This is a genomic window from Hydrogenophaga sp. (assembly GCF_026125825.1).
In the GTDB taxonomy this organism is placed as follows: domain Bacteria; phylum Pseudomonadota; class Gammaproteobacteria; order Burkholderiales; family Burkholderiaceae_C; genus Hydrogenophaga.
Genome location: NZ_JAHCKK010000031.1, coordinates 1 through 45,500, shown reverse-complemented (window position 1 = coordinate 45,500; position 45,500 = coordinate 1). Strand labels below are relative to the sequence as shown.

The window sequence follows — 45,500 nt, the reverse complement described above, 5'->3', positions numbered from 1 at the left end:
AAGCGTGAAGGTGAAGACCCAACAAGAATGTTTGCAGGTGAAGGTGGCCCCGAAAGAACCAACAGGCGTTTTCACTATGTAAGCGTGGGGCAACCTGCAAAGCGCCTCAGCACTGCATTTGACAGTGTTACCTTATATGGCGAAGATCCCGGTCACAGGCCCGATATTTATGGCAAAGTAGGAAACAGCGGCGTAAGCATTGCCACCGTTGATGATGCAAAAAAACTATACAGTGGTTTTGATTTGTGCGATGCTAAAACATCTGTAAGCATGACCATCAACGGCCCTGCACCCATACTGCTGGCATTTTTTATGAACGCCGCCATTGACCAACAGTGCGAAAAATATATTATTGAGCATAATTTAAAAGAAGAAGTAAACAGTAAAATTGAATCTTTATATGCTGTAGAAACACTTCCCAAATATGTAGGTACCGATGGTAAAGAAGTTATACCTGTAAAAGGAAATTTGCAAGGCTCTTTGCCCGAAGGTAATGATGGACTTGGATTACGACTGCTTGGCTTAAGCGGCAAAGATGTTTTGCCGGCCGATGTGTATGAAACAATAAAAGCAAAAGCCCTTGCAACCGTACGTGGTACAGTGCAGGCCGATATTTTAAAAGAAGACCAGGCGCAGAATACTTGTATTTTTTCGACCGAGTTTGCGCTTAAGCTGATGGGTGATGTGCAGGAATATTTTATAAATAACACCGTACAAAATTTTTACAGTGTAAGCATCAGCGGTTATCATATTGCAGAAGCCGGCGCCAACCCTATTACACAATTAGCTTTCACTCTATCAAACGGTTTCACTTATGTAGAATATTATTTAAGCCGGGGCATGAAGATTGATGATTTTGCACCCAACCTATCTTTTTTCTTCAGCAATGGTATGGACCCCGAGTACAGTGTGATAGGCCGTGTTGCCCGTCGTATATGGGCCAAAGCCATGAAAAATAAATACAAGGCCAACAGCCGTTCGCAAAAATTAAAATACCATATCCAAACATCGGGCCGCAGCCTGCATGCACAGGAAATAGATTTTAACGACATACGCACCACCTTGCAGGCGCTGATCGCGATCTACGACAACTGCAACAGCCTGCACACCAACGCCTTCGACGAGGCCATCACCACGCCGACGGAAGACTCGGTGCGCCGCGCGATGGCGATCCAGCTCATCATCAACCGCGAGTGGGGCCTGGCCAAGAACGAGAACCCCAACCAGGGCGCCTTCATCATCGACGAGCTCACCGAGCTGGTCGAGGAAGCCGTGCTGCAGGAGTTCGAGAAGATCGCCGAACGCGGCGGCGTGCTCGGTGCGATGGAGACGGGCTACCAGCGCGGCAAGATCCAGGACGAGTCCATGCACTACGAAATGCTCAAGCACACGGGCGAGTACCCGATCGTGGGCGTGAACACCTTCCGCAACCCGCATGGCGACCTCACGCCCGAGACGCTGGAGCTCGCGCGCTCGACCGACGACGAGAAGCAGAGCCAGCTGCAGCGGCTGGCCGACTTCCACGCGCGCCACGCCCACGAATCACCCGCCATGCTGCAGCGCCTGCGCCAGGCGGTGATCGAGAACGGCAACGTGTTCGAGGTGCTGATGGACGCGGTGCGCGTGTGCTCGCTCGGTCAGATCACGAACGCGCTGTTCGAGGTGGGCGGGCAGTACCGCCGCAACATGTGAGGCCCGGCCCGGGCCTCACACCGGCTGCGGCAGGGGCAAGTTGAGCAACAGGTTCTGTGGCTTGAGCTTGAGCAGGCCGTCGGCCGCCATCGCCAGGCCCAGGTAGACCGGCTTGCCACGCACGTCGGCGCGCATGTCCATGGGATCGGTGAACGTCAACCGGAACAGGCTGATCAGGCGGCGCTGCCGTTCGGGATCCACCTCGTTGCCCAGGTAGAGGTCGTTGAGCAGCGCGGTCGACGCCACATCCAGCCCCACATGCCAGCGCCACGACGGGTCCTCCACCCGCGCCTCGGGCTGGATCTTCACGGCCACGCCATGGAAATGGCGCACCCACTTCTCCAGCACCGACGCCAACGCCTTGAGGCCCGAGCGGGAGCGCGCCATGGTGAGCGTGAGGCCGTGCGGCAATTCGTTCTGGATCTCGTGCGTGAGGTCGAGCACGAAGTTGAAACGACCTGGCCCCACGCGGCTGTGCAGGTAACGCGGCGCGTTGTCGTCGCCCAGCACCTCGATCTGCGTGGCCGGCAAGGCCGCACCACCCTGCACGAGCAGGCGCCCCAATTCGCCCAGCCCGCCGGTTTCATTGAGCAGGTCCAGCACCTCGCTGTCGCCGCTGAGCACGCGGCCGTCCTGCACGCTTACGCGCTGGCGGCGAAACAGCATCTCGGCCGCGCGCCAGACCCAGGCATCGGTCTCGTCTTCCAGCAGGCGGCACACCAGGGCCTGCACCATCAGGTCGAGGAACAGCGGCGGGATCTGAATGGCACCAGCCTGGAAGAAACCGGCGTAGGCGGCCTCGAGCGAGCCGGCGGCGATCACCGCGTCCCGGAAACCCAGGAACAGCCGGTGGTTGGCGCGGGCGTCCTCGTCCTCGATGGCATCGAGCTCGGCCGGCGCGACGGGGCGCGTGGGCACGGCCATCAACGCGCCGTGCAGCGCCTGTTCGGCGGCACAGGACGCTTCCACCAGCGCCAGTTCCGGGCGCTGCAGCCAGAGCCGCCAGTAAGCGTCAGAGGGGGTCAGCCAGCCGCGCGCAGTGCGCGCGAGCAATTCATGGCCGCAGGACGACCAGATAGGAAGGGAAGAGGCGTCGGACATGAAGAAAACCCGCTGTGCGCCACAAGCGCATCGCGGGTTGGAAGTCGCAGGGTGAACGCATTGTCGTTCACCTGCGGTGGCGCTGCTGCCCGCCGGGGTCAGGGCGCGGCTTGCAGGGCACCGGCCTTGCGGCTGCCGGAGATCACCCGCGACGCGTAGGGCGCGGGCGCATCGCGCGTGTAGGTCGCGTCGGGCACGCCCGCCAGGCCGATCAGGGCCTGCAGCGTCGCGTTGGGCCAGAAGTTCGGGCTACCGATGCTGCTGGCGCCGGGAATATTGGCGGCCACCGAACTCACGTTGTTGGACTGCGTGACACCGCCGGCGTAGCCGGTGATCGCCGTCTGGTTGCCCGTGCCCGCGAACAGGTTGGCCGTGAGCGTGACCGACGAGGTGCCGCTGGCGATGGCCAGGAAGGCACCCCCCGAGCGGGTGACGGCCACGGTGTTGTGCACCGCCTCGAAGGTGTTGGTCGGGTTCGACAGGCCTTCTGCTCCATAGGAGATCGCGTTGGGGTTGCTCGCCTGCGGGCCCTTGTGGAACAGGTTGCCCCTCAGGTACACGCGGCCGCCGTTGGGAAAATCGGCCAGGTAGCTCGACGTGCCCGTGGGCCCGTCCATGAAGTAGCTGTTCTGGATGATGGACTCGCGCGCCCGGCTCTTGAGGTTGTGGCCGACCTTGGCCTCGTGGAAGTAGCTCGAATTCACCGTCAGCCGATCGATCTGGTTGACGTAAATGTTGTGCGTGTAGCCATCGCCCAGGCCGTTGCGCGCGAACTCCGAGCTCTCGATCGTGATCGTGGCCGAGCCGGCGTTGGCCAGGATGCCGTTCTGGTTGTCGTAGAAGCCGCTGTTGAGGATGCGAAGGTCGCCCGTGTGCTCGGCGCGGATGCCGGCGCCGTTCTGGTCAGGCACGGTCGTGTCGCGGAACTCGATGTTGTCGATGGTGATGTTCGCGCCCGACACCACCCACAGGCCCTTGCCCCGGGCGTTGTTGCCGTTGGCGAAGAGGCGCGCCTTGCCGCCCACGCCGCAGATGGTCAGGTTGTTGACCGTCCAGGAAGCCACGTCGCCCCGGTAGTCGCCGCCATCGATCTTGATCACATCGCCCGCCTGCGCCACCGCCGCCGCCGCGCTGGGCACGGCATAAGTCCGGCCGGGGCCCACCTGGAGCACGCGGCCCGGCGCGCTGTTGCACGCGGCACCGGCCGACTGGGGCGGCGCTGGCGAGGGCGTGGGGCTGCCTCCCGACGAGCCTCCCCCGCCCGACGACCCGCCTCCACCATCCCCACCGCCGCCGCCGCAGGCGCTCAAGGCCGTGGCCAGCAACAGCGTCAGGCCGAAAACCACGAGAGAAGAAGATGGGCGAGCGGCAGCTGCGGCGCTCTGGGTCGGAGTGGAAAGATGGTTCAAGATAGGCAACGGCATGGGACAACGGACGCCGGCCAGCTTGGCCATTCGACCGCGTTCGGAGGAAGGGGGCCGGATCCATCGAAGACAAAGGTGCGGGGTGGAGTATCGCCGCTCGGCGCCCCTGCCCCGCGCATGGACCGGGAGAACGGTCGCCAGTGTGGCCGCTGACGCCGCGTCGCCTGCCACAGAACGTGTCTTTCTGTAACCCGACGCCGACCTCTTCCCTCGGGCGCCCCTCAGGACGGCGATTCGCCCGTAACAGCTCATACGCTTTGATGCATGAAAAAGGCCCGCGCGAGGCGGGCCTGGGTCACGGGACGGACGGGGCTCAGGGTGCGGACTGCAGTGCACCGACCTTGCGGCTGCCCGAGATCGCACGCAGGACGTACGGTGCGGGCGCATCGCGGGTGTAGCTCGCATCAGGCACCACCGACAGGGCAATCAGGGACTGCAGCGTCGCGTTGGGCCAGAAGTTCGGCGTGGTGACGTTGGACGCGCCCGGGATGTTGCTGGCCACCGAGGTCACATTGTTCGCCTGCACCGCGCTGGCGGCGGCGTACCCGCCGGTGATCAGCGCCGGGCTGCCCGTGCCGGCGAACAGGTTGGCCGTGAGCTTGACCGAGCTGGTGCCGCTGGCGATCGCCAGGAAGGCCCCGCCCGAGCGGGTGATAACCACCGTGTTGTGCACCGCTTCGAAAGTGTTGCTCGGGTTGGACAAGCCTTCGGCGCCGTAGGAGATGGCGTTGGGGTTGTCCGCGTTCGGGCCCTTGTGGAACATATTGCCCTTGAGGACCACCTTGCCGCCGTTGGGGAAATCGGCCAGGTAGCTCGACGTGCCGGTCGTGCCGTCCATGAAGTAGCTGTTCTCGATCACCGACTCCTTCGCGCGGCTCTTGAAGTTGTGGCCGATCTTGGCTTCGTGGAAGAAGCTGGACGTCACCGCAATGCGGTTGATCTGGTTCACGTAGATGTTGTGCGTGTAGCCGTCGCCCCGACCATTGCGCCCGAACTCCGAGCGGTCGATGGTGATGGTGGTCGCGCCGGCCGCCGCGAGGATGCCGTTCTCGTTGTCAAAGAAGCCGCTGTTGCGCACCGTCAGGTTGACGCCGGGCTCCACGCGGATGCCGGCGCCATTCTGGTCGGGCACGGTCGCGTTGCGGAACTCGATGCTGTCGATCGTGATATTGGGGCTGGAGACCACCCACAGGCCCTTGCCTTGCACGTTGCTTCCATCGGCAAACAGGCGGGCCTTGCCACCCACGCCGCAGATGGTGAGGTTGCTGGCCCTCCAGGTGGCCGCATCACCACGGTAGTCGCCCGCAGCGATCTTGATCACGTCACCGGCCTGCGCCACGGCGGCTGCGGCACTCGGCACGCTGTAGGTCTTGCCTGGCCCCACCTGCAGCACGCGGCCGGTGGCGGTGTCGCACGCCGTGCCCGAGGGTGCGGGTGCGGGTGCTGGTGCGGGTGCTGGTGCTGGTGCTGGTGCTGGTGCTGGTGCTGGTGCTGGTGCCGGTGCCGGTGCTGGTGCTGGTGCTGGTGCCGGTGCCGGTGCCGGTGCCGGTGCTGGTGCTGGTGCTGGTGCCGGTGCCGGTGCCGGTGCTGGTGCTGGTGCGGCAGCGGCCATCACCTGACAGGTCTTGGCCGCGCCCTTGGCCGGGTCGGAGCCGAAGTAGTAGCTGGTGCACAGGCCGCCCGTGCGGACCGTCTTGTAGGCCCAGCGCGTGCCGGTGCCAAAGCGCACGTTCTTCGTGCCGGAGACCCGGAAGATCTGGCCTTCGTTGGCGACCTTGGTCCAGGTCGCCGAGGTGCTCTGGGCCTGCGCCGGGGCGGCGGCCACCATGGAGAACATGACCGCGCAGGCGGCCAGCACACCGGCGTGCGACGCCGGACGGGAGAAGGAATCGATATGGGACATGAGATGAATCACCTGAGAGCGGAAGGAAGAAGGGCTGCCACCTGAGCACGGGGCCTCCGTGCTCGCCTGCCTGGCGGCCCGGTGGATTAGGGGGAGGCCTGCAATGCACCCACCTTGCGGCTGCCGGAGATCGCCCGCGACGCGTAGGGCGTGGGCGCATCGCGCGTGTAGGTCGCGTCGGGTACGCCCGCCAGGCCGATCAGGGCCTGCAGCGTCGCGTTGGGCCAGAAGTTCGGGCTGCCGATGCTGCTGGCGCCGGGGATGTTGGCGGCCACGGAGGTCACGTTGTTCGACTGCGCCGCGTTGCCCGCGGCGTAGCCCCCCGTGATCAGGGTCTGGTTGCCCGTGCCCGCGAACAGGTTGGCCGTGAGCGTGACCGACGAGGTGCCGCTGGCGATGGCCAGGAAAGCACCGCCCGAGCGGGTGACGGCCACGGTGTTGTGCACCGCCTCGAAGGTGTTGGTCGGGTTCGACAGGCCTTCTGCCCCGTAGGAGATCGCGTTGGGGTTGCTCGCCTGCGGGCCCTTGTGGAACAGGTTGCCCCTCAGGTACACGCGGCCGCCGTTGGGAAAATCGGCCAGGTAGCTTGACGTGCCCGTGGGCCCGTCCATGAAGTAGCTGTTCTGGATGATGGACTCGCGCGCCCGGCTCTTGAGGTTGTGGCCGACCTTGGCCTCGTGGAAGTAGCTCGAATTCACCGTCAGCCGATCGATCTGGTTGACGTAAATGTTGTGCGTGTAGCCATCGCCCAGGCCGTTGCGCGCGAACTCCGAGCTCTCGATCGTGATCGTGGCCGAGCCGGCGTTGGCCAGGATGCCGTTCTGGTTGTCGTAGAAGCCGCTGTTGAGGATGCGCAGGTCGCCCGTGTGCTCGGCGCGGATGCCGGCGCCGTTCTGGTCAGGCACGGTCGTGTCGCGGAACTCGATGTTGTCGATGGTGATGTTCGCGCCCGACACCACCCACAGGCCCTTGCCCCGGGCGTTGTTGCCGTTGGCGAAGAGGCGCGCCTTGCCGCCCACGCCGCAGATGGTCAGGTTGTTGACCGTCCAGGAAGCCACGTCGCCCCGGTAGTCGCCTGCGGCGATCTTGATCACGTCGCCCGCCTGCGCCGCCGCCGCCGCCGCGCTCGGCACGCTGTAGGTCTTGCCCGGACCGACCTGCAGCACGCGGCCGGTGGCGGCGTCGCACGCCGTGGCCGCCGGTGCAGGTGCAGGTGCAGGTGCAGGCGCCGGGGCCGGAGCGGGGCTCGGTGCTGGCGAAGGCGCTGGCGACGGCGAGGGCCTGGGTGCTGGCGAAGGCGCCGGGCTGGGCGCCGGCACGCCCGCGACCGGCTCGCTGGCCGTGCCGCCGCCGGCCGCCGTGCTTCCACCGCCACCACCACCACCGCAGGCGGTGAGCGTGGCCGCGAACAGCACGGCCAGCGCGGGCAGCGACTTGCGGGCCGCAAGGCCATCCATCCAGGGTGTCGGGGTCGGAATCGGAGTCGGGTTCATTTCAGCGGCACAAAACAGCTTGACGCTCGCTCGAGGGCGGCGGCAGGGGCGATCGGAAAAGGGTTCCAGGTCACACTGCGTTGCAGTGTCGAACAGGCGAGGAACGTGAGATAAATCACCACGATGGGCGGAGACCCGCTCAGCGCGAACGGAGTATCAGCTTCCCAACGGCCGCGAGTCCGGCACGAAAGGTGTGGGTTGGTAACAAAATTCCGCTGCCCCGACCGGGGTGCCCGGTGCGCGATGGGCACCCCAAGTCCGCTGCGTGGCAGGCGGCTGGTAACACGGCATACGTTTTGAAACCGGGCCGGGGACGGTCACACTCGGTATCCCCTCCCTCAAAATACCGCCATGCAAAAAGACATCAGCCTCATCGGGGTGCCGACCGACATCGGCGCCGGCGCTCGCGGTGCCTCCATGGGCCCCGAGGCCTTGCGTGTCGCGGGCCTGGCCACGGTGCTCATGGGCCAGGGCCTGAGCGTGGCCGATCGCGGCAACGTGGGCGGTCCCGCCAACCCCTGGCTCCCACCCACCGACGGTTACCGGCACCTCGGCGAGGTGGTGGCCTGGAACCAGGCGCTGCACGAGGCCGTGCACGCCGAGCTCGCGCTGGGCCGGCTGCCCATCGTGCTCGGTGGCGACCATTGCCTGGGCCTGGGCTCGATCAGCGCGGTGGCACGCCACTGCCGCGAGCAGCGCAAGAAGCTGCGCGTGCTCTGGCTCGACGCCCACGCGGACTTCAACACCGCCGCCCTCACGCCCAGCGGCAACATCCACGGCATGCCCGTGGCCCTGCTCTGCGGCATGGGGCCGCCCGAACTCACCGGCATCGGAGGCACCACGCCGGCCATCGACGCCAGCATGGTGCGGCAGATCGGCATCCGCAGCGTGGACGCGGGCGAGAAGCGCCTGGTGCACCAGGCCGGCCTGGAGGTCTTCGACATGCGCTACATCGACGAGATGGGCATGCGCCACACGATGGAACAGGCGCTGATGGGCGTGGACGAGCAGACCCACCTGCATGTCAGCTTCGACGTGGACTTCCTCGACCCGGAGATCGCGCCCGGGGTGGGCACCACCGTGCTCGGCGGCCCGACCTACCGCGAGGCGCAGCTGTGCATGGAGATGATTGCGGACACCGGCCGACTGGCTTCGCTCGACGTGATGGAACTCAACCCCGCGCTCGATGTGCGCAACCGCACCGCCGAGCTGGCGGTGGACCTGATCGAAAGCCTGTTCGGCAAGTCCACGCTGATGCGGAAAAACTAAAGTTGTAATCGAGTTACAACCAAAGGCTGCCCCACGCGGGCAGCGAACGCTCAGCTCTTGCCGACCAGTTCCAGGTGCTCGACCACGGGCGGCTGGGCGAAGAATGGCCCGACGATGGCGCGCCACTGGGCAAAGGCATCGGAGCCCCGGAAGGCCACGGTGTGGTCTTCCAGCGTTTCCCAGTAAATCATCAGCAGGTAACGCCCCGGCGTCTCGATGCTGCGGTTGACCTTGTAGCCCTTGAAGCCCTTGGCGTGGGCAATGACGGTGGCCACGCCACGAAGAATGGCTTCTTCAAAGGCGGAGCTCTTCTGGGGGTCGATGCGGATGTCTGCGTGCTCGAGAATCATCTTGATGGTCCTGGTGGGGAGAGGTGAGGGATCGGTCGTGACGGATCATATCGACCGCTTTCTCCGCCATCATGATCACCGGGGCATTGGTGTTGCCGCCGACCACGCTGGGCATCACCGACGCGTCCACCACGCGCAGGCCGGCCACGCCGTGCACGCGCAACCTCGCGTCCACCACGTCCCGCCCGCCCGGGGCGCCATGCGGTCCCATGCGGCAGGTGCCGACGGGGTGGTAAATGGTGTCGGCGTGGTTCCGGATGAACTGCTCGATCTGCGCATCGCTCTGCGCCTGGGCCGACGAAGCCGACTCCGTGCCGCCATGGCGCGTGAGCGCGGGTTGCTGCAGCAACGCCCTCATGCGCTTGAAGCCCAGCACCAGCCGGGCGGTGTCGTCCGCGTCCTGCAGGAACGCCGGATCGATCAGCGGTGCGGCCTGCGGATCGGCGCTGGCCAGCCGCAGGCTGCCCCGGCTGCGGGGGCGCAGCAGGCACACATGGCACGAGTAGCCGTGGCCGAACACCGTCTTGCGGCCATGGTCCACCAACTTGCCGACCACGAAGTGCAGCTGCAGGTCGGGAATCGGCTCCTCGGGCGAACTCTTGATGAAGCCCCCCGCTTCCGCGAAGTTGGTGGTCAGCATCCCGCTGCGCTGGCCACGCCATTCGAAGATGCCGCGCACCACCCGCGCCACGCCGGTGAGCGAAAGGCCGAACAGGTCCTTGACCTTTGGCGCGTTGACCACCATCACCACGTCCACGTGGTCGTGCAGGTTCTGGCCCACGCCCGGCAGATCGTGCACCGGGGTGATGCCGTGTTCGCGCAGGTGCGCGGCCTCGCCGATGCCCGAGAGCATGAGCAACTGTGGCGAGCCGAAGGCGCCCGCGCTCAGCACCACCTCGCCGCCCTCCTTCAGCCGCAGGATCTGCAGCGGGCCGCGTCCACCGTTGCCCCGGTATTCCACGCCCGCGGCGCGCACCGTGCCGTCGTGCTCGGTGTCGGTCACCACGCGGGTGGTGAGCGCGTTCGTGATCACCTGCAGGTTGGGCCGCCCCAGGTGCGGCGTGAGGTAGGCCTTGGCCGCGCTGTGGCGCTCGCCGTTCTTGTGCGTCACCTGGTAGACGCCAACGCCCTCCTGCTCCGGGCCGTTGAAGTCGGTGTTGATCGGGTAACCCGCCTGCGCGCCAGCCTGGACGAACGCGGGCAGGAAGGCGTTGGGGCTGCGCAGGTCCATCACGTTGAGCGGGCCGCCCTGGCCGTGCCACGCGTCGGCGCCGCGCTCGTTGTGCTCGGCGCGCTTGAAGTACGGCAGCACCTCGTTGAACGACCAGCCCGGGTTGCCCTGCGCGGCCCAGCCGTCGTAGTCGCTGGCGTGGCCGCGCGCGTAGATCATGGCGTTGACCGAACTCGATCCGCCCAGCACCTTGCCGCGCGGCTGGTAACCCCGCCGGCCGTTCAACCCGGGCTGGGGCACGGTCTGCAGGCCCCAGTTGGCCTGGCCGTTCTTGGCCAGCAGGGCCAGGCCCGCGGGGCAATGGATCAGCACGCTGCTGTCGGCTGGGCCGGCCTCGAGCAGGGCCACCCGCGTGTGGGGGTCTTCGCTGAGGCGGGAGGCCAGCACGCAGCCGGCCGATCCGCCGCCAACGATGATGTAGTCGAACATGGTGTCTCCGGGGTGGTCAGCGCTGTGCAAGGCGTGCGCGACAATCAACGGTCAAGGTAGCACAGGGCCTCGCGCCCGGTTAGGCAGCACCGCCTAGGAAAGACACGCCGGCGACGCCGGGTTTTCACGGATTTTTGAACAGGAGCAGCGTCTTCATGAACAGCATCAACACCGTCGGCATCATCGGCTCGGGCACCATGGGCAACGGCATTGCACAGGCCTGCGCCACGCGCGGCATCCGAGTGGTGATGGTCGACATCGCTCAGGCCGCGGTCGACAAGGGCCTGGCCACGGTCGCGGGCAGCCTGGACCGGCTGATCAAGAAAGAGAAGATCACCGCCGCGGACAAAGACCAGGCGCTCGCCCTGATCAAGGGCTCGACGAACTACGAAGACCTCAAGGGCGCGCAGCTCGTGATCGAAGCCGCCACCGAGAACGAAGGCCTGAAGATCAAGATCCTGCAGCAGCTCGACGGCCTGCTCGCGCCCGAGGTGATCGTGGCCACCAACACCAGCTCCATCAGCATCACCAAGCTGGCCGCCGCCACCCAGCGGCCCGACCGCTTCATCGGCATGCATTTCTTCAACCCCGTGCCCATGATGGCGCTGGTGGAGATCATCCGCGGCCTGCAGACCAGCGACGCCACGCACGACGCGGTGAAGGCGCTGGCCGAGGCCCTGGGCAAGTCGCCCATCACGGTGAAGAACGCACCGGGCTTCGTCGTCAACCGCATTCTCGTGCCCATGATCAACGAGGCCTTCTTCGTGCTGGCCGAAGGCATCGCGACGGCCGAAGACATCGACGCCGGCATGAAGCTCGGCACCAACCAGCCCATCGGCCCGCTGGCCCTGGCCGACATGATCGGCCTGGACGTGTGCCTGGCCGTGATGAACGTCTACATGGCCGAATTCAACGACAGCAAGTACCGCCCTGCGCCGCTGCTCAAGGAAATGGTGGCCGCCGGCTACCTGGGCCGCAAGACCGGTCGCGGCGTCTACACCTACTGAGCATCACCCGGGGGTTGCCCAGCGCAGCGGCAGGGCGCCCTGCACCCGCCGCGCGTGGGTCACCTGCATGCGCAGCAGGCGCACGCTGCCGTCCCACACCACCTGGGCCTGCACCGCGAGGTACAGCAGGTCGCCCCGGTCGAAGTCCACGAACAGCAGACCGGCCTTGGGGTGCAGGGCGATGTTGCCCAGCGTGTTGAAGAAGTGGTTGCCCATGTAGTCGGGCACGGTCAGCACCTCGCCATCGACCTTCACGAACCCCGGCGGGCCGCCCCGGTGCGACACGTCCACCCCATGGCTGCGCTCACCCCCCGCGACGGCCTGGGGATGGGCGGTGGCAATGAAGAAGGTGTCGGCGGCGCGGACCATGGCGCGCGCATCCTCGTCCAGGCCAGGCCCCTCGAAAGCGAGCCGCCCCGCCGGCGCCTGCGGCACCCACGCCGCTTCGCGCGGCTGAATGTACTTCGGGCAATTGCCAAAGCTCTGGCCCACCTCCACCGTGAAACCATCGCCCTGCAGCGATGCGGTGCCGTTCATGCGGTTGCGCCGGCGCGTGTGCGGCTCGATGCCCAGCAGGCCCAGCGGCGCGCCCTCGCGCAGCGTCGCATTCAGCGGGTCGTGCGGCAGGGGCCGGGCGCGGATGTGCAGGTGCCTGGCATCGGGCGATTGCAGGAAACCTGGGGCGCCCGCCAGCACGCTGGCCCAGGGCTGGCCCTGCGCGTCCACGCTGCCCACCAGCAAGAAGGGGAGCAGGGCAAAGAACTCGCGGTGCTGGTCGGGCATGTGGTCGCGCAACACGCGCGGGCCGATCTGCGCCATCTGCGCCTGCACACCGGCACGCACCTGCATCGCCTGCTCGCCCGCATGGAAGGAAGGGGTCATGGGTCGCTCCTGAAGAGGAAAGACGCCATCTTCTTTCTTGCAACCACATTCACAAATACCCCTGCACGCACAAGACTGCTCCATAAATCGGTTTAATGCCGCATGGACAAGTTCCGCGCCATGACCACCTTCGTGCAGATCGCCGACGCCGGCAGTCTCACGGCGGCGGCCTGGGCGCTGGGCACCTCGCTGCCGGCCGTGGTGCGCTCGCTCGCCGCCTACGAGGCCGACCTGGGTGTGCGCCTGTTCAACCGCACCACGCGCCGCATCTCGCTCACCGAGGAGGGCCGGCGCCACCTCGAGAGCTGCCGCCAGTTGCTGGCGGCGGTGGACGACGCCGAGGCCGCGCTCAAGAACGATGCGGGCGAACCCGCCGGCCAGCTCACCATCACCGCCCCGGTGCTGTTCGGCCAGATGCACGTGGCCCCCGTCGTCACGCGCTTCGTGCAGCGCCACCCCCAGGTGCACTGCCGCGTGATGCTCATGGACCGGGTGGTGAACCTGCTGGAAGAAGGTGTCGACGTGGGCATCCGCATCGCGCACCTGGAAGACTCCAGCCTGGTCGCGCTGCCGCTGGGCGAGATCCGCCGCGTGATCGTGGCCAGCCCGGCCTTCCTGCGAGAACACGGCCTGCCACGGCACCCCAACGACCTGCTCAAGGCCAACTGCGTGCGGCTGGTGGGGCACGCGCCCCACTGGGGGCGCTTCCAGGACGGCCACAAGACCTTCAAACTCACCGTCGGTGGCAACCTGGAGTTCAATCACATTGCCCCGGCGGTGCAGGCCTGCGCGGACGGCGCGGGTTTCGGCCAGTTCCTCTCGTACCAGGTGGCCCCGCTGCTGCAATCGGGCGCGCTGCAGACCGTGCTGGACGATTTTGTGGACGCGCCGCGCCCGATCCACGTCGTGTATCCCCACGCCCGCCTGCTGCCCGCGCGCACGCGCGCTTTCATCGATTTCATTCGCCAGGAACTCAAGGGCTTCGAGCCCGGACAACACGCACCATGAGCACATCCACTTTCGACTTTGACCTTTTCGTGATCGGCGGCGGCAGCGGCGGCGTGCGCGCCGCCCGCATGGCCGCGCAGCGCGGCGCGCGCGTGGCGCTGGCCGAAATGCTGGGCACCGACGGCCTGGGCGGCACCTGCGTGAACGTGGGCTGCATCCCGAAGAAGCTCTACAGCTACGCGGCGCATTACGGGGAGGCTTTCGAGGAGTCGCACGGCTTTGGCTGGGAGCTGGAAGAACAACCCCGTTTCAACTGGGCCACGCTCAAGGCCCGGCGCGCCAGGGAGATCAGCCGGCTCAATGGCATCTACGGCAACCTGCTGACCGGCTCGGGCGTGACCGTGTTCGACGCCTTCGCGCGCATCGACGGCCCGCAGGCCGTGGCACTCAAGCCCAACGGCGAGGCCGGCGAGAAGCGCTTCACGGCGAAACACATCCTCATCGCCACCGGCGGGCGGCCCAGCGTGCCCGAGATCGAGGGCCGCGAGCACGTCATCGACTCCAACGCCATCTTCGACCTCGAGCCCTTCCCCCAGCGCCTGCTCATCGTGGGCGGCGGCTACATCGCCAGCGAGTTCGCATCCATCTTCAACGGCCTGGGTTCGAAAGTGACGCAGCTGTACCGGGGCGAGCAGATCCTGCGCGGCTTCGACGACGAGATCCGCCACTTCGTCGCCAACGAGATGACCAAGGCCGGCGTGGACCTGCGGCTCGGCGCCGACGTGGCCACCATCGCCAAGACCGACGACGGCCTGCGGGTGGCGCTCAAGGGCGGCGGCGAGGTGATGGCCGATGCCGTGCTGTACGCCACCGGCCGCGTGCCCACGGTGGGCGGACTGGGCCTGGAGGCGGTGGGCGTGGCCCAGGGCAAGAACGGCGAGGTGATCGTCGACGAGCACTACCGGACCAGCGTGCCCTCCATCTTGGCCGTCGGCGACGTCACCAACCGCATCCAGCTCACGCCCGTGGCCCTGGGTGAGGCCATGGTGGTGGTGGACCAGCTCTTCGGACCGGCCGCCGGCAAGCCGCCGCGCAGCATGGCCTACGACTTCATTCCCACCGCCGTCTTCACCCACCCCAGCATCGGCACCGTGGGCCTGAGCGAGGCCGATGCGCGCAAGCAGCATGGCGAGGTGACCATCTTCCGCAGCGAGTTCAAGGCGCTCAAGCACACGCTCTCGGGCAGCACCGAGCGCACGCTGATGAAGCTGGTGGTGGACACGAAGAGCGACCGCGTGGTGGGTCTGCACATGGTGGGCGCCGAGGCGGGCGAGATCGTGCAGGGCTTCGCGGTGGCGCTCAAGGCCGGCGCGACCAAGGCGGTGTTCGACAGCACCATCGGCATCCACCCCACGGCGGCGGAAGAGTTCGTGACCATGCGCGAACCGGTCAAACCAGCCTGAGCGGGCTCAGCGCAGCGCGACCAGCAGCGCCATGCACACGGCGGTGTGCGCCAGCAACCCGGGCACCAGCCACGTGGCGTAGCGAACCCCGCCGCTCAAGGCGGCGGTGACGCTCTTGCTCAAGGCGTGCACCCCCAGCGCCAGCATCACCGCCCAGGGCACGCCGCCCGCAGGCGGCCCGCTGGAGGCGAAGACCGCCGCCAACGCCGAGTGCAGGTCCAGCAGCGCCGCAAGCAGGGTGCCGGCCAGCATGCCGGCCTCGCCCAGCCAGAGGTCCAGCGCATGCACCAGAACCTGGATGCCGGCCAGCAAGGCCGCAATGGCCGTGGCACCCCACAGGCTGAACATCCGGTCGCCTTGCGCCGCCCCCGGCCCCTCGGTATGGGGTGACGAGCCCATCGTGCTGCCCAGCGCCACGGGCGCCCCGCGCACCAGCCACGCCCCCCACACCACGGCCAGCAGCGCCGCGCCCAGCGTCGGCAACCACAAGATGGAGAGCCAGGCCGGACGGACCGCCGCGGCCACCATCAGCATCTGCAGCAAGGTCGCCACGCACGACAGCAAACCGCCCCCGGCCATCAGGCGCGCCTCTTCACCCGATTGGCGCGCGCTCATGCCCAGCGTGGCGATGGTCGCCGTGCTCGACACGAAGCCCGAGGCGAAAGCCGAAAACGCCACCGCATGCCGCGCCTGCAACAGCCGCCGGCACAGATGGGCCAGCGACTGCACCGCCAGCAGCAGCGCCAGCAGTTGCACAAGCGTGGCCGGGTTGAGCACCGGCCCCCACAAAGGCCGGTCCGGCATCAGCGGCAGCGCCACCAGCACCAGCGCGGCCAGCGCAATGCCGTCGCGGATCTCCGCCGGGCGCAGCCATTCATTCACGAAACGGTGCAGCCGCTCTCGCGCGGCCAGCAGCGCCGTCAGGCCCGCGGCCAGGGCGGCCGCCAGCGGCAGCTGCCAGACACACACCACGCCGATCACGTAGGTCAGCAACAGCGCCACCTCGGTGGTCACGCCGGGGTCATCGGAGCGGTCGCGCGCGTACGCCACCACCCCCAGCGCCGCCACGAACGCCGCGCCAATCGGCACCAGCCCGGGCTGCGGCAGCAGCGCGGCCGCCGCCCCGCTCACGCACACCAGCGCGAAGGTGCGCAAGCCGGCGAACGCCCGCTTGGGGCCCTGACCCTTGCGGCGCTCGCGCTCGACACCAATCAGCAACCCGCAGCCCAGCGCGGCGGCCAGGGCGGCGGCGGCGTGGGTCCAATCGGGCGGGGCGAGGGGCAGCATGGGTTTTCCTTTCAGTTTCCGCATTCCTGCGGTGCCAGGCAACGGCGCGCCACAATAACGCATGCAAAAAACACCCGCCTACACCGCACCACTCGTCTTCAAGGACCCCGCCGAGGCGCTGGCCCAGGTGCAGCGCATCTACCACGACAGCGTCGAGTTCCTGCGCCAGGCCATGCGCGACTTCGTCGCCGGCGGCGATTTCAGCCACACCCATGTGCGCGCCTGCTATCCCTACGTGCGGCTGCACACCCACAGCGTGCTGCGCCAGAACGTGGTCAACCAGCCGCCGAGCCACCTGAGCTACGGCTTCGTGGCCGGCCCCGGGCGCTACGAAACCACCCTCACCCGCCCCGACCTCTACAGCGACTACTACCTGGAGCAGTTCCGACTGCTGCTGGCCAACCACGGCGGTGAGCTGGAGGTGGGCACCAGCACGCAGCCCATTCCCATCCACTTCTCGTTCGCCGAACACGACCACGTGGAAGGCAGCATGGACGTGATGCGCCGCGCGCTCATGCGCGACGTGTTCGACCTGCCCGACCTCACTGCCATGGACGACGGCATCGCCAACGGCACGCACGAACCCCGCGCGGGCGAGGCGCACCCGCTCTCGCTGTTCACCGCACCCCGGGTGGACTACTCGCTGCAGCGCCTGCGCCACTACACCGGCACCGCGCCCGAGTGGTTCCAGAACTTCGTGCTGTTCACCAACTACCAGTTCTACATCGACGAATTCATCAAACTCGGCCACGCCGAGATGGCCGACCCCGACAGCGAGTACGTGGCCTTCGTCGAACCCGGCAACGTGGTGATGCGCCGCACCGGCCTGGCCGCCGAGGACGGCGACGAACTCGGCCACGCCCCGCCGCGCCTGCCACAAATGCCCGGCTACCACCTGCTGCGCGAAGACCGCAGCGGCATCACCATGGTCAACATCGGTGTGGGCCCGGCCAACGCCAAGACCATCACCGACCACATCGCCGTGCTGCGCCCGCACGCCTGGCTCATGCTCGGCCACTGCGCCGGCCTGCGCACCAGCCAGCAGCTGGGCGACTACGTGCTGGCCCACGCCTACGTGCGCGAAGACCACGTGCTGGACGAAGAACTCCCGCTGTGGGTGCCCATTCCTGCGCTGGCGGAAATCCAGCTCGCGCTCGAAGCCGCCGTGGCCGACGTGACCGGCGTGCCCCCTGCGGAGCTCAAGCGCATCATGCGCACCGGCACCGTGGCCAGCACCGACAACCGCAACTGGGAACTGCTGCCCGACAACATGCCCCAGCGCCGCTTCTCGCAATCGCGCGCGGTGGCGCTGGACATGGAGTCCGCCACCATCGCCGCCAATGGCTTTCGCTTCCGCGTGCCCTACGGCACCCTGCTGTGCGTGAGCGACAAACCCCTGCACGGCGAGATCAAGCTGCCCGGCATGGCCAACCACTTCTACCGCGAGCGCGTGGACCAGCACCTGCGCATCGGCATCCGCGCCATCGACATCCTGCGCGAAGGCGGCACCGAGCAGCTGCACAGCCGCAAGCTGCGCAGCTTCGCGGAAGTCGCGTTCCAGTAAAGCAGGGCCGCTCAGCCCCGGCCCGCGCGCACCAGCTCCAGGGTTTCCCGGCGGCTGGTGCTGCCCAGCCGCTCCAGCGTGAAGCGAACGACGCGCATCAGGTCCGGCGAGTACCACACCGTTCCCTGGTAGCGGATGGTCGCGACCGCGACGCGGTGGTCCGGCAGGCGGGAGGTCCACCCGCGCACATCGATGCGCACCGCGTTGTATTCGCTCTCGCCCAGGCGGATCGCCTGAGGGGGAGACGCCACCGCCGTGACGTCGAACGTCGTGGTGCCGCCCCCCTTCGTGGTCGAGAACTGGAAGGACTGCACCCCGCTGAGCACCTTCCCGCCCGGCGCCCAGCCGCCCGGTGGTGTCACCAGATCGAGCTCCAGCAGCGCGGCCGACGACGAATCCAGCACAAGGCCGGTTTCGTCCTCCACCCGGCTGCCGCCGTTGAAAACGACCCGGCTGCCGTCCACGCGATCCACCTTCAGGCTGACCGTGCTCTTGAGCTGTGTCTGCGAGTCCGTCACGACATAGTCGAACCAGTCGCCCGCCCGCCGCTGGGACGTCGGCGGCACGGCCGCGGAAGACCCGGCCACAGGCGCGGGCGGCAACCGGGCGGTGTGGGCGGCGGCACGCTGCTCCAGCAATTCGCGCCCCCGCCCGGGCAGCTCGGTGACGCGGTGCGCCGGCACGGCCAGGTTGATGTTCTGCGCCTCGCGCCGCATCAGCGTGGTGATGCCGATCAACCGCCCTTCGGCATCGAACAGGCCCCCTCCGCTGGAGCCGGGCGAAATGGGCGCGGTGGTCTGGATGAACAGCAGTTCACCCTGGTCGTCGCGGCGCAGGCCGGAGATCAGGCCGTCGCTCAACGTGGCCTCCAGGCCCTGGGGGGTGCCGATGGCATAGACACGCGCACCCACCCGCAAGGCATCTCGCGGCGCCAGCTCGACCGCCGGCGCCTGGAAGTTGTCCACCTGGATCTGGCAGAGATCGTGTTCCGGGTCGGGAAACTCCAGCCTGCCGCCAAAGCTGACGTTGCTCTTGACCACCTGGAAGCGCGTCATGCGCGCCAGCACATGGCAGTTGGTGACCAGGCGACCCGGCCCGATCACCACCGCACTGCCCTGGGACTGGTTGCGCGCCTGCGCATCGGTGGCCACCACCGTCCAGACGCTGGGCGCCAGCTTGGCGAACAGGGCGTCGGGCTCCAACGCCGATGCGCAAGCGCTTGCGGCGACCCCCGCCACCAGGACAACGGCGCGCCAGCTCATCGTGCGGCTCCAGCAGACGGGGGTGGCAGCAAGGCCTCCAGGTCGGCCATCGTCACGCGCGCCCGGGCCTTGGGGCTGGCCGCCGCCGGTGGGGAGGCGCCTGCGGCTGGCGCGGGCGCCAGGCCGGGCGAGCCGGCCGGCAACGACCCGACGCCGGTGTACCGAAGGGGCGAGAGCTCCGACAAGGCCAGCGCTTCGGGCTGCAAGTTCAGCTGGATACGGCCGACCAGCACACCGAACGTGATGCTGGACGCGACATACATCGTCTGGCCAGGTTCGATGTCGAATTCCAGGCGCGCCTCGTTCTCGGTCTGTGAGGTCGCCAGATGGCGGCCCGGGTGCGTGTCCACGTAGAAAAAGCCGCCAGGCTGGGACTTGCCCACGCGCTGGCCGTCCAGCAGGATCTCGGGCTGCATGGCCGCACCGAACATCGAATCGGTGCGGTAGAAGAAAACCCGGCAGGCCTTGTCCGTCAAAGGCGGCAGCGCGCTGGACACCGCCCCATAGCTGTGGCCGCTCGCGGCACACCCCGACAACAGCGCTGCGGCCAACAAGGCCAGTGCGACCGCCCAGCCACGAACTCCACCCATCGTTGCCCCCATTGCATCAATGGAGCAATGCTAACCGTTTGTAACAAAGCGAATCCTGGGGCTTTCACCAGCCCAGGGGGTCCCGGTGGTGCGTGCGGGGTGGGCCGATTCCGGATTAAGCTGCGCCGACGCCCTTCAGGACACCCCATGGCCACCACCCGACGCAAATTCATCCTCGGCACCCTCGCCGCCAGCGGCGCACTGGTGCTGGGCTGGTCCGTGCTGCCGCCGCGCCAGCGGCTCACCACCGCCCAGCCGCTGCCCGTGGGGGCGAACGAGGCCGCTCTGAATGGCTGGGTGAAGATTGATGCGGATGGCAGCGTCACCGTGATGCTGGCCAAGAGCGAGATGGGCCAGGGTGTGGCCACCTCGCTGTGCATGCTGCTGGCCGACGAGCTGGACGCCGACTGGTCGCGCGTGCGCTTCGAGGCCTCGCCCATCGACAAGATTTACAACAACATCGCCACCGTGGTGGACGGCCTGCCGGTGCACCCGGACAGCGAGAGCCGGGTGCTGGACGCGGCGCGCTGGATGGCGGCCAAGGCCATGCGTGAGATCGGCGTGATGATGACCGGCGGCTCTTCGAGCGTGAAAGACCTGTGGCTGCCGATGCGCGAGGCCGGGGCATCGGCGCGCGAGATGCTGGTGAACGCGGCAGCCCGGCAGTGGAACACCGATCCCGCCCATTGCCGCACCGGGAACGGCGAGGTGCTCGGCCCGGCCGGGCAGCGCGCGGGCTACGGCAGCCTGGCCGGCGCGGCCGCGCAGCAGCGCCTGCCGCGCTCGCCCACGCTCAAGACGCCCGCACAGTTCAATCTGATTGGCCGCCCGACGAACCGCATCGAGGCCGCGAGCAAGGCCGATGGCAGTGCGCGCTTCGGCATCGACGCCCGGCCCGAGGGCCTGCTGCACGCAAGCGTGCAGATGTGCCGCACCCTGCGCGGGCGCGCCGTCCGGTTCGACGCGGCCGCCGCCCAGGCCATGCCGGGCGTGCGCACCGTGGTTTCGTTCGAGCCCAGCCACGGCGGCACCGGCGGCGTGGCCGTGATTGCCGACCACCCCTGGCGCGCCAAGCAGGCGGCCGAGGCCCTGAAGATCGAATGGGACGCGGGCGAGCTCGCGGACTTCCACAGCGCCGCCGCCATCGAGCAACTGGCCCGCACACTGGACACCGAGAAGGGTTTCGCCTTCTTCACCGAAGGCGACGTGGACGCGGCCCTGGCCGGCGCGGTGCGCACCATCGAGGCGGAGTACCGCGCGCCCTACCTCGCGCACGCCACCATGGAGCCGATGAACTGCACGGTGCGCTTCGACGGCGACCGCGCCACGGTCTGGGTGTCGACCCAGGTGCCGGGCCTGGCGCGCAAGGCCGCGGCCGACGCGCTGGGCCTGCCCGCCGAGGCGGTGACGGTTCACGTGCTGCTGCTCGGCGGCGGTTTCGGCCGGCGGCTGGAGGTGGACTTCATCGCCCAGGCCGCCACCATCGCCAAGGCCGTGCCTGGCGCGCCGGTGCAGACGATGTGGTCGCGCGAGCAGGACCTGCGCCACGACATCTACCGCCCGGCTTGCGTCTCGCGCTTCAAGGCCGGCTTCGATGCCCAGGGGCAACTGGTGGCCTGGCAGAACACCAGCGCGGGCCAGGCCATCGTGCCGCAGGCGCTGGGCCGCCTGTTCGGCCTGCCCGGCGGCGGGCCGGACAAGACCACGTCCGAGGGCGCGTTCGACCAGCCCTACGAATGGCCGGCCGCGCGCATCGCACACGCCGCCGTCGCCCTGCCCTTGCAGGTGGGTTTCTGGCGCTCGGTGGGCCATTCGCACCAGGCCTTCTTCAAGGAGAGCTTCATCGACGAGGCCGCGCACGCCGTCGGCACCGACCCGCTGGCGTTTCGCGAACGCCTGCTGCAGCGCCACCCCCGGCACCTCGCGGTGCTGCAGGCAGCGGCCAAGGCCGGCGGCTGGGGCACGGCCTCGGCGCCCGCACCCGATGGCGCAAAGACCGCGCGCGGCCTCGCGTTGCACGAGTCCTTTGGCAGCATCGTGGCGCAGGTGGCCGAGGTGTCCGTGGGCGCCGACAAGTCGATCCGGGTGCACCGCGTGTGGTGCGCGATCGACTGCGGCACGGCGGTCAACCCGGCCGGCATCGTGCAGCAGATGGAGAGCGCCATCGTCTACGGGCTCTCGGCGGCTTTGTATGGCGAGGTGAACATCGTCAACGGCCAGGTGCAGGCCAGCAACTTCCACGACCAGCCGGTGCTGCGCTTTCCCGAGATGCCGATGGTCGAGGTGCTGGTCTTGCCCAGCAGCGCGCCGCCCGAAGGGGTGGGCGAGCCGGGCCTGCCGCCGATCGCGCCCGCGGTGGCCAACGCCCTGTTCGCGCTCACGGGCCAGCGCCCGCGCAGCCTGCCGCTCAGGTCAGCTTGACCGCGCGCCCGATGTAGAGGATCGGCCCGGTCGGGCGGCCGGTGGGCGAGCCGTTGTAGGGCTCCAGCGTGATCTCGAACAGCTGGTTGGGCACCAGCGGCGGCAGCTGGTCGAGCTTGACTTCCAGCGGCTGGCCCGGCTGCACCAGGCCCAGCGAGACCGGGGCGTTCCAGTCGTCGGCCTTGGTCCAGAACTGCAGCGAGCGCTGCTCGGGCACGGCCGTGGTGCCCAGCGGCACCAGGCGCAAGCTGCCGCTCCCGCTGGTCTGCACCACCCAGCCCGGGGCCGTGCCATTGGGTGCGACCAGCACCACCATGTAGCGGGGCGCGGCGGGGGCGAACAGGCCGGTGGCGGGCAGCAGCGCGACCACCGAGGCCGCCACGAAACCGGTGGCGGCCACCGCGCGCCAGAAGCCCAGGCTGCTCCACCAGGTCTGCCACGCACTGGCCCGGGCCGGTGCGCGCGGGGGAGCAATGGCGCGTTCGATCCGCGTCCACAGCGCCGGGGAAGGCTCTACCGCCTCGACCAGCGCGGTCAGCGGCAGCAGGCGGCCCTCCCACCCATCGACGGCGTCGCGCAAGGCGGCATCGTTGGGCAAGCGGGCCTGCACCTCGCGCCGCTGAGCGGCCGAGAGCGTGCCCAGCACGTAGGCCGCGGCCAGTTCGTCGATGGGGTCGTGTGCCGTCATGCCAGGCACTCCCGCAACGAGGCCAGCCCCCGGCGGATCCAGGCTTTGACCGAGCCCAGCGGCGCGCCGAGGCGCTCGGCGATCTCGCCGTGGCTGCAGCCGTCGAGGTAGGCGTAGAGCACACAGTTGCGCTTGGGCGTGTCCAGGCGCGCCAGGCAGTCGTCGAGCCGGCCAAGGTCGGCGCGCAGCGCGAAGGCCTCGGCCATGTCGGGCGCGGCGGGCGGGTCTTCGGCCTGCAGCGCGTCCATTTGCGACTCGTCGGCCGAGACGGTGCGCGCGCCCGCGCGCACGGCATCCAGCGCGCGGTGGCGCACGATGCCGTACATCCACCCCCGGCCCGCACCGCGGCGGGCATCGAAGGTGGCGGCGCGGGTCCAGATGTTCATGAATGCGTCGTGCAAGACGTCCTCGGCGGTGGCGCGGTCGCGCACGATGCGCAGCGCCACCCCCATCAGGTAACGGCCTTCGTGCTCGTACAGGCGGCGCAGGGCCGCACGATCGCCCCGCGCACAGGCGGCCAGGGCGGCATCGTGGTCGAAAGCGTCGGGGTCGGATGGAGGCAAGGGCGGTCGGGCTCGGAAGGCGCAAGAGCCTCGGCGCGGGCGCGCGCCGGGGGGACTGCCGGCCATCCTAGCCGATCGGCGAGGCCGGCGGGGCCGCAAGGCCCCCGCCGGCCTCGCACCATCAGGACGCTTTGTAGAAGATGTAGTCGGCCTGGTACTGCACGACCTGCTTGGCGCCCACATTGGCGGCACCGCAGGCGGAGGACGGCGCCACGCCGCCCTTGGTGGCCACGCGCTGGGTGTAGGTCACGCCGCTCATGGCACCCATGCCCATGGCCGGGTTGGCCTTCACGAGCTGCAGCGGGATGTTGCCGTCGCCGTTGGGCGCCACGGCCAGCTGCGTGGCGGTGAACTTGGAACCGTCCATGGCTTCCCAGGTGGCGGGCGGGCCGTAGTACTTGCCGACCTGCTTGCCGCTGCGGTCCAGCAGCTTGGCGTCGGGGCCGCCGAACACCCATTCGAACTGGCCGGCCATGTTGGCCTTGGGCTTGCATTCGTAGGTGATCTGGCCGACGCCCACGGTTTCCATGGCGACCTTGTGGCCGGCAGGCACCTTCACGGCATCGGGCAGGCTGGCCTGCGAATACATCATGGCGGGCGCGCCCATGTTGGAAGCGCAGGCGGTCATGGCGAGCACGGCGGCCGCGGCCAGGGTGGATTTGAACAGCATGGCAAAACTCCTCGGGGTTGGGTTGTGGGCAGCAGCGCAAAAACGGCGCCACTGCTTCCACTACTCGCCAACCGGCGTTTTGGATGCAGCCGGATGCAAAAAAAATCTTGGCCCGGGCTCAGGCCTGGCGCGGCCGGACCTTCGAGGCCGCCAGCTTGGCCTGGGTGCGGGCGCGCTCCACGTCGGCGTCGTGCGCCAGCGCCACGCCCATGCGGCGCCGGGTGAAGCTCTCGGGCTTGCCAAACAGGCGCAGCTCGGTCTGCGGCACCTGCAGGGCCTCGTCCACACCGTCAAAAGCAATGCCCACGGCCTCCACGCCACCGTAGATGACGGCGCTGGCGCCCGGGCTCTTGAGCGCGGTGGAGACCGGCAGGCCCAGGATGGCGCGGGCGTGCAGCTCGAACTCGTTCTGCCACTGGGTGATCATGGTCACCATGCCGGTGTCGTGCGGGCGCGGGCTGACCTCGCTGAACCACACCTGGTCGCCCTTGACGAACAGTTCCACGCCGAACAGCCCTTGGCCGCCGAGGTCGTCGGTCACGGCCTTGGCGATGCGGCGCGATTCGGCCAGGGCCTTGGGCGTCATCGGGTGCGGCTGCCAGCTCTCCACGTAGTCGCCACTCACCTGCACGTGGCCGATCGGGTCGCAGAAATGCGTCTCGACGTCGCCGCTGGCGCCCTTGGCGCGCACGGTGAGCTGGGTGATCTCGTAGTCGAAGTCGATGAAGCCCTCGACGATCACGCGGCCAGGGCTGACGCGCCCGCCCGACATCGCATAGTCCCAGGCGGCCTTCACGTCGGCCGGGCCATCGATCTTGCTCTGGCCCTTGCCGCTGCTGCTCATCACGGGCTTGACGATGCAGGGGTAACCGATGCCTGCGTCGATGGCGGCTTGCAACTCGTCGAGCGAATCGCAGAACCGGTAAGGACTGGTGGGCAGGCCCAGCGTTTCCGCGGCGAGGCGGCGGATGCCTTCGCGGTCCATGGTCAGGCGCGCGGCGCGCGCGGTGGGGATCACGCGCACCACGCCAGCGGCCTCCAGCTCTTGCAGCATGGGCGTGGCAATGGCCTCGATCTCGGGCACCACCAGGTGCGGGCGCTCGGCCTCGATCAGCGCCTTGAGCTGCGCCGGGTCGCTCATGGTGATGGTGCGCGCGTGGTGCGCCACCTGCTGGCCCGGGGCGTTCTCGTAACGGTCCACCGCGATGGTCTCCACGCCCAGGCGCTGCAGCGCGATCAGCACTTCCTTGCCAAGCTCGCCCGAGCCAAGCAGCATGACCCGGGTGGCCGAAGGAGACAGAGGGGTGCCGAGCGTGGTCATGAGAACTCCAGAAAAAAGAAACCGTCAGAGGGCCTGGCCCATGGCCTCGCCCAGGCGCACGGCGTTGCCGGGCGCCCATTCGGGGTTGAAGGCGAGGGTGTCGCGCGGCCACAGCAGCACCACGGTGGAGCCGAGCAGGAAGCGGCCCATTTCCTCGCCGCGCTGCAAATGCACCGGGCTGTCGTCGTAAGACCACTCGCGCACCGTGCCCGGGCGCGGCGGGTTCACCACGCCGTGCCAGGTGGTGGCCATGCTGCCCACGATGGTCGCGCCCACCAGCACCTGCACGAAGGGCACGGTGGTCTCACCCACCTGCAGGTCGAACACGCAGACCACACGCTCGTTGCGCGCGAACAGACCGGGCACACCCTGGGCCGTGGCCGGGTTGACCGAGAACAGGTCGCCCGGCACGTGGATCATGCGGCGCAGCGTGGCCGCCGCCGGCATGTGGATGCGGTGGTAGTCGCGCGGGCTGAGGTAGATGGTGGCGAAGGCGCCGTCGTCGAACTGTGCGGCCAGGGCGGCGTCCCCGCCCACCAGCGCGCGCGTGCTGTAGGTGTGGCCCTTGGCCTGGTAGATCTGGTCGCGCGCGATCGCGCCGAACTGGCTGATGGCGCCATCCACCGGGCAGACAAACGCCGCATCGGCCAGCGGGCGGGCGTCGGCGCGCAGCGCGCGCGTGAAAAACTCGTTGAAGCTGGCGTAGGCCTGCGGGTCGGGGTTCGCGGCCTCGGCCATGTTCACGCCGTACTTGCGGATGAAGCGGCGGATGATCCACTGCGTGATGCCGCCCCAGCGGCCATTGGCCACCCAGCCCCCAAACACAGTGAGTGCGCGCTTCGGGAAGACGTATTGCAGGGCAACGGCGAATGACATGGGTGGGCAGGACGGTGACGGGGACAAGACCCTCGCGGGCAGCCCCGCATTGTAGGGGCCGGCCCCCGGCGCCCCGGGGCGAGCGGGCACAATGCCGGCACATGAAAGACGCCCTGTTCGAATGCCGGCACCTGGTCAAACGCTATGGCGAGAGCACCGTGGTGAACGACCTGAGTTTTGCCATCGGCCCGGGCGAATGCCTGGGCGTGATCGGGCCCAACGGCGCTGGCAAGACCACCACCATCCGCATGTGCCTGGGCCTGACCGCGCCCGACGCCGGCACCATCACCGCCTTCGGCCAGGACATGCCGCGCGACGCCCTGGCCATCAAGGCGCAGCTTGGCGTGGTGAGCCAGATGGACACGCTGGACCCGGACTTCGACTGCGCCGAGAACCTGCTGGTGTACGGCCGCTACTTCGGGCTGCCCACGGCCACCATCCGTGAACGCATCCCGAAACTCCTCGAATTCGCCGCGCTCTCGCACAAGGCCCACGCCAAGCCCGGCGAGCTCTCGGGCGGCATGAAGCGGCGCCTCTCGCTGGCGCGCGCGCTGGTCAACGACCCGCGTCTGCTCATGCTGGACGAGCCCACCACCGGCCTGGACCCTCAGGCGCGCCACCTCATGTGGGAGCGCCTGCAGATGCTGTTGCAGCAAGGCAAGAGCATCCTGCTGACCACGCACTTCATGGACGAGGCCGAGCGCCTGTGCTCGCGCCTGCTGGTGCTCGACCATGGCCGCAAGATCGCCGAGGGCCGGCCGCGCGAGCTGATCGCCCAGCACCTGGAGCCCGACGTGGTGGAGGTGTATGGCAACGGCGCACTCGCACTGGCCCACGCCGAAGAACACACCGCCCTGCGCGCGCTCGCCGCGCGCGTGGAAGTGAGCGGCGAGACCGTGTTCTTCTACACCGCGCAGGCCCAGCCGCTGCTGGCCGCGCTGGGCGAGCATCACCACCTGCGCACGCTGCACCGGCCGGCCAACCTGGAAGACCTCTTCCTCAAGCTCACGGGTCGGCAGATCCGCGAGGATGGATAGATACCGCATGACCACCACCCCCACCCCCGACCCGGCCGAAGAAGGCGAAGCGCCCGTCCAGCGCACCCACGGAACCGCCTTTGCCGGGCCGCAGGCTGCGCCCCCCTCCAAGGGGGACGCGCGCCGCGCAGCGGGGCGTTCTCACTTTGCCCCCCCGCGCCTGTCCATGCGCTGGTGGCCGGTTTTCCTGCGCAACCTGCTGGTCTGGCGCAAGCTCGCCATCCCCAGCCTCGTGGGCAACATCGCCGAGCCGCTGATGTGGCTGGTCGCCTTCGGCTACGGCATGGGCGCGCTGGTCGGCCAGGTCAACCTGGGCACGCCGCAGGGCAGCGTGGCCGTGCCGTACATCCTGTTCCTCGCCAGCGGCAGCATCTGCATGAGCGCCATGAACGCGGCCAGTTTCGAGGCGCTGTACTCCGCCTTCTCCCGCATGCACGTGCAGAAGACCTGGGACGGCATCATGAACGCGCCGGTGAGCCTGGACGACGTGGTGCTGGCGGAAATGCTGTGGGCGGGCTTCAAGGCCTTGTTCACGGTGACGGCCATCCTGGGCGTGATGCTCGCGCTGGGCATCAGCCATTCCCCCAAACTGCTGCTGGCCTGGCCCGTGCTGCTGGGGGTGGGCATCACGTTCTCGTGCATTGCGCTGGTGTTCAACGCCCTGGCCAAGGGCTACGACTTCTTCACCTACTACTTCACCCTGTTCCTCACGCCCATGATGTTCCTCTCGGGGGTGTTCTTCCCGCGCGAGCAGCTGCCTGGGGTGGTGCGTCAGATCTCGGACTGGCTGCCGCTGACCAACGCGGTGGAACTGGTGCGGCCGCTGTTCATGGACCAGTGGCCCACGCAGGCCTGGCTGCACGGCGGGGTGCTGCTGGCTTACACCGTGGCAGCGTTCTGGCTGGCCCTCGCGCTCACGCGCAAGAGGTTCGCCAGATAGCCTCTCAGTGAACCGCGCGCAGCGCCGGCTGGGCGTCGCTGTACAGCTCGCTGCCGGTGTCGATGAAGTCCTCGGCTTCGATCACGGCGTCGAACTCGCGCGCAGCCGTGTCGAAAATCTTGGGAATCAGCGGCTTGTCCAGCGGGCGGCAGATGCGGCTGCGGATGCCGCGCAGGGTGGCGCTGGTCTCCATGGCGCTGATGACGGCTTCCGGATCAAGCATCAGGACGAAGGGGTTGAGGCGGGTGGCGGTGGTGGACATGAGGGGCTTCCTGGGAGTCGGTTTGAACGGTGACAAATGGGCTGTCGATGAAACAAACTGTACCGACGCCCCCCTGGAACGTTAAGTCGGCGCCCCGCCATTCGCGCTGTAGGAACTTCGCTGACAGAGCGTGTGTTGTCCCTACACGCCGTTCGTGAACTGCATCACGAACGGGGGCCGCGCAGCGCCTCCACGCTGGCGCGCACCACCGACTGCACGCTGCCGCTTTCCTTGAACTGGTTGCGCAGGAAGGTCGCGTGGTTGCCCACGCGGCCTGCGGTGCGTTCGATCTCGTCGAGCGCGGCCAGTGAGTTGAGCGCCACACCATGGGGGGTGAGGTGGCGCAGCGTGGCGAGAATGTCCTCGCGGATGCTGATCTGCTCGCGCGTCTTGGGGTTGACCATCATGCCGTCCAGGCCGAAGCGGCAGGCCTGGAAACGGTTGTAGGTGTAGACCAGGTAGTCGTCCTCTTCGGGCGGCAGCTCGCGCCGCTCCAGCAGGTGGCGGCACAGCGCCTGCAGGTAGCAAGCCAGCCCCGCGGCACGCTCCACCGTCAAGGGCGTGTCGCAGACCCGCAGTTCGATGGTGCCGTACTCGGGCTTGGGCCGGATGTCCCAGTAGAAGTCCTTCATGGACTTGACCACACCCGTGCTCTCCATCTTGGTGAAATAGACGTTGGCAAACTCCTCCCAGCTCAGCACAAAGGGCGCGCGCCCACTGAGGGGGAAGGCGAACACCGAGTTCAGGCGCGCGGAATCAAACAGCGTGTCCACGCCTTGCGAGAACGGCGATGAGGCCGACAGCGCGATGAAGTGCGGCACGTAGCGGTTGAGCGAGTGCAGCAGGAACAGCGCCTCATCGGCGCTCGCGCAGCCGATGTGCACGTGCTGGCCGAACACGGTGAACTGCTTGGCAAGGTAGCCGTACAGGCCCGAGAGCTGTTCGAAGCGCGGCTTGGAGAAGATGCGCTGCTCGAACCAGCGCTGGAACGGGTGCGTGCCGCCACCGGAGAGCTCGATGTTGAGGCGGTCGCCCGCGCTCACCAGCGTGTCACGGATCTGCTGCAGCTGCGCAAGCAGGGGCCCGTGTTCGCGCTGCACGTCGGTGGCGATCTCGATCATGCTCTGCGTCATCTCGGGCGTGACCACGCCCGGGAACGGCTTGCGCCGCAGCAGCTCCAGCAGGTCGTTGGCGCTGCTGGAGAGATCCATGTCGTAGGTGTTGACCAGCTGCAGTTCGAGCTCGACGCCCATGGTCAGGGAATCGGAGGACTTGAAGGTTTCCAAAGGCATGGCTTATCCCTTCGTCACATGGGTTTCGTGTGCCGCCAGCAGCGCGCGCTGCGTGACCACCGGGCCCAGCAGCTCCTGCAGCAGCATCATGCCGGCCATGACCGAGAGCACCTCCACCGCGGGCGCAAAGCCGTAGAGGCGGCTCTGCTCGATCAGCAGGATGGCGAAGGCCGACATCGGCGTGAGTGCCAGGCCGGTGAGCAGGCCCTTGCGCTCGGTGATGCCCGAGAGCCGCGCGGCCGCGAGGTTGCAGCCGACCTTGGAGGCCGTGCGAACGAGGATGAGCAGCAAGCCCAGCAGCATGCCGGTGCCCACGTCGGCCCAGTCGAGCAGCGAGGCGATGTAGACGAACAGGAAGATCGACAGCAGGTCCCCGGCGGTGCCGAAGTCGCGCTGCGCATTGGTCAGGTGCACCCGACGCTCGCGCGCCACGATGCCGAAAGTGAGCGCGGCCAGGAGCGGCGAGAGCTTGAGGCCGTAGGCCGCGGTGGTGAGCAACAGCACCGACAACGCGAACACCACGGTGACGCCGCGCTCGTGCGTGTTTCGCAGGCGCAGCAGCCAGGGCACGGCCACGCCGAGCAGGCCGCCCACGGCCACCGAGGTGCCGACCTGGTGGATGCTGCCGAAGGCCGCGAGCACGAGGTCGCCCGAGGTACTGAGGTACCAATAGCCCACCACCAGCTTGAGCGCGAGCACCGAGATCATGCAGTTGATGGCGCACAGGTGCAGCACGCGCTCGGTCACCTGGCCGGCGCTGCGCAGCTCGTTGGCCACGCGCAGGATGCCCGCTGGCGAGGCCGAGATCGAGAGGGCCGCGATGATGAGGCGCAGGTCGGTGGCGAGGTCGAACCAGCCACTGACCCAGTACATCACCCCGAAGGTCACGATGGACTCGATCACGCCCAGCACCAGCACCCAGGGGTTGTGGCGGAACCAGCGCAGGTTGATGCGATAACCCAGCTCGAACAGCACCAGCGAAAGCGCCACATTGGCCAGGAAGGGCAGCCCCGGCACGTCGGTCGTCAGGCCGGGCAGATTGACCAGCCCACCGACCAGCCCGACCGCGACGTAGCTGGTGACGCGCGGGATCTGCCAGGCCTCGTGCGCGCGCTCGGCGATGAACCAGGCGAGCAGCAAGACCAGGGGCCAGGCAATGGATTGGAGCAGGAAACTGTAATCGGTGAGCATGGGCAAAAACTCCTCGGCGAGAGTTTGATGGATCCATTCTGCAAAGCGTGTAGGACACTTGCTGAAAACATCAGGCGACCCCACCAGCGACGGGCTGAATGGAGCGCCGCGGTCACGGCAACGGCATGCCGGGATTGAAGAGGGGAGAAACGGTCAGGCGGCGAAACGCTGCGTGAGCTCTTGCAGGTGGCATTCTTCAAGCACCTGCTGCAGGCGTTGCCGGGCACGCTCCTGCGTGCCATGGCGGTCCGGACCCATTCTACGGGCCAGGATCAATTCGTTCTTGAGCGAATGCTCCCACCCCACGAGTTCGGTGACGGTCACGCTGTAGCCGTGGGCTTCGAGCTGCAGGCAGCGCAGCACGTTGGTGATCTGGCTACCGAATTCGCGCGTGTGCAGCGGGTGGCGCCACAGCTCGGCCAACGGTGTGCGCGACAGACTCAGCGCCTTGTGCTTGCGCATCACGCCAGCCACCTCGGCCTGGCAGCAAGGCACCAGCACCATGTGGCTGGCCTGCTTGGCCAGGCCGAACTGGATGGCGTCGTCGGTCGCGGTGTCGCAGGCGTGCAGCGCGGTCACGACGTCGACCGTGGGCGGCAGGCCTGGGTGGGTCAGGGCCTGCTGCACGGTGGTGGCCAGAAAGTCCATGCGGTCAAAACCTAGCCTGCTGGCCAGCGAGCGCGATTTGTCCACCAGCTCCGCGCGGGTTTCCACACCGGTCACGCGCCCCACTGGCTTGTCCTTGAAAAACAAGTCGTACAAGATGAAACCAAGGTAGGACTTGCCTGCACCGTGGTCGGCCAGCGTCACATCGCCGCGCGCGGCCAGGACCTCGGCCAGCAACGGCTCGATGAACTGAACGAGGTGATACACCTGTTTGAGCTTGCGCCGCGTATCCTGGTTGAGCTTGCCCTCGCGCGTTAGGATGTGCAGTTCCTGGAGCAACGCGACCGACTGGCCTGGCCGCAATTCGGGCAGTTGTTCCTGCAGAGTGGGCGCGGGCCGTCCCGCATTCGCCTTGTGTTTCGACATGGCTCGATCATAGGCGCAGCTTTTCGCCGCGGGGCAGCGGCGACAATCTCGCATGGATTCCAACAACGACAGCACCCACCCCTACAGCGCCCTCACCCCCGACCTGGTGCAGGACGCGCTGGCCGACATCGGCCTGTGGGGCGATGGACGCCTCAGTGCGCTCAACAGTTTCGAGAACCGCGTGTACCAGATCCATCTGGAGGCGCCGGTGCAAGGCGTGGATCAGGTGGTGGCCAAGTTCTACCGGCCCGGGCGCTGGAGCGACGCGCAGATTGCCGAGGAGCATGCCTTTGCGGAGGAGCTGGTGGCGGCCGAGATTCCGGCGGTGCCGCCACTGCGTGTGCAGGGCCAGACGCTGCATCACTTCGGCGGCTTCACGTTCGCGGTGAGCCCGCGCCGCGGCGGGCGCAGGCCTGAACTGGACAATTTCGAGGTGCTGGAGTGGATCGGCCGTTTTCTCGCGCGCATCCACACCGTGGGTGCGCTGCGGCCGTTCGTGGTGCGCCCGGCGCTGGATGCCGCGGCCTTCGCCCATGAGCCCCGCGACTGGCTCATGGCGCACGCGGTGATCGCGCCCGAGGTTCGCAGCGCGTGGGCGGCCGCGCTGGAAGAGGCACTGGCCCTGATCGAGGCGCACCCGGTGCTGCGGCCGCAGGCGGTGCTGGAGGAGGATGGCATTCGGCGCATCCGCCTGCACGGGGATTGCCATCCGGGCAACATCCTCTGGACGCCCGAGGGCCAGCCAGGCGCGGGTCCGCATTTCGTGGACCTGGACGATGCGCGCATGGGGCCTGCGGTGCAGGATCTCTGGATGCTGCTCTCGGGCGACCGGCGCCAGCAGATGCAGCAGCTGGGGGCGCTGGTCGATGGCTATGAGCAGTTCCGCCCTTTCGACCGCCGTGAGCTGGCCCTGATCGAACCTCTGCGGACCTTGCGCCTGATCCACTACAGCGCGTGGATCGCGCGGCGTTGGGACGATCCTGCTTTCCCCATCAACTTTCCATGGTTCGGCAGCCGCGACTACTGGCAGGGGCAGGTGGACATGCTGGTGGAGCAGATCGAAGAGATGCAGGGTGAGCCTTTGATGGCTTGAGTTCTTCCCGGTTCTGTTTCTGGCGGAGACCTCGCGTCAGAACGGAAGCGGTGTGCCAGCCTCGCACCCTGTCACCCCGATGAAAACCCCAAGCCCAAAATGGTTGCTCAAAATTAAATTGCACACAATCAAATAAGCACCTACAGTCCATCCTCATGAACAAGCCCAGCCTCTCCAGCGACCAGGCCCTCAAGCTCGACCACCAGTTGTGCTTCGCGCTCTACTCCGCCTCGCTGGCGATGACCAAACTCTACAAGCCCCTGCTGGAAGAGATGGGCCTGACCTACCCCCAATACCTCGCCATGCTCGTGCTGTGGGAAAACGACGGCGTCACCGTCTCCGAGCTCGGTGAGCGCCTGTACCTCGACTCCGGCACCCTCACCCCCTTGCTCAAACGCCTTGAAGCCGCCGACCTCGTCACCCGCCTGCGGGACGTGCAGGACGAACGCCGTGTGCTCATCCGCCTCACCGCCACGGGCCGAAAACTCAAGGCCCGCGCTGCGCGCATCCCGGGCTGCGTGCTGCAGGCCACCCAATGCGACGTGTCTGAAGTGATGGCGCTCACGCAGCAGGTGCAAACCCTGCGCGACCGCCTCACCGCCTGACCCCCTTCCCTTTCACCCCCCCAGCTTCCCACGCGAAGCCCATCAACCTCAGGAGTCCCACCATGCCCACTTCCCTCGACAAAGTTCTCTACACCGCCCGCGCCCACACCACCGGCGGCCGTGAAGGCGCCTCGCGCAGCGACGACGGCCTGCTCGACGTGAAGCTCTCCCCGCCCAAGGCCATGGGCGGCGCAGGCAACGCCACCAACCCCGAACAACTCTTCGCCGCCGGCTACTCCGCCTGCTTCATGGGCGCACTCAAGCACGTCGCCGGCATGAAGAAGGTGGCCGTGCCCGCCGACGCGTCGATCGACGCCGAAGTCGACATCGGCCCCATCCCGGCCGGCTTCGGCATCGCCGCCCGCCTGGCGGTGAGCCTGCCCGGCGTGGACCGCGCCGTGGCCCAGGACCTGGTGGACACCGCCCACAAGGTGTGCCCCTACTCCAACGCCACCCGCGGCAACATCGACGTGACCATCACGCTGAAGTAAGCGCGCAGCCGCCCAGCAAAAAGGCCCACCGGTGTGCACCGGTGGGCCTTTTTTTGGGGGGTCTTTCGCGGATCTCAGTTGCGGTCGTTCGGATCGTGAATCACCGTGCTGGTGCCCACCCCCACGCCCACACTGGCCCCACTGTTGCCGATGCGGGTGCTCGTCCCCACCCCGGCCCCTGCGCTGACCTGGCCGCGCTGGTTCACACCGACACCCACGCCCACCGGCCCGACGCCGGTGCTCACGCCGGCGCTGACACCACCGGTGCCAGCGCCCACGCCGATGGAAAACGGGCCAAGCGGCACACCCACGCCGATGCCCACCCCCGCAGAACCACAGCCGGCCAACAGGGCAGCCCCCGCCAGCAACGCGCCCGCGGCTGCACGGACGACATAGGAATGGGAGCTGGGCGAAGTGGTCATGAGCAGGTTCCTCGAAAGCGGTTCAGATCCCATTGTGAGCGCTGATTCAGACAAAAGTGCCCCCGGTTGTGCAACGTTTCGTCACAAGCCGGCTCAGGCGGGCGCCTGACTCAGGCGCTCGATCGCGTCCGCCAGCCAGTCCGTAGGCAGTGGGGCGGCCTCCACGGGCCGCACCGCGAGGGTCCCGCCCGTGACCACCAGTTCGGCCAACCCACCCTGCCAGAGCAACCAGGCCAGCCAGGCGCACTGGGGCGCCGTCGGCCATTCGCCCACCGGCAGAGACAGCAGGGCGGTGAATACCGAGCCTTCGCTCAGTTGCACGTGGTCCCCTTTGAGCTCGCCGCCCAGGGCCTGCGCCAGCACCGACAACGCGCCCGCGCCATCGCGCCCGGGGCCGAATTCCCGCAACCATTGGCGCAGGTGAGCGGCGATGGCCGCACCTCGCTGGGCCTCGGCCTGCATCAAATCTGCGTGGTCCCAGCGGTTCCAGTCGATGGGCGGCGGCGTGCTGCCCACCCGCATCGCGGCCTGGGCAAAGCGGTGCAGTGCCTGCTCATGGTCTGCGCTGTGCACCGCGGCGCCCACCATCAGCAAGGCCGCCAGGCGATTGGCCATCAACTGGCCCTGCTGGGCGATCAGCCGGTCGCGCATCAGGCTGTCGCGTTCGCTGCGCAACTCGGCCAGTTCAAGCGCATTCTTCAGATCCGCGCGCAGGCTCTCCAATTCCCAGGGCTTGTTGATGTAGCGGTAGATCTCGCCGGTGTTGATGGCCTCGATGGCATCGCCCAGCTCCGAGTACGCGGTGGTGAGCATGCGCACCACACCCGGGTAGTACTGGCGGGCGTGGCGCAGCAACTCGTTGCCGTACTCGCCCGGCATGCGCTGGTCGCACACCAGCACGGCGATCTCGGCGCCGTATTTCGCCAGCATCGAGCGACCTTCTTCCACCGAACTGGCGGTCAGCACAGGCGCCAGCGGGCTCACCAGGCGCTCGAAGTACTTCAGGGCCATGGCCTCGTCGTCAACGTACAAAATTTTCACGGGCTTCACGGATCCTCCTGAATGGTCATTGCGCGAAAGGGAAATAGAGGGACACGCTGGCGCCCTGGCCCGGTTCGGACCGCACGGTGATGGAGCCCCCCAGGGAGGTCATCACTCGGCGGCAGAACACCAGCCCCATGCCGCTGCCACCCGCGCTGGCGCGGGTGGTCAGGGGTTCGAGCGTCAAGCGGCCCAACACCTCGGCCGGGATGCCCGGGCCGTTGTCGCGCACCTGGATGGCAGCCTGCACGCCAAGGCCCGGCGCGGGGACCTCGCGCAAGAGCACGATGTGCACATTGGGCTGGGCCGGGGGATTCGGGCGCAGCGCCAGCAGCGCGTTCTTGACCAGGGTGCAGAGCACGAGGTAGAGCAGATCGCGGCGCCCGGGCAGCACGAAATCGTCCGACAGGTCGCTGGTGAGCCAGTGCGCCTCGTCTTGGTCGAACGGATACTCCTCGCGCACCGCCTGCACCAGGTCGCTGGCGCGCAGGCTGGGGGCGCTGTCGGGCTGGTAGGCGTCGCGCGCCGTCTGCACAAAGGTCGACACCAGCGACTGCGCGTACTCCGCCCGGCGTTGCGCGGCCTCGATCATGAACAGCACGTCGCCCGGTTTCTTTTCCAGGATGTGCGCCACGCCGCTGTCGGCATCCTTGGGATCGAGGTGGCGTTCGCGCATGGCTGAAAGGTAGCCCTGCACCGTGGCCAGCGGCGTGGTGACCTCGTGCGCCAGAAAGCCCAGGGTCTCGCGCAGCGTGGCCGCGCGGCGCTCGAGCAGGGCCCGCTCGCGCGCGCGCTCCTGGCTGGCCTGCAGCGCCTCGCGCAGGGCCTGTCGGGTCAGCACTTCGTCCAGCGGCTTCTCCAGGATCCTTTCCACGTGTCCCAGGTTGACGGCGGACATTGCCATGTCCTTGTCGGCGAAGGCCGAGACCAGCAGGCGCGCCACATGGGGGTATTGCTGGCGGACTTCGCTGAGCAGGGCCACGCCGTCGCGTTGCGGCATGGCGTAGTCGGTGAGCAGCACGGCCACCTCGTGCCCGCGCTCGGCCAGCACGGCCAGGGCTTCGTCCACGTTGCCGGCAGTGAGCACCACGAACTCGTTGCCATACAGGCGGGCAAACCATTTGCAAGCCTGCAGCTCGTCGTCCACCATCAGGATGGCGTGGGCCCCGATCAGGCCGCGCGTCACGGTGGTGTCGCCTGGTTTCATTCGGGCCTCGGCAAGTCAAAGGTGAATTCGGTCCAGCTGCCCAGCTCGCTCTCCACCGCCAGGGTGCCGCCATGCCGTTGCACGATGCCGTAGCTCACGCTCAGACCCAGGCCCAGGCCCGCCCCCACGTCGCGGGTCGTGAAGAAGGGCTCGAACACGCGCGTCAGGTTGGCCGGGTCGATGCCCGAGCCGTTGTCGCGCACCGACACGCCCAGCCGCTGGCCCTTGGGCTCCACGGTCACCGCGATGCGGGGCTGCTCGCGCTTGGCCACCTGCAGGGCAAGCGCGGCATTGCTCAGCAGATTGATCAGCACGCCAATGATGGCCGGCTCGTCGCCCAGCACGTGGCTGTCCTGCGGCAGGGCGATGGCCACGTCGATGCCCTTGAGCTCGTAGCCCGCCAGCCGCACGGCCGAGCGCACCGCGTTCTCCAGCAGGAAGGGGCGCATGCTGTCCTGGCCGGGCTTCTGGTAAGCGAAGGTCTTGAGATCGGTGACGATGTTCTGGATGCGCTGCATGCCTTCGCGCGCATCGACCAGGCTCTCTTTGAGCATCTCGTCGCTCTGGGCGCCCTTGCAGGTCAGGCCCATGTTGATCGCCATCAGGCTGTAGTTCACCGGGTTGTTGAGCTCGTGCAGCAGGCCGGCCGACAGCGTGCCGATGGCAGCCATCTTCTCGCGCTGCAGCAACTGGCCCTTGACCTCGGCCAGCAATCGGTTCTTCTCCAACAGTTCCTCGTTCTTGTCCTGCACCTCCGACTGCAAGCGGTAGGCCCGCAGGCGCCACCTGCCGCTGTAGACCGAGATCACGACAGAGATGAGGCCGTAAAACAGGATGAACATGATCTGCCCCAGAAAGACCATCGTCTCCTGGACACCCGAAGGACGCGCCATGCAGGCGACGACATACATGGCAAGGGTCGAGAGGCTGAACAGCAATGCCTCGATGATGGACAGCGGCAGGAAGAAGCCGATGCCCGAGATCGCGAACGTCAATCCGACGAAGTAGATCGACCGCTCGCCATCGGAATGGAAGATCATCCAGGCAATCATCAGCTGGGGCAAGGCAATCCAGACATACGTGAGCCCCCGGATGTTGCGCTCGCCAAAGGGCGTCCAGTAACTCAGAAGCGTCGCCAGGATGAGCACGGCCACCAGCACCCGGGCAACGGCAAACTCACTGCGGTACTGAGGGTAGAAGGCCGCATCCAGCCCCACACCACTCAGGATCAACACGATGGTCACGATGCAGGTCACGCGGCTGTAAAACCGCAGATGCTGTTTCTGTGCGTCTTCGTAGGTCGCGGGCAGTTGGGGAGACACCATTGCGGGAATTCAGGTCGGCTTGGTGGCTTGTGCGAACAGGTTGATGTTCGTCACATCGGTGAAGGTCGTCACCGCCCCAAGGCTGGATGGGAACAGGCGTTCGATACCGGCCTCATCGCGGTAGATCAGGTGCCATTCCATGAAATGCTCCATCCAGTAGCGCTCAGGGTTGAAGGAGTGGACGTTGGTCACCAGCAAAGACCCGCCCGGCTTGAGCCGGCTGTCGAAGTAGTGGATCAAGCGGGAACAGGCCTTGTCCGCGAGGTAGTCGAACAGGCCTGCGCAGTATATGTAATCAAAAAGTTCGTCAGGAGAAACCGCTTCGTCCCTGGCCGAGCGCTTGAGCAGGTGGTGCACGGATTCGTGCCTGAGCGTGATCTGTGGCGGACGGCGCCCCGCAGACGCCGCGGAAACCTCGATGCGTTGCTGGGCGTATTGCAAGGTTTCTTCGCTGAAATCCATCAGCACCACATCCAGATGGTCCTGATCGGCCTGCCCCGCCACCAGCCTCTGAAGTTCAGCGGCCGGGCCGCAACCCACGTTGAGTATCCGCAGCCGGCGCCCCTCGGCGCGTGCCCGGTCGGACAGCTCCTGCAGGCGGGCATGCAGGATGTCCACACGGTTGCGGTGAGCCTGGGCGACACCGGCCTGAAGAAACATGTAGTTGACCAGCTCAAAGTAGGTGCTGGGCCCCTCACGAGGATCCCCGAGGATCTGGTTCACCATTTCGTAGTCGCCCGCATAGCCCAGCGGCTTGGCAAAAGTGCGGTAGACGAAGGGCGCCCGCAGCACCAGCGGGTGAATGGCGGCCTGGGCAAAGGCGCGGTGCACCGGCTCAAACTCGGGCTCCACGCGGGACGCCTCCGCTTCAAACCGGAGCAGGTATTCCCTGCCCTTTTCCAGCAGCGGACGGCCGATCTCGAAAAAGATGTCGTCCCGCACGCGCCCCTGGGCATCGCGCGGCAAGCCGGCGGTGATGTCCGCCTGATCCAGCCAGCGCGTCACCTCGGAAAAGTAGGCGCGCATCTCATTGACCACCACCTGGTAGGACTCGGATACCTTGTAACGCGACTCCCACTCACGGATGAACTGGCTCACGGCATCGGAGACGGTGCGGACATCGTGGCCGATGCCACCCAGATCGTTCCATTCATCGATCAGGGTCACCGACACCACTGCCATCAGGCCTGTATTGAGCAGGCTCACCACCACCGCCTTGCCCTTGTAGATGCTGCGCTCGCCCGAGCGGATGGTCAGCTCGCTGAGCACCTCGCTCACCTGCACGATGGAGTACGGGTTGTAGATCTCCATCACCAGCGAGCGCCGTTGCAGGCTGGTAAGGGTGCCGCGCGCGCTCTCTCCCTGGCTGTTGCGGAAGGTGACGACGTGATCGAATGGACGCTGTAAGTTCACGTTGAGGCCGGTGGATCGGTTAGAGGGGGCAGGCGCAAGTCGCTGCGCCCCGGTGGGAATGCCGGCCCCGAGTGTAGTCAACCCCCAAGCCGCGCCCGCGGCCGGGGGACCGCCCTCAAACCAGCAAGGCGTTGACGCGTTTGACGTAGGCCGCCGGATCGTCCGGCAAGCCGCCTTCGGCCAGCAGGGCCTGGTCGAACAGGATGTGGGCCAGGTCATCGAAATGCGCGCTGCCTTCGAGCTTTTTCACCAGCGCGTGCTCGGCATTGACCTCCAGGATGGGGCGCACCTCGGGCGCAGGCTGGCCGGCCTGCTTGAGCATGCGGGCCAGCTGCGTGGAGTAGTCGCCGTCCTCCACCACCAGGCAGGCCGGCGAATCCACCAGGCGCGAGGTGACGCGCACGTCCTTGGCCTTGTCCTTGAGGCTCTCCTTGAGCCGCTCCAGCACCGGCTTGAAGGTCTCGGCCGCCGCCTCAGCCGCCTTCTTCTCTTCCTCGTCCTGCAAGGAGCCGAGGTCCACCGCGCCCTTGGCCACGCTTTGCAGCGGCGTGCCGTCGAACTCGTGCAGGAAGGACAGCGCCCACTCGTCCACGCGGTCGGTCATCAGCAGGACTTCGATGCCCTTCTTGCGGAACACCTCCAGCTGCGGGCTGTTCTGGGCGGCCGCGCGGTTGTCGGCGGTGATGTAGTAGATCGCGGCCTGGCCTTCCTTCATGCGCGCCTTGTAGTCGGCCAGCGAGGTCAGCGCCGTGCCGTGCGTGCTGGCAAAGCGCAGCAGTTTGGCGATCTTGTCGCGGTTGGCGAAATCCTCGCCCAGGCCTTCCTTGAGCACCGCTCCAAACTCGGCGTAGAACTTCGTGTATTTGCCCACGTCCTTCTCGGCGGCGGCCTTGTCCTCGGCGCTGACCACGTCGGTCACGCCGTCCGCCCCTTCAGCTGGCGCGGCGACCTGGTCCTTCTTCGCCAGGTCTTCCAGCATGGCCAGCACGCGGCGGGTGTTGCCCTCGCGGATCGCCTTCACGTCGCGGCTCTCCTGCAGCAGCTCGCGGCTGACGTTGAGCGGCAGGTCGGCCGAGTCCACCACGCCCTTGACCCAGCGCAGGTACGAGGGCATCAGGGCCTCGGCCTCGTCCATGATGAACACACGGCGCACGTAGAGCTTGATACCGGCCTTGCGGTCGCGGTTCCAGAGGTCTTGCGGGGCCTTGGCCGGGATGTAGAGCAGCTGCGTGTACTCGGTGCTGCCCTCCACCCGGTTGTGGCTCCAGGCCAGCGGCGCCTCGGTGTCGTAGCTCAGGTTCTTGTAGAACTCGGCGTACTGCTCGTCGCTCACGTCCTTCTTGCTGCGGGCCCACAGCGCGTTGGCCGAGTTCACGGCCTCCCATTCGTCCTTGAGCACCTGCTCGCTCTTCTCGGCGTCCCACTCCTCCTTTTGCATGAGGATGGGCAGGCTGATGTGGTCGGAGTAGCGCCCGATGATGGACTTGAGCTTCCAGCGGTCAAGGTAGTCGCTCGCGTCGTCGCGCAGGTGCAGGATGACGCTGGTGCCGCGCGCGGCGCGTTCGATGGTCTCGACCTCGAAGTCGCCCGTGCCGCCGCTGGTCCAGCGCACACCCTCGGTGGCCGGCAGCCCGGCGCGGCGCGATTCCACGGTGATCTTGTCGGCCACGATGAAGCCGGAATAGAAACCCACCCCGAACTGGCCGATGAGCTGGGCGTCCTGCTTCTGGTCGCCCGAGAGTCGGCTCATGAAGTCCTTGGTGCCGCTCTTGGCGATGGTGCCCAGGTGGTCGATCGCCTCCTGCGCGCTCATGCCGATGCCGTTGTCCGTGATGGTGATGGTGCGAGCCTCGCGGTCGAAACCCACGCGCACTTCCAGGTTGGGCGCGTCTTCGAACAGGGCCGCGTTGTTCAGCGCCTCGAAGCGCAGTTTGTCGCAGGCATCCGACGCGTTGGAGACCAGCTCGCGCAGGAAGATGTCGGGGTTGGAATAGAGCGAGTGCGTGACCAGGTGGAGCAGTTGCGCCACTTCGGCCTGGAAGGACAGGGTTTGTTTGCTCATGGGAATGGGCTGACGTGAAAACGAAGGAACGCGCTCGAGGAGAGCGCAACGCGAGGCGGAATTATGGGCGGGTCGCCGGATTTCAAGCCTCGGCCGATGCCGGCGCCAGCCAGTCGCGCAGTTGCTCGGCCACCACCGGGCTGGACAACAGCTCCAGATGCCCCGTGCGGTGCACCGTGCGCTGGCTCTCGCGCGCAAAGACCAGCCGGCGCCGGGGGTCGTCGTGCTGGCCCAGCGCGCTGCGCAGCGGCACCAGGCCGTCGCCGATCAGGCGCTCGGCCAGCAGGCCGCGCGCGGGCGCCAGCGTGGCGGCCACGGTGAAGCAGGCCACGCCCTCGGGCAACGGCAAAGGTTCGCGGTGGTCGGCGCCGGAGCCAAAGCGCTCGCGGCCCTGCCAGTCGGTGTCGAGCACGTGGCCGTGGCGCAGGTCGGTGATGCCGGCGCTGCGCAGCTGGCCCAGGCGCGTGAAGGGCGCGGTGAAGGGGGTCGAGGCCAGCAGCACGTCCAGCCCGTGGCCGGCGCGCTCCAGCGGCGCGCCATGGTGAGGCGTGCCCAGAAACACCAGCCGCTCCAGCAGTGGGCGCCAGCGGTGGTCGGCCTGCCGGCCCTCCTCGCAGGCAGCGCGCGCCACCAGCCCGCCCATGCTGTGGCCAATGAGGGTGATGGAGGTCAGCGGCACTGGCCACTGCGCCACCAGCCATTCCAGCTGGCGCGCGAATTCGCGGCCGTTGGTGGAGGTGTGCAGGCCGCTGTTGTAGCGCAGGTAGACCGGCGTGGCGCCCAGCGCCTGTGCGAGGAAGGCGCCGTGGTCGTGCCCGTTGCGAAGCCACTGCGTGTCGTTCATGCACAGGCCGTGCAGCAGCACGATCAGGTGCGGCGCGGCCGACCCCAGCCGCTGGCGCAGCAGCGGCCGGTTCTCCAGCGGCAGGCGCTGGCCTGCGTGGCGCAGCTCCATGGCCTGGGCCAGCGGGTTGCCGGTTTCCTGCAGGCGGTCACCCAGCACGCCATTGAGCGCCGCCAGCACCGCCTCGCGACCCGGCGAAGGCTCGGGATGGCGCGCGGGATCGTCCACCATGGGCAGCAAGGTGGCCAGGGCGCTGTCCAGGCCATGGCCCACCAGCTGCGTGACGCCCCGGATGCCCTGGTAGACCTGACCCGTCAGCCCCCCGGTGCGCCCGGGCTCAATCCCGGCGGACAGGCCCAGGCGGCTGCGCACCGCCTGGTGCACGCCCTCGGCCACACCGATCGCGCCCGTCGCGGCCTGCGTGACGAGCTGCACCGCGGCCTTCAGGTCGGTCGGGCGCACGTGGCGCAGCAGCGCATCGCGGGTGGGCTTGAGCGGGGTCATGGGCCATTGTGGCCCCGGAAGCTGCCGCCGTGTGTGACAGGATGCGCGCCGCCCGTTCAGGCGGTGTGCGGATGGCGGGCCGCATCGCAGAGGTCGCGCGCCAGCGCGCGATGGCGCGCCAGCAGGGGTTCGAGCTCCATGCCCACCAGACGGCCGTCGCGCACCCGCACACGGCCGTTGATCACGCTCAACGACACGTCCGCGCTCTGGCAGAACACCAGCGCGGCCACCGGGTCGTGGCCGGCCCCGGCGTGCGCCACGCCGCGCAGATCGAAGGCCACCAGGTCGGCACAGAGCCCGGGCACCAGCGCGCCGATGTCGTCGCGGCCCAGCACGCGCGCCCCACCCAGGGTGGCGATCTCCAGCGCCTCGCGCGCATTGAGCGCCGCCGGTCCGAAGCCCACCCTCTGCAGCAGCATCGCCTGGCGCACCTCGCCCAGCATGTGGGCACCGTCGTTGGAGGCACTGCCGTCCACGCCCAGGCCCACCGGCACGCCTGCGCGCCGCATGGCGCCCACCGGGGCGATGCCCGAGCCCAGGCGCATGTTGGAACAAGGGCAATGCGCGACCCCCGTGCCGGTGCGGCCGAACAGCGCGATGCCCGCCGGGTCCAGCTTGACGCAGTGGGCGTGCCACACGTCGCGGCCGACCCAGCCCAGGTCCTCGGCGTACTCCGCCGGCGTCATGCCGAACTTCTCGCGCGAGTAGGCCACGTCGTTGTCGTTCTCCGCCAGGTGCGTGTGCAGCGAGACGCCATGCGAACGCGCCAGCAAGGCCGACTCGCGCATCAGATCGCGCGACACCGAAAACGGCGAACACGGCGCGAGCACGATGCGCCGCATGCTGTAGCGCGAGGCGTCGTGCCAGCGGCCGATCAGGCGCTCGCTGTCGGCCAGGATCGCGGCCTCGCTCTCCACCACCGAATCGGGCGGCAGGCCGCCCGCACTGCGGCCCACGCTCATGCTGCCGCGCGCGGCGTGAAAGCGCATGCCCATGGCGTCGGCCGCCTCGATGGAATCGTCCAGGCGCGACCCGTTGGGAAACAGGTAGAGGTGGTCGCTCGTCGTGGTACAGCCCGACAGCATGAGCTCGGCCATCGCCGTCTGCGTGGACACGCGCACCATCTCGGGTGTGAGCCGCGCCCACAGCAGATAGAGGTTGCTCAGCCAGCCGAACAGCTCGGCGTCCTGCGCCTCGGGCACCACGCGCGTGAGGCTCTGGTACATGTGGTGATGGGTGTTCACCAGGCCCGGCATCAGCACGTGGCCTTGCAGGTCCATCGCCTCGGCGCTGCCGCTGGCAATCGCCTCGCGCCAGGGCACCGGCAACTCGGCGCTCGGCCCCACCCACTCGATGGCCCGACCGTTCACCACCACCGCCCCGTCGGCGATCTCGCGCCGCTGGGCATCCATGGTGACCACCACATCGGCGTGGCGCAGGATCAGCACGCGATCGGCAGCGCCCATGTCAGAACCGCTCGTCGACACCGAGAAAGCGCCACTGGCCCACCGGCAGATTGCCCAGCACGACCCGCCCGATGCGGATGCGCTTGAGACCCACCACGTGCAGGCCCACCTGCTCGCACATGCGGCGGATCTGGCGCTTCTTGCCCTCGGTCAGCACGAAACGCAACTGCTCGGGGTTCTGCCAGTCCACCTGCGCGGGCTTCAGGGCCTGACCGTCCAGGCTCAGGCCATGGCGCAGCAGCGCAAGCTGCCTGGCCGGAAAAACCGACTGCACGTCCTGCGTCACCACGCCTTCGCCTTGCGGGCCGTTGGGCGCGAAGTGCACGCGCACCAGGTATTCCTTTTCCACGCCGCTGCTCTCGCCGATCAGCGTGCGCGCCACACGGCCGTCCTGCGTGAGCACCAGCAGGCCGGTGGAATCAATGTCGAGCCGGCCGGCCGGGGCCAGGCCGCGCGTGTGCTCGGGCGCGAAACGCCGGCCATCGCCAGGCGTGCGCGCGTCGCCGCGCCACTGGCTGGGCGCGCCGATCAGCGTGGCCGCAGCCTCGTGGCCATCTTCGGGCTGGCCGCTCACATAACCCACCGGCTTGTGCAGCAGGATGGTGACCTGGCCACTCTGCTGGTGGCGCGCCTGCGGCGCCACCTCCACCTGCGCATCGGGCGGCACCGGCTGGCCCATCACGGCCGGCTGGCCATTGACCGTCACCCAGCCGCGCGCGATCCACTCGTCTGCCTCGCGCCGCGAGCACAGGCCAAGATCGGCCATGCGCTTGTTCAGGCGGACTTCACCCCGCACGTTGCCGACCCGCGCCAGGTCGGGCCGATGGGCCGGCGGGCGC

39 protein-coding genes and 1 pseudogene are annotated in these 45,500 nt (G+C 67.8%); 12 read left to right on the top strand and 28 right to left on the bottom strand.

Annotated features, from left to right (window positions below; genetic code table 11):
* On the top strand, positions 1–1,692 hold a 1,692-nt coding region (locus tag KIT86_RS12270; protein WP_297398706.1), incomplete at its 5' end, for a methylmalonyl-CoA mutase family protein.
* A gap of 15 nt (positions 1,693–1,707) precedes the next feature.
* Here the strand turns inward: KIT86_RS12270 and KIT86_RS12265 are convergent.
* From KIT86_RS12265 to KIT86_RS12250, 4 genes are all read right to left on the bottom strand, one after another.
* Positions 1,708–2,793, bottom strand: a complete 1,086-nt coding sequence (locus tag KIT86_RS12265; protein ID WP_297398704.1) for a DUF6352 family protein — start codon at positions 2,791–2,793, stop codon at positions 1,708–1,710.
* Between the two features lie 98 nt (positions 2,794–2,891).
* On the bottom strand, positions 2,892–4,139 hold the full coding sequence (locus KIT86_RS12260) for a right-handed parallel beta-helix repeat-containing protein (protein ID WP_297398702.1): 1,248 nt from the start codon (positions 4,137–4,139) through the stop codon (positions 2,892–2,894).
* A 391-nt stretch (positions 4,140–4,530) separates the two neighbouring features.
* Positions 4,531–6,120: a right-handed parallel beta-helix repeat-containing protein gene (locus KIT86_RS12255; RefSeq protein WP_297398700.1), complete on the bottom strand. Its 1,590-nt coding sequence runs from the start codon at positions 6,118–6,120 to the stop codon at positions 4,531–4,533.
* An 86-nt stretch (positions 6,121–6,206) separates the two neighbouring features.
* On the bottom strand, positions 6,207–7,577 hold the full coding sequence (locus tag KIT86_RS12250; RefSeq protein ID WP_297398698.1) for a right-handed parallel beta-helix repeat-containing protein: 1,371 nt from the start codon (positions 7,575–7,577) through the stop codon (positions 6,207–6,209).
* Positions 7,578–7,964: 387 nt separating this feature from the next.
* Here KIT86_RS12250 and rocF point away from each other — a divergent pair, with 387 nt between their 5' ends.
* A complete protein-coding gene (rocF, locus tag KIT86_RS12245; protein WP_297398696.1) occupies positions 7,965–8,882 on the top strand; it encodes an arginase in 918 nt (305 codons plus the stop codon).
* Positions 8,883–8,932: 50 nt separating this feature from the next.
* Here the strand turns inward: rocF and KIT86_RS12240 are convergent, their stop codons facing one another.
* Together KIT86_RS12240 and KIT86_RS12235 are read right to left on the bottom strand one after the other, a co-directional pair.
* Complete coding sequence (locus KIT86_RS12240) at positions 8,933–9,232, bottom strand: antibiotic biosynthesis monooxygenase (RefSeq protein WP_297398694.1); 300 nt, start codon at positions 9,230–9,232, stop codon at positions 8,933–8,935.
* The gene (locus KIT86_RS12235) at positions 9,177–10,892 is read right to left on the bottom strand and encodes a choline dehydrogenase (protein ID WP_297398692.1); all 1,716 of its coding nucleotides are present in this window, start codon (positions 10,890–10,892) and stop codon (positions 9,177–9,179) included. The genes KIT86_RS12240 and KIT86_RS12235 overlap by 56 nt, the downstream gene beginning before the upstream one ends.
* 155 nt (positions 10,893–11,047) lie before the next feature.
* On the opposite strand from KIT86_RS12235, the gene KIT86_RS12230 reads away from it, so the two are divergent.
* A complete protein-coding gene (locus tag KIT86_RS12230; protein WP_297398690.1) occupies positions 11,048–11,899 on the top strand; it encodes a 3-hydroxybutyryl-CoA dehydrogenase in 852 nt (283 codons plus the stop codon).
* 3 nt (positions 11,900–11,902) lie between these two features.
* Here KIT86_RS12230 and KIT86_RS12225 read toward each other — a convergent pair whose 3' ends face one another.
* On the bottom strand, positions 11,903–12,781 hold the full coding sequence (locus KIT86_RS12225) for a pyridoxamine 5'-phosphate oxidase family protein (RefSeq protein WP_297398688.1): 879 nt from the start codon (positions 12,779–12,781) through the stop codon (positions 11,903–11,905).
* Positions 12,782–12,883: 102 nt separating this feature from the next.
* Here KIT86_RS12225 and KIT86_RS12220 point away from each other — a divergent pair, with 102 nt between their 5' ends.
* Both KIT86_RS12220 and gorA read left to right on the top strand, forming a co-directional pair.
* The gene (locus KIT86_RS12220) at positions 12,884–13,789 is read left to right on the top strand and encodes a LysR family transcriptional regulator (RefSeq protein ID WP_297398685.1); all 906 of its coding nucleotides are present in this window, start codon (positions 12,884–12,886) and stop codon (positions 13,787–13,789) included.
* Complete coding sequence (gorA, locus tag KIT86_RS12215; protein WP_297398683.1) at positions 13,786–15,192, top strand: glutathione-disulfide reductase; 1,407 nt, start codon at positions 13,786–13,788, stop codon at positions 15,190–15,192. The genes KIT86_RS12220 and gorA overlap by 4 nt, the downstream gene beginning before the upstream one ends.
* 6 nt (positions 15,193–15,198) lie before the next feature.
* Here gorA and KIT86_RS12210 read toward each other — a convergent pair whose 3' ends face one another.
* Positions 15,199–16,479 carry a DUF4010 domain-containing protein gene (locus KIT86_RS12210; RefSeq protein ID WP_297398681.1) on the bottom strand — a complete coding sequence of 427 codons (1,281 nt, stop codon included), beginning with the start codon at positions 16,477–16,479 and terminating at the stop codon, positions 15,199–15,201.
* Positions 16,480–16,540: 61 nt separating this feature from the next.
* On the opposite strand from KIT86_RS12210, the gene KIT86_RS12205 reads away from it, so the two are divergent.
* Positions 16,541–18,043, top strand: coding sequence for an AMP nucleosidase (locus tag KIT86_RS12205; RefSeq protein ID WP_297398679.1), 1,503 nt, complete (start codon positions 16,541–16,543; stop codon positions 18,041–18,043).
* A gap of 11 nt (positions 18,044–18,054) precedes the next feature.
* On the opposite strand, the gene KIT86_RS12200 is transcribed toward KIT86_RS12205, so the two are convergent.
* On the bottom strand, positions 18,055–19,305 hold the full coding sequence (locus KIT86_RS12200; RefSeq protein WP_297398677.1) for a serine protease: 1,251 nt from the start codon (positions 19,303–19,305) through the stop codon (positions 18,055–18,057).
* Complete coding sequence (locus tag KIT86_RS12195; RefSeq protein ID WP_297398676.1) at positions 19,302–19,895, bottom strand: DUF2846 domain-containing protein; 594 nt, start codon at positions 19,893–19,895, stop codon at positions 19,302–19,304. Before KIT86_RS12195 ends, KIT86_RS12200 begins: the two co-directional genes overlap by 4 nt.
* A 147-nt stretch (positions 19,896–20,042) precedes the next feature.
* Between KIT86_RS12195 and KIT86_RS12190 the strand changes: the two genes are divergently transcribed.
* Positions 20,043–22,316 carry a xanthine dehydrogenase family protein molybdopterin-binding subunit gene (locus KIT86_RS12190; protein WP_297398674.1) on the top strand — a complete coding sequence of 758 codons (2,274 nt, stop codon included), beginning with the start codon at positions 20,043–20,045 and terminating at the stop codon, positions 22,314–22,316.
* Here the strand turns inward: KIT86_RS12190 and KIT86_RS12185 are convergent.
* The 5 genes from KIT86_RS12185 to asd form a co-directional block, all read right to left on the bottom strand.
* Positions 22,303–23,004 carry an anti-sigma factor gene (locus tag KIT86_RS12185; RefSeq protein WP_297398672.1) on the bottom strand — a complete coding sequence of 234 codons (702 nt, stop codon included), beginning with the start codon at positions 23,002–23,004 and terminating at the stop codon, positions 22,303–22,305. The two genes, KIT86_RS12190 and KIT86_RS12185, sit on opposite strands and share 14 nt — an antisense overlap.
* Positions 23,001–23,567 (bottom strand): sigma-70 family RNA polymerase sigma factor, encoded by a 567-nt coding sequence (locus KIT86_RS12180; protein WP_297398670.1) that lies wholly within the window; start codon positions 23,565–23,567, stop codon positions 23,001–23,003. Before KIT86_RS12180 ends, KIT86_RS12185 begins: the two co-directional genes overlap by 4 nt.
* A 121-nt stretch (positions 23,568–23,688) precedes the next feature.
* Complete coding sequence (locus tag KIT86_RS12175) at positions 23,689–24,237, bottom strand: DUF3455 domain-containing protein (RefSeq protein WP_297398668.1); 549 nt, start codon at positions 24,235–24,237, stop codon at positions 23,689–23,691.
* A 118-nt stretch (positions 24,238–24,355) separates the two neighbouring features.
* Positions 24,356–25,558 carry a formate-dependent phosphoribosylglycinamide formyltransferase gene (purT, locus tag KIT86_RS12170; RefSeq protein ID WP_297398666.1) on the bottom strand — a complete coding sequence of 401 codons (1,203 nt, stop codon included), beginning with the start codon at positions 25,556–25,558 and terminating at the stop codon, positions 24,356–24,358.
* 24 nt (positions 25,559–25,582) lie between these two features.
* Positions 25,583–26,434 (bottom strand): archaetidylserine decarboxylase, encoded by an 852-nt coding sequence (gene asd, locus KIT86_RS12165; RefSeq protein ID WP_297398664.1) that lies wholly within the window; start codon positions 26,432–26,434, stop codon positions 25,583–25,585.
* Between the two features lie 101 nt (positions 26,435–26,535).
* On the opposite strand from asd, the gene KIT86_RS12160 reads away from it, so the two are divergent.
* Positions 26,536–27,471, top strand: coding sequence for an ATP-binding cassette domain-containing protein (locus KIT86_RS12160; protein WP_297398662.1), 936 nt, complete (start codon positions 26,536–26,538; stop codon positions 27,469–27,471).
* A gap of 166 nt (positions 27,472–27,637) precedes the next feature.
* Positions 27,638–28,411, top strand: coding sequence for an ABC transporter permease (locus KIT86_RS12155; RefSeq protein WP_297398710.1), 774 nt, complete (start codon positions 27,638–27,640; stop codon positions 28,409–28,411).
* Between the two features lie 4 nt (positions 28,412–28,415).
* Here the strand turns inward: KIT86_RS12155 and KIT86_RS12150 are convergent, their stop codons facing one another.
* The 4 genes from KIT86_RS12150 to KIT86_RS12135 form a co-directional block, all read right to left on the bottom strand.
* Positions 28,416–28,673, bottom strand: coding sequence for a hypothetical protein (locus KIT86_RS12150; protein WP_297398660.1), 258 nt, complete (start codon positions 28,671–28,673; stop codon positions 28,416–28,418).
* 164 nt (positions 28,674–28,837) lie between these two features.
* Positions 28,838–29,965, bottom strand: coding sequence for a YbdK family carboxylate-amine ligase (locus KIT86_RS12145; protein WP_297398658.1), 1,128 nt, complete (start codon positions 29,963–29,965; stop codon positions 28,838–28,840).
* A 3-nt stretch (positions 29,966–29,968) separates the two neighbouring features.
* A complete protein-coding gene (locus KIT86_RS12140) occupies positions 29,969–31,156 on the bottom strand; it encodes a cation:proton antiporter (protein ID WP_297398656.1) in 1,188 nt (395 codons plus the stop codon).
* Positions 31,157–31,309: 153 nt separating this feature from the next.
* The gene (locus tag KIT86_RS12135) at positions 31,310–32,188 is read right to left on the bottom strand and encodes an SAM-dependent methyltransferase (protein ID WP_297398654.1); all 879 of its coding nucleotides are present in this window, start codon (positions 32,186–32,188) and stop codon (positions 31,310–31,312) included.
* A 52-nt stretch (positions 32,189–32,240) separates the two neighbouring features.
* On the opposite strand from KIT86_RS12135, the gene KIT86_RS12130 reads away from it, so the two are divergent.
* The 3 genes from KIT86_RS12130 (at position 32,241) to KIT86_RS12120 (ending at position 34,377) form a co-directional block, all read left to right on the top strand.
* Complete coding sequence (locus tag KIT86_RS12130; RefSeq protein ID WP_297398652.1) at positions 32,241–33,281, top strand: serine/threonine protein kinase; 1,041 nt, start codon at positions 32,241–32,243, stop codon at positions 33,279–33,281.
* A 155-nt stretch (positions 33,282–33,436) separates the two neighbouring features.
* A complete protein-coding gene (locus tag KIT86_RS12125) occupies positions 33,437–33,886 on the top strand; it encodes a MarR family winged helix-turn-helix transcriptional regulator (RefSeq protein WP_297398650.1) in 450 nt (149 codons plus the stop codon).
* A 62-nt stretch (positions 33,887–33,948) separates the two neighbouring features.
* Positions 33,949–34,377, top strand: coding sequence for an organic hydroperoxide resistance protein (locus KIT86_RS12120; protein ID WP_159596270.1), 429 nt, complete (start codon positions 33,949–33,951; stop codon positions 34,375–34,377).
* 86 nt (positions 34,378–34,463) lie between these two features.
* On the opposite strand, the pseudogene KIT86_RS12115 reads toward KIT86_RS12120, so the two are convergent.
* From KIT86_RS12115 to KIT86_RS12075, 9 genes and pseudogenes are all read right to left on the bottom strand, one after another.
* Positions 34,464–34,799: pseudogene (locus KIT86_RS12115) on the bottom strand (hypothetical protein); the annotation flags it as partial.
* 93 nt (positions 34,800–34,892) lie between these two features.
* On the bottom strand, positions 34,893–35,840 hold the full coding sequence (locus tag KIT86_RS12110; protein ID WP_297398645.1) for a response regulator: 948 nt from the start codon (positions 35,838–35,840) through the stop codon (positions 34,893–34,895).
* Positions 35,841–35,865: 25 nt separating this feature from the next.
* On the bottom strand, positions 35,866–37,047 hold the full coding sequence (locus KIT86_RS12105) for a hybrid sensor histidine kinase/response regulator (protein ID WP_297398644.1): 1,182 nt from the start codon (positions 37,045–37,047) through the stop codon (positions 35,866–35,868).
* Complete coding sequence (locus tag KIT86_RS12100; RefSeq protein WP_297398643.1) at positions 37,044–38,372, bottom strand: ATP-binding protein; 1,329 nt, start codon at positions 38,370–38,372, stop codon at positions 37,044–37,046. Before KIT86_RS12100 ends, KIT86_RS12105 begins: the two co-directional genes overlap by 4 nt.
* A 9-nt stretch (positions 38,373–38,381) precedes the next feature.
* Complete coding sequence (locus KIT86_RS12095; protein WP_297398642.1) at positions 38,382–39,785, bottom strand: class I SAM-dependent methyltransferase; 1,404 nt, start codon at positions 39,783–39,785, stop codon at positions 38,382–38,384.
* Between the two features lie 115 nt (positions 39,786–39,900).
* Positions 39,901–41,847: a molecular chaperone HtpG gene (gene htpG / locus KIT86_RS12090; protein WP_297398641.1), complete on the bottom strand. Its 1,947-nt coding sequence runs from the start codon at positions 41,845–41,847 to the stop codon at positions 39,901–39,903.
* 82 nt (positions 41,848–41,929) lie between these two features.
* A complete protein-coding gene (locus KIT86_RS12085) occupies positions 41,930–43,195 on the bottom strand; it encodes an alpha/beta fold hydrolase (protein ID WP_297398640.1) in 1,266 nt (421 codons plus the stop codon).
* Between the two features lie 56 nt (positions 43,196–43,251).
* Complete coding sequence (locus KIT86_RS12080; RefSeq protein ID WP_297398639.1) at positions 43,252–44,661, bottom strand: 8-oxoguanine deaminase; 1,410 nt, start codon at positions 44,659–44,661, stop codon at positions 43,252–43,254.
* Between the two features lies 1 nt (position 44,662).
* A complete protein-coding gene (locus KIT86_RS12075; protein WP_297398708.1) occupies positions 44,663–45,427 on the bottom strand; it encodes a pseudouridine synthase in 765 nt (254 codons plus the stop codon).
* Between the last annotated feature and the right edge of the window lie 73 nt (positions 45,428–45,500).

What these genes read in the sequence shown, in the direction of transcription:
- asd (WP_297398664.1), bottom strand. Translation starts at nt 26,434, where the DNA reads ATGTCATTCGCCGTTGCCCTGCAATACGTCTTCCCGAAGCGCGCACTC.
- KIT86_RS12100 (WP_297398643.1), bottom strand. Translation starts at nt 38,372, where the DNA reads ATGGTGTCTCCCCAACTGCCCGCGACCTACGAAGACGCACAGAAACAG.
- rocF (WP_297398696.1), top strand. Translation starts at nt 7,965, where the DNA reads ATGCAAAAAGACATCAGCCTCATCGGGGTGCCGACCGACATCGGCGCC.
- KIT86_RS12105 (WP_297398644.1), bottom strand. Translation starts at nt 37,047, where the DNA reads ATGAAACCAGGCGACACCACCGTGACGCGCGGCCTGATCGGGGCCCAC.
- KIT86_RS12085 (WP_297398640.1), bottom strand. Translation starts at nt 43,195, where the DNA reads ATGACCCCGCTCAAGCCCACCCGCGATGCGCTGCTGCGCCACGTGCGC.
- htpG (WP_297398641.1), bottom strand. Translation starts at nt 41,847, where the DNA reads ATGAGCAAACAAACCCTGTCCTTCCAGGCCGAAGTGGCGCAACTGCTC.
- KIT86_RS12230 (WP_297398690.1), top strand. Translation starts at nt 11,048, where the DNA reads ATGAACAGCATCAACACCGTCGGCATCATCGGCTCGGGCACCATGGGC.
- KIT86_RS12195 (WP_297398676.1), bottom strand. Translation starts at nt 19,895, where the DNA reads ATGGGTGGAGTTCGTGGCTGGGCGGTCGCACTGGCCTTGTTGGCCGCA.
- KIT86_RS12210 (WP_297398681.1), bottom strand. Translation starts at nt 16,479, where the DNA reads ATGCTGCCCCTCGCCCCGCCCGATTGGACCCACGCCGCCGCCGCCCTG.
- KIT86_RS12185 (WP_297398672.1), bottom strand. Translation starts at nt 23,004, where the DNA reads ATGACGGCACACGACCCCATCGACGAACTGGCCGCGGCCTACGTGCTG.
- KIT86_RS12160 (WP_297398662.1), top strand. Translation starts at nt 26,536, where the DNA reads ATGAAAGACGCCCTGTTCGAATGCCGGCACCTGGTCAAACGCTATGGC.
- KIT86_RS12120 (WP_159596270.1), top strand. Translation starts at nt 33,949, where the DNA reads ATGCCCACTTCCCTCGACAAAGTTCTCTACACCGCCCGCGCCCACACC.
- KIT86_RS12190 (WP_297398674.1), top strand. Translation starts at nt 20,043, where the DNA reads ATGGCCACCACCCGACGCAAATTCATCCTCGGCACCCTCGCCGCCAGC.
- KIT86_RS12080 (WP_297398639.1), bottom strand. Translation starts at nt 44,661, where the DNA reads ATGGGCGCTGCCGATCGCGTGCTGATCCTGCGCCACGCCGATGTGGTG.
- KIT86_RS12235 (WP_297398692.1), bottom strand. Translation starts at nt 10,892, where the DNA reads ATGTTCGACTACATCATCGTTGGCGGCGGATCGGCCGGCTGCGTGCTG.
- KIT86_RS12135 (WP_297398654.1), bottom strand. Translation starts at nt 32,188, where the DNA reads ATGTCGAAACACAAGGCGAATGCGGGACGGCCCGCGCCCACTCTGCAG.
- KIT86_RS12150 (WP_297398660.1), bottom strand. Translation starts at nt 28,673, where the DNA reads ATGTCCACCACCGCCACCCGCCTCAACCCCTTCGTCCTGATGCTTGAT.
- KIT86_RS12200 (WP_297398677.1), bottom strand. Translation starts at nt 19,305, where the DNA reads ATGAGCTGGCGCGCCGTTGTCCTGGTGGCGGGGGTCGCCGCAAGCGCT.
- KIT86_RS12075 (WP_297398708.1), bottom strand. Translation starts at nt 45,427, where the DNA reads ATGGCCGATCTTGGCCTGTGCTCGCGGCGCGAGGCAGACGAGTGGATC.
- KIT86_RS12225 (WP_297398688.1), bottom strand. Translation starts at nt 12,781, where the DNA reads ATGACCCCTTCCTTCCATGCGGGCGAGCAGGCGATGCAGGTGCGTGCC.
- KIT86_RS12255 (WP_297398700.1), bottom strand. Translation starts at nt 6,120, where the DNA reads ATGTCCCATATCGATTCCTTCTCCCGTCCGGCGTCGCACGCCGGTGTG.
- KIT86_RS12240 (WP_297398694.1), bottom strand. Translation starts at nt 9,232, where the DNA reads ATGATTCTCGAGCACGCAGACATCCGCATCGACCCCCAGAAGAGCTCC.
- KIT86_RS12220 (WP_297398685.1), top strand. Translation starts at nt 12,884, where the DNA reads ATGGACAAGTTCCGCGCCATGACCACCTTCGTGCAGATCGCCGACGCC.
- KIT86_RS12140 (WP_297398656.1), bottom strand. Translation starts at nt 31,156, where the DNA reads ATGCTCACCGATTACAGTTTCCTGCTCCAATCCATTGCCTGGCCCCTG.
- KIT86_RS12130 (WP_297398652.1), top strand. Translation starts at nt 32,241, where the DNA reads ATGGATTCCAACAACGACAGCACCCACCCCTACAGCGCCCTCACCCCC.
- purT (WP_297398666.1), bottom strand. Translation starts at nt 25,558, where the DNA reads ATGACCACGCTCGGCACCCCTCTGTCTCCTTCGGCCACCCGGGTCATG.
- KIT86_RS12250 (WP_297398698.1), bottom strand. Translation starts at nt 7,577, where the DNA reads ATGGATGGCCTTGCGGCCCGCAAGTCGCTGCCCGCGCTGGCCGTGCTG.
- KIT86_RS12145 (WP_297398658.1), bottom strand. Translation starts at nt 29,965, where the DNA reads ATGCCTTTGGAAACCTTCAAGTCCTCCGATTCCCTGACCATGGGCGTC.
- gorA (WP_297398683.1), top strand. Translation starts at nt 13,786, where the DNA reads ATGAGCACATCCACTTTCGACTTTGACCTTTTCGTGATCGGCGGCGGC.
- KIT86_RS12155 (WP_297398710.1), top strand. Translation starts at nt 27,638, where the DNA reads ATGCGCTGGTGGCCGGTTTTCCTGCGCAACCTGCTGGTCTGGCGCAAG.
- KIT86_RS12265 (WP_297398704.1), bottom strand. Translation starts at nt 2,793, where the DNA reads ATGTCCGACGCCTCTTCCCTTCCTATCTGGTCGTCCTGCGGCCATGAA.
- KIT86_RS12125 (WP_297398650.1), top strand. Translation starts at nt 33,437, where the DNA reads ATGAACAAGCCCAGCCTCTCCAGCGACCAGGCCCTCAAGCTCGACCAC.
- KIT86_RS12175 (WP_297398668.1), bottom strand. Translation starts at nt 24,237, where the DNA reads ATGCTGTTCAAATCCACCCTGGCCGCGGCCGCCGTGCTCGCCATGACC.
- KIT86_RS12205 (WP_297398679.1), top strand. Translation starts at nt 16,541, where the DNA reads ATGCAAAAAACACCCGCCTACACCGCACCACTCGTCTTCAAGGACCCC.